53 protein-coding genes and 2 pseudogenes (1 of these 55 cut by a window edge) are annotated in these 56,620 nt (G+C 66.1%); 34 read left to right on the top strand and 21 right to left on the bottom strand.

From position 1 onward, the window contains the following. From aceA to O6P37_RS20035, 3 genes are all read left to right on the top strand, one after another. A protein-coding gene (aceA, locus tag O6P37_RS20045) for an isocitrate lyase ICL2 (RefSeq protein WP_269895728.1) crosses the window boundary here: on the top strand, positions 1-2,129 show its 3' portion. Its footprint begins 157 nt before the window's first position; only the last 2,129 of its 2,286 coding nucleotides appear in the window; its start codon lies beyond the left edge, outside the window; its stop codon occupies positions 2,127-2,129. 252 nt (positions 2,130-2,381) lie between these two features. Beyond that, positions 2,382-3,755, top strand: coding sequence for an HNH endonuclease signature motif containing protein (locus tag O6P37_RS20040; RefSeq protein WP_269895727.1), 1,374 nt, complete (start codon positions 2,382-2,384; stop codon positions 3,753-3,755). A gap of 309 nt (positions 3,756-4,064) precedes the next feature. After that, positions 4,065-4,463 carry a DUF6319 family protein gene (locus tag O6P37_RS20035; protein WP_269895726.1) on the top strand — a complete coding sequence of 133 codons (399 nt, stop codon included), beginning with the start codon at positions 4,065-4,067 and terminating at the stop codon, positions 4,461-4,463. Positions 4,464-4,551: 88 nt separating this feature from the next. Here O6P37_RS20035 and O6P37_RS20030 read toward each other — a convergent pair whose 3' ends face one another. Next, positions 4,552-5,730, bottom strand: coding sequence for a Cmx/CmrA family chloramphenicol efflux MFS transporter (locus O6P37_RS20030; RefSeq protein ID WP_269895725.1), 1,179 nt, complete (start codon positions 5,728-5,730; stop codon positions 4,552-4,554). Between the two features lie 277 nt (positions 5,731-6,007). On the opposite strand from O6P37_RS20030, the gene O6P37_RS20025 reads away from it, so the two are divergent. The 5 genes from O6P37_RS20025 (at position 6,008) to O6P37_RS20005 (ending at position 9,718) form a co-directional block, all read left to right on the top strand. Further along, positions 6,008-6,523, top strand: coding sequence for a nitroreductase family protein (locus O6P37_RS20025; protein ID WP_269895869.1), 516 nt, complete (start codon positions 6,008-6,010; stop codon positions 6,521-6,523). A gap of 129 nt (positions 6,524-6,652) precedes the next feature. Next, positions 6,653-7,048: a TOBE domain-containing protein gene (locus tag O6P37_RS20020; protein WP_276009793.1), complete on the top strand. Its 396-nt coding sequence runs from the start codon at positions 6,653-6,655 to the stop codon at positions 7,046-7,048. After that, the gene (modA, locus tag O6P37_RS20015) at positions 7,045-7,815 is read left to right on the top strand and encodes a molybdate ABC transporter substrate-binding protein (RefSeq protein ID WP_269895723.1); all 771 of its coding nucleotides are present in this window, start codon (positions 7,045-7,047) and stop codon (positions 7,813-7,815) included. Before O6P37_RS20020 ends, modA begins: the two co-directional genes overlap by 4 nt. Further along, complete coding sequence (locus O6P37_RS20010; RefSeq protein WP_269895722.1) at positions 7,812-8,624, top strand: ABC transporter permease; 813 nt, start codon at positions 7,812-7,814, stop codon at positions 8,622-8,624. The genes modA and O6P37_RS20010 overlap by 4 nt, the downstream gene beginning before the upstream one ends. After that, a complete protein-coding gene (locus O6P37_RS20005; RefSeq protein WP_269895721.1) occupies positions 8,621-9,718 on the top strand; it encodes an ABC transporter ATP-binding protein in 1,098 nt (365 codons plus the stop codon). Before O6P37_RS20010 ends, O6P37_RS20005 begins: the two co-directional genes overlap by 4 nt. Here the strand turns inward: O6P37_RS20005 and O6P37_RS20000 are convergent. Continuing rightward, on the bottom strand, positions 9,700-10,332 hold the full coding sequence (locus O6P37_RS20000; protein ID WP_269895720.1) for an SRPBCC family protein: 633 nt from the start codon (positions 10,330-10,332) through the stop codon (positions 9,700-9,702). The two genes, O6P37_RS20005 and O6P37_RS20000, sit on opposite strands and share 19 nt — an antisense overlap. After that, positions 10,329-10,667, bottom strand: a complete 339-nt coding sequence (locus tag O6P37_RS19995) for an ArsR/SmtB family transcription factor (RefSeq protein WP_269895719.1) — start codon at positions 10,665-10,667, stop codon at positions 10,329-10,331. The genes O6P37_RS20000 and O6P37_RS19995 overlap by 4 nt, the downstream gene beginning before the upstream one ends. A gap of 250 nt (positions 10,668-10,917) precedes the next feature. On the opposite strand from O6P37_RS19995, the gene O6P37_RS19990 reads away from it, so the two are divergent. The 3 genes from O6P37_RS19990 to O6P37_RS19980 all read left to right on the top strand — a co-directional run bounded on the left by O6P37_RS19990 (position 10,918) and on the right by O6P37_RS19980 (position 12,623). Continuing rightward, on the top strand, positions 10,918-11,385 hold the full coding sequence (locus O6P37_RS19990) for a hypothetical protein (protein ID WP_269895718.1): 468 nt from the start codon (positions 10,918-10,920) through the stop codon (positions 11,383-11,385). 46 nt (positions 11,386-11,431) lie between these two features. Further along, positions 11,432-12,193 carry an alpha/beta fold hydrolase gene (locus O6P37_RS19985; RefSeq protein WP_269895717.1) on the top strand — a complete coding sequence of 254 codons (762 nt, stop codon included), beginning with the start codon at positions 11,432-11,434 and terminating at the stop codon, positions 12,191-12,193. Positions 12,194-12,281: 88 nt separating this feature from the next. Beyond that, the gene (locus O6P37_RS19980; RefSeq protein WP_269895716.1) at positions 12,282-12,623 is read left to right on the top strand and encodes a hypothetical protein; all 342 of its coding nucleotides are present in this window, start codon (positions 12,282-12,284) and stop codon (positions 12,621-12,623) included. Between the two features lie 25 nt (positions 12,624-12,648). On the opposite strand, the gene O6P37_RS19975 is transcribed toward O6P37_RS19980, so the two are convergent. The 3 genes from O6P37_RS19975 to O6P37_RS19965 are packed head-to-tail and all read right to left on the bottom strand — an operon-like array spanning position 12,649 to position 14,164. Further along, positions 12,649-13,245: an HD domain-containing protein gene (locus tag O6P37_RS19975; RefSeq protein ID WP_269895715.1), complete on the bottom strand. Its 597-nt coding sequence runs from the start codon at positions 13,243-13,245 to the stop codon at positions 12,649-12,651. Next, positions 13,242-13,433 carry a hypothetical protein gene (locus tag O6P37_RS19970; protein ID WP_269895714.1) on the bottom strand — a complete coding sequence of 64 codons (192 nt, stop codon included), beginning with the start codon at positions 13,431-13,433 and terminating at the stop codon, positions 13,242-13,244. The genes O6P37_RS19975 and O6P37_RS19970 overlap by 4 nt, the downstream gene beginning before the upstream one ends. After that, positions 13,430-14,164 (bottom strand): VIT1/CCC1 transporter family protein, encoded by a 735-nt coding sequence (locus O6P37_RS19965; RefSeq protein ID WP_269895713.1) that lies wholly within the window; start codon positions 14,162-14,164, stop codon positions 13,430-13,432. The genes O6P37_RS19970 and O6P37_RS19965 overlap by 4 nt, the downstream gene beginning before the upstream one ends. Positions 14,165-14,270: 106 nt before the next feature. On the opposite strand from O6P37_RS19965, the gene O6P37_RS19960 reads away from it, so the two are divergent. Next, positions 14,271-18,491: an nSTAND1 domain-containing NTPase gene (locus O6P37_RS19960; protein ID WP_269895712.1), complete on the top strand. Its 4,221-nt coding sequence runs from the start codon at positions 14,271-14,273 to the stop codon at positions 18,489-18,491. Between the two features lie 23 nt (positions 18,492-18,514). Here O6P37_RS19960 and O6P37_RS19955 read toward each other — a convergent pair whose 3' ends face one another. From O6P37_RS19955 to O6P37_RS19945, 3 genes are all read right to left on the bottom strand, one after another. After that, a complete protein-coding gene (locus O6P37_RS19955; protein ID WP_269895711.1) occupies positions 18,515-20,290 on the bottom strand; it encodes a potassium channel family protein in 1,776 nt (591 codons plus the stop codon). A 216-nt stretch (positions 20,291-20,506) separates the two neighbouring features. Then, positions 20,507-22,234 (bottom strand): SulP family inorganic anion transporter, encoded by a 1,728-nt coding sequence (locus O6P37_RS19950; RefSeq protein ID WP_269895868.1) that lies wholly within the window; start codon positions 22,232-22,234, stop codon positions 20,507-20,509. 239 nt (positions 22,235-22,473) lie between these two features. Continuing rightward, entirely contained in the window at positions 22,474-23,295 is an 822-nt protein-coding gene (locus O6P37_RS19945) for an SDR family oxidoreductase (protein ID WP_408633217.1), read from the bottom strand. A gap of 159 nt (positions 23,296-23,454) precedes the next feature. Between O6P37_RS19945 and O6P37_RS19940 the strand changes: the two genes are divergently transcribed. After that, positions 23,455-24,381 carry a LysR family transcriptional regulator gene (locus O6P37_RS19940; protein ID WP_269895710.1) on the top strand — a complete coding sequence of 309 codons (927 nt, stop codon included), beginning with the start codon at positions 23,455-23,457 and terminating at the stop codon, positions 24,379-24,381. A 50-nt stretch (positions 24,382-24,431) separates the two neighbouring features. Here the strand turns inward: O6P37_RS19940 and O6P37_RS19935 are convergent, their stop codons facing one another. Further along, on the bottom strand, positions 24,432-24,566 hold the full coding sequence (locus O6P37_RS19935; RefSeq protein WP_269895709.1) for a hypothetical protein: 135 nt from the start codon (positions 24,564-24,566) through the stop codon (positions 24,432-24,434). Between O6P37_RS19935 and O6P37_RS19930 the strand changes: the two genes are divergently transcribed. The 6 genes from O6P37_RS19930 (at position 24,556) to O6P37_RS19905 (ending at position 30,235) form a co-directional block, all read left to right on the top strand. Continuing rightward, positions 24,556-25,401, top strand: coding sequence for a sulfite exporter TauE/SafE family protein (locus tag O6P37_RS19930; RefSeq protein WP_269895708.1), 846 nt, complete (start codon positions 24,556-24,558; stop codon positions 25,399-25,401). The genes O6P37_RS19935 and O6P37_RS19930 overlap by 11 nt on opposite strands. Positions 25,402-25,412: 11 nt before the next feature. Continuing rightward, positions 25,413-26,096 (top strand): cysteine hydrolase, encoded by a 684-nt coding sequence (locus O6P37_RS19925; RefSeq protein WP_269895707.1) that lies wholly within the window; start codon positions 25,413-25,415, stop codon positions 26,094-26,096. A gap of 55 nt (positions 26,097-26,151) precedes the next feature. Beyond that, positions 26,152-26,976: an alpha/beta fold hydrolase gene (locus O6P37_RS19920; RefSeq protein WP_269895706.1), complete on the top strand. Its 825-nt coding sequence runs from the start codon at positions 26,152-26,154 to the stop codon at positions 26,974-26,976. Positions 26,977-27,112: 136 nt separating this feature from the next. Beyond that, complete coding sequence (locus O6P37_RS19915; protein ID WP_269895705.1) at positions 27,113-27,991, top strand: 1-acyl-sn-glycerol-3-phosphate acyltransferase; 879 nt, start codon at positions 27,113-27,115, stop codon at positions 27,989-27,991. A gap of 570 nt (positions 27,992-28,561) precedes the next feature. After that, positions 28,562-29,758: an acyl-CoA dehydrogenase family protein gene (locus tag O6P37_RS19910; protein WP_269895704.1), complete on the top strand. Its 1,197-nt coding sequence runs from the start codon at positions 28,562-28,564 to the stop codon at positions 29,756-29,758. Positions 29,759-29,794: 36 nt separating this feature from the next. Further along, positions 29,795-30,235 carry a type II toxin-antitoxin system Rv0910 family toxin gene (locus tag O6P37_RS19905; protein ID WP_269895703.1) on the top strand — a complete coding sequence of 147 codons (441 nt, stop codon included), beginning with the start codon at positions 29,795-29,797 and terminating at the stop codon, positions 30,233-30,235. Between the two features lie 20 nt (positions 30,236-30,255). Here the strand turns inward: O6P37_RS19905 and O6P37_RS19900 are convergent, their stop codons facing one another. Further along, the gene (locus tag O6P37_RS19900) at positions 30,256-30,909 is read right to left on the bottom strand and encodes a TetR/AcrR family transcriptional regulator (RefSeq protein ID WP_269895702.1); all 654 of its coding nucleotides are present in this window, start codon (positions 30,907-30,909) and stop codon (positions 30,256-30,258) included. 199 nt (positions 30,910-31,108) lie between these two features. Here O6P37_RS19900 and O6P37_RS19895 point away from each other — a divergent pair, with 199 nt between their 5' ends. The 3 genes from O6P37_RS19895 to O6P37_RS19885 all read left to right on the top strand — a co-directional run bounded on the left by O6P37_RS19895 (position 31,109) and on the right by O6P37_RS19885 (position 35,186). Beyond that, entirely contained in the window at positions 31,109-32,080 is a 972-nt protein-coding gene (locus tag O6P37_RS19895; RefSeq protein WP_269895701.1) for a fumarylacetoacetate hydrolase family protein, read from the top strand. Continuing rightward, on the top strand, positions 32,077-32,766 hold the full coding sequence (locus O6P37_RS19890) for a VOC family protein (protein ID WP_269895700.1): 690 nt from the start codon (positions 32,077-32,079) through the stop codon (positions 32,764-32,766). The genes O6P37_RS19895 and O6P37_RS19890 overlap by 4 nt, the downstream gene beginning before the upstream one ends. A gap of 89 nt (positions 32,767-32,855) precedes the next feature. Further along, on the top strand, positions 32,856-35,186 hold the full coding sequence (locus O6P37_RS19885; protein ID WP_269895699.1) for a transketolase-like TK C-terminal-containing protein: 2,331 nt from the start codon (positions 32,856-32,858) through the stop codon (positions 35,184-35,186). A gap of 390 nt (positions 35,187-35,576) precedes the next feature. On the opposite strand, the gene O6P37_RS19880 is transcribed toward O6P37_RS19885, so the two are convergent. Then, positions 35,577-35,843 carry a hypothetical protein gene (locus O6P37_RS19880; RefSeq protein WP_269895698.1) on the bottom strand — a complete coding sequence of 89 codons (267 nt, stop codon included), beginning with the start codon at positions 35,841-35,843 and terminating at the stop codon, positions 35,577-35,579. A gap of 590 nt (positions 35,844-36,433) precedes the next feature. On the opposite strand from O6P37_RS19880, the gene O6P37_RS19875 reads away from it, so the two are divergent. Continuing rightward, a complete protein-coding gene (locus O6P37_RS19875) occupies positions 36,434-37,453 on the top strand; it encodes a short-chain dehydrogenase/reductase (RefSeq protein WP_269895697.1) in 1,020 nt (339 codons plus the stop codon). After that, positions 37,450-37,772: pseudogene (locus O6P37_RS28575) on the top strand (acyl-CoA dehydrogenase family protein). The gene O6P37_RS19875 and the pseudogene O6P37_RS28575 overlap by 4 nt, the downstream one beginning before the upstream one ends. 426 nt (positions 37,773-38,198) lie before the next feature. Here O6P37_RS28575 and O6P37_RS19865 read toward each other — a convergent pair. Next, positions 38,199-38,429: a TetR-like C-terminal domain-containing protein gene (locus O6P37_RS19865; RefSeq protein ID WP_269895865.1), complete on the bottom strand. Its 231-nt coding sequence runs from the start codon at positions 38,427-38,429 to the stop codon at positions 38,199-38,201. A 334-nt stretch (positions 38,430-38,763) separates the two neighbouring features. Beyond that, positions 38,764-38,871 (bottom strand): annotated as a pseudogene (locus tag O6P37_RS19860) (TetR/AcrR family transcriptional regulator); the annotation flags it as partial. Positions 38,872-38,986: 115 nt separating this feature from the next. Here O6P37_RS19860 and O6P37_RS19855 point away from each other — a divergent pair. The 6 genes from O6P37_RS19855 to O6P37_RS19830 all read left to right on the top strand — a co-directional run bounded on the left by O6P37_RS19855 (position 38,987) and on the right by O6P37_RS19830 (position 45,826). Next, on the top strand, positions 38,987-39,958 hold the full coding sequence (locus O6P37_RS19855) for an enoyl-CoA hydratase/isomerase family protein (protein WP_269895696.1): 972 nt from the start codon (positions 38,987-38,989) through the stop codon (positions 39,956-39,958). Further along, positions 39,955-40,872 carry an alpha/beta hydrolase gene (locus tag O6P37_RS19850; RefSeq protein WP_269895695.1) on the top strand — a complete coding sequence of 306 codons (918 nt, stop codon included), beginning with the start codon at positions 39,955-39,957 and terminating at the stop codon, positions 40,870-40,872. Before O6P37_RS19855 ends, O6P37_RS19850 begins: the two co-directional genes overlap by 4 nt. Then, on the top strand, positions 40,869-41,477 hold the full coding sequence (locus tag O6P37_RS19845; RefSeq protein WP_269895694.1) for a carboxymuconolactone decarboxylase family protein: 609 nt from the start codon (positions 40,869-40,871) through the stop codon (positions 41,475-41,477). Before O6P37_RS19850 ends, O6P37_RS19845 begins: the two co-directional genes overlap by 4 nt. Further along, positions 41,474-43,087: a class I adenylate-forming enzyme family protein gene (locus O6P37_RS19840; protein ID WP_269895693.1), complete on the top strand. Its 1,614-nt coding sequence runs from the start codon at positions 41,474-41,476 to the stop codon at positions 43,085-43,087. Before O6P37_RS19845 ends, O6P37_RS19840 begins: the two co-directional genes overlap by 4 nt. Further along, complete coding sequence (locus O6P37_RS19835) at positions 43,084-44,697, top strand: GMC oxidoreductase (protein ID WP_269895692.1); 1,614 nt, start codon at positions 43,084-43,086, stop codon at positions 44,695-44,697. The genes O6P37_RS19840 and O6P37_RS19835 overlap by 4 nt, the downstream gene beginning before the upstream one ends. 424 nt (positions 44,698-45,121) lie before the next feature. Further along, the gene (locus O6P37_RS19830) at positions 45,122-45,826 is read left to right on the top strand and encodes a TetR/AcrR family transcriptional regulator (RefSeq protein WP_269895691.1); all 705 of its coding nucleotides are present in this window, start codon (positions 45,122-45,124) and stop codon (positions 45,824-45,826) included. A gap of 238 nt (positions 45,827-46,064) precedes the next feature. Here O6P37_RS19830 and O6P37_RS19825 read toward each other — a convergent pair whose 3' ends face one another. The 4 genes from O6P37_RS19825 to O6P37_RS19810 are packed head-to-tail and all read right to left on the bottom strand — an operon-like array spanning position 46,065 to position 49,938. Next, positions 46,065-46,931 (bottom strand): alpha/beta fold hydrolase, encoded by an 867-nt coding sequence (locus O6P37_RS19825; RefSeq protein WP_269895690.1) that lies wholly within the window; start codon positions 46,929-46,931, stop codon positions 46,065-46,067. A gap of 27 nt (positions 46,932-46,958) precedes the next feature. Next, positions 46,959-47,792: an alpha/beta fold hydrolase gene (locus O6P37_RS19820; RefSeq protein WP_269895689.1), complete on the bottom strand. Its 834-nt coding sequence runs from the start codon at positions 47,790-47,792 to the stop codon at positions 46,959-46,961. Positions 47,793-47,839: 47 nt separating this feature from the next. Further along, positions 47,840-48,658 carry an SDR family NAD(P)-dependent oxidoreductase gene (locus tag O6P37_RS19815; RefSeq protein ID WP_269895688.1) on the bottom strand — a complete coding sequence of 273 codons (819 nt, stop codon included), beginning with the start codon at positions 48,656-48,658 and terminating at the stop codon, positions 47,840-47,842. 32 nt (positions 48,659-48,690) lie between these two features. Continuing rightward, positions 48,691-49,938 carry an NADH:flavin oxidoreductase/NADH oxidase family protein gene (locus O6P37_RS19810; protein ID WP_269895687.1) on the bottom strand — a complete coding sequence of 416 codons (1,248 nt, stop codon included), beginning with the start codon at positions 49,936-49,938 and terminating at the stop codon, positions 48,691-48,693. A gap of 117 nt (positions 49,939-50,055) precedes the next feature. Here O6P37_RS19810 and O6P37_RS19805 point away from each other — a divergent pair, with 117 nt between their 5' ends. Genes O6P37_RS19805 through O6P37_RS19795 form a run of 3 tightly spaced genes read left to right on the top strand, consistent with a single transcriptional unit; the run spans position 50,056 to position 52,423 of the window. Beyond that, a complete protein-coding gene (locus O6P37_RS19805; RefSeq protein WP_269895686.1) occupies positions 50,056-50,646 on the top strand; it encodes a TetR/AcrR family transcriptional regulator in 591 nt (196 codons plus the stop codon). A gap of 39 nt (positions 50,647-50,685) precedes the next feature. After that, the gene (locus O6P37_RS19800) at positions 50,686-51,687 is read left to right on the top strand and encodes an NADP-dependent oxidoreductase (protein WP_269895685.1); all 1,002 of its coding nucleotides are present in this window, start codon (positions 50,686-50,688) and stop codon (positions 51,685-51,687) included. Positions 51,688-51,727: 40 nt separating this feature from the next. Further along, a complete protein-coding gene (locus O6P37_RS19795; protein WP_269895684.1) occupies positions 51,728-52,423 on the top strand; it encodes an SDR family oxidoreductase in 696 nt (231 codons plus the stop codon). Positions 52,424-52,612: 189 nt separating this feature from the next. Here O6P37_RS19795 and O6P37_RS19790 read toward each other — a convergent pair whose 3' ends face one another. Continuing rightward, positions 52,613-53,305: a TetR/AcrR family transcriptional regulator gene (locus O6P37_RS19790; protein ID WP_269895683.1), complete on the bottom strand. Its 693-nt coding sequence runs from the start codon at positions 53,303-53,305 to the stop codon at positions 52,613-52,615. Between the two features lie 797 nt (positions 53,306-54,102). Here O6P37_RS19790 and O6P37_RS19785 point away from each other — a divergent pair. Beyond that, positions 54,103-54,945, top strand: a complete 843-nt coding sequence (locus tag O6P37_RS19785; protein ID WP_269895682.1) for an alpha/beta fold hydrolase — start codon at positions 54,103-54,105, stop codon at positions 54,943-54,945. Positions 54,946-55,450: 505 nt separating this feature from the next. Here O6P37_RS19785 and O6P37_RS19780 read toward each other — a convergent pair. Together O6P37_RS19780 and O6P37_RS19775 are read right to left on the bottom strand one after the other, a co-directional pair. Then, entirely contained in the window at positions 55,451-55,705 is a 255-nt protein-coding gene (locus O6P37_RS19780) for a DUF732 domain-containing protein (protein WP_269895681.1), read from the bottom strand. A gap of 270 nt (positions 55,706-55,975) precedes the next feature. Continuing rightward, positions 55,976-56,482 (bottom strand): TetR/AcrR family transcriptional regulator, encoded by a 507-nt coding sequence (locus O6P37_RS19775; RefSeq protein ID WP_269895680.1) that lies wholly within the window; start codon positions 56,480-56,482, stop codon positions 55,976-55,978. Positions 56,483-56,620 lie beyond the last annotated feature (138 nt).

The raw sequence follows: 56,620 nt of genomic DNA, 5'->3' as shown, positions 1-56,620 counted from the left end.
ATCCGGTGGCCCGAGAGGCCGCCGCCGCCTTCTACCCGCGGCTGCGCGAGCTCTTCTCCGAGCACAAGAGCATCACCACTTTCGGCCCCTACTCGCCGGGGCAGGCCGTGACGATGAAACGGATCGGCATCGAAGGCATCTACCTCGGCGGGTGGGCGACCTCGGCGAAGGGGTCCACCAGCGAGGATCCCGGGCCAGACCTGGCGAGCTACCCGCTCAGCCAGGTGCCCGACGAGGCCGCCGGGCTGGTGCGCGCCCTGCTCACCGCCGACCGCAACCAGCAGTACCTGCGGCTGCGGATGAGCGAGGAACAGCGCGCGACGACGCCTGCGGTCGACTACCGGCCGTTCATCATCGCCGACGCCGACACCGGTCACGGCGGTGATCCGCACGTGCGCAACCTGATCCGTCGCTTCGTCGAGTCCGGTGTGCCCGGCTACCACATCGAGGATCAGCGTCCGGGCACCAAGAAATGCGGCCACCAGGGCGGCAAGGTGCTGGTGCCCTCGGACGAACAGATCAAGCGCCTCAACGCCGCCCGCTTCCAGCTCGACATCATGGGCGTGCCCGGAATCATCGTGGCGCGCACCGACGCCGAGGCGGCCAACCTGATCGACAGCCGCGCCGACGAGCGTGACCAGCCGTTCCTGCTCGGGGTCACCAATGTGAACGTGCCCCCGTACAAGGCGTGCTTCCTCGCGATGATGCGCCACTTCCACGACAGCGGCGTCAAGGAGATCAACGGCCACCTGCTGTACGCCATCGCCGACGGCGAGTATGCGGCTGCGCACGCGTGGCTCGATCGCCAGGGCATCCTCGCCGCGATCGACCAGGCCGCCGCGGATTGGAAGGACGGCGACCCCGCCAACGAAAAGCTCTACGACGAGATCGAATCGAAGCTCGTCGATGCGTGGCAGGTCGATGCCGGCGTGATGACCTACGGCGAGGCGGTCGCCGAGCTCATCCAGTTCCGGGAAGGCGAGGGCGACGGGCTGGACATGTCCGTCGCCGACTGGCGGGCATTCGCCGAGCGGGCCTCGCTCTACACCGCCACCGAGAAGGCCCGTGAACTCGGCCTGGTCGCGACGTGGGACCCCGAACTGGCCAAGACGCCGGAAGGCTACTACCAGATCCGCGGTGGCATTCCCTATGCGATCGCGAAATCGCTTGCCGCGGCGCCATTCGCCGACATCCTGTGGATGGAGACCAAGACCGCCGACCTCGCCGACGCGAAGAAGTTCGCTGAGGCGATCCACGCCAAGTTCCCCGACAAGATGCTGGCCTACAACCTGTCGCCCTCGTTCAACTGGGACACCACCGGCATGAGCGACGACGAGATGCGGGTGTTCCCCGAAGAACTCGGCAAGATGGGGTTCGTCTTCAACTTCATGACCTACGGCGGCCATCAGATCGACGGCGTCGCCGCCGAGGAGTTCGCCACCGCGCTCCGCCAGGACGGCATGCTCTCGCTGGCCCGTCTGCAGCGCAAGCTGCGCCTGGTGGAGTCGCCGTACCGCACGCCGCAGACACTGGTCGGCGGACCCCGCAGCGACGCCGCGCTCGCCGCCTCGTCGGGCCGCACGGCGACCACGAAGTCGATGGGTGAAGGCTCCACCCAGAGTCAGCATCTGGTGCAGACCGAGGTGCCGAAGAAGCTGCTGGAGGAATGGCTTGCGTTGTGGGGTGAGCACTATCAGCTCGACGAGACCCTGCGCGTGAAACTTCGGCCCCGCCGCGCCGGTGGCGAGGTGCTCGAGCTCGGCATCTACGGCGACGGTGAGGACAAGCTCGCCGACGTGCTCGTCGACCCCATCAAGGACCGGCACGGACGCAGCATCCTGACCATCCGCGACCAGAACACCTACGCCGAGAAGCTGCGGCAGAAGCGCCTGATGACGCTCATCCACCTGTGGCTTGTGCACCGGTTCAAGGCCGCCGCGTTCTACTACGTGACGCCGACCGAGGACAACGTGTACCAGACGGAGAAGATGAAGTCGCACGGCATCTTCAGCGACGTGCACGAGGACGTCGGCGAGATCATCGTCGCGGAGGTGAACCAGCCGCGCATCGATGAACTGTTGGCGTCCGACCGCGAGGCGCTGCAGCGGCTGATCCGCAAGGAGGACTGACCGACCCCGATTCCCGGTGGGCTTCGCGACGTCGTCGGCGTTGCGCAGGCTGACTGGCGAAATTCTCCGGAATCCCCTCCTACGAGCCGGACGAACGCTGGCACGTGACGGGAGGCGAAAAGAACCGCCGCCCTAGAGGTCGACCCCGAGCGCTCGATCGCTGGGTTGGCAGCGAAAAAACTTGTGTCACAGTGGTTTCTGCTGTCACACGGCCCGGTAGTTCTGTCGGACCCTCGCACTAGTGTTCGAGGCATGGACAGGGAGCAGGTGGTGGCGGCGTTGGAGGCGTGGGATGCCGCGCGTGCCGCGATCGCCGCCCTGCCCCTCGACAACCTCTCCGCCGCGGACCTTCTCGCGGTGTATGAGTGCCGCGTGGACGCGCACCGCCAGGACGCCGCGGTGGATCACACTGTGCTCGCGTACCTGAAGAATGCGTTCCGCCCCGAGGTGTACGGGAACACCAGTCTGCGTGATGTGCTGGCCCAGCGCTTGCATCTGGACACTGCCGATGTGACGCGACGCCTTGCCGCGACTGAGGCGTTGGGGCCGCGGTGGACGTTGACCGGCGAACGCCTCGACCCGCAGTGGGTGCACACCGCCGCCGCGTTGCGGGCGGGCGCAATCGATCCCGCGCATGTCGAGGTGATCCGCAAATGCCTCAAGAAGGTGCCCGGTTGGGTGGACGCGACGACCCGGGCCGACGCCGAACGCGACCTCGCCGGCTGGGCTCAACGGATGCCGCCGCAGGATCTCGAGGTGGCCGCGGACTACCTGCTCAACGCGATCGACCCCGACGGCGCCGAACCCGATCACGATGAGCAGCAGCACCGCCGCTACCTGGTCATCGGTAAGCAGCAGCCCAACGGCATGACGCCGATCAAGGGTGACCTCGACCCGGAGACCGCTGCGCTGTTGGACGTGATAATCGCCAAGTACGGCCCCCCGGGTCAGAATCTGCCCGAGGATCCGGGTGCTGGAGAGACCGTCCCGCGGGAGGTCTTCGGGATCGCTGACCCGCGTACCCGCCAGCAGCGCCACCATGACGCGCTGAAGACCGCGTTGCGTGACGTCGCCGCCTCGGGATCCTTGGGTCAGGTCAACGGGGTGCCGGCCACCATCGTGGCCACCACCACTGTCACCGATCTCGAGTCCCGGGCGGGGTACGCCGACACCGCCAGCGGCCGCAAGCTTCCGATCCGGGATCTGATCCGCCTGGCCGGGCAGTCGCAGCATTATCTGGCGGTGTTCGACGACCACACCGAGGAAGTCCTGTACTTCGGGAGGGCGCGGCGGTGTGCGTCGACGGCGCAGCGGTTGGCGTTGTTCGCCCGCGACAAGGGTTGCACCCGACCCGGCTGTACCCGCCCGGCATTCGACTGCCAGGTTCATCACGCTCAACAGGACTGGCGCGAAGGCGGTTTGACGAACACCACCGACATGGCGTTGGCCTGCGCACCGGACAATCACCTCATCGAGAACACCGACTGGACCACCCGCCGCCGCAACGGCCGAACCGAATGGATCCCCCCACCACCCCTCGACACCGGACAAACTAGGGTCAACAACCACCACCACCCCCGCCGCTACCTCACCGACCACTCTGACGACGACGGCGACGCGGACTAGCTGTGATCACCGCCCAGTCGGGTCGCACCTCCATCGGCGACCCGACGAGTATCGTGCGATCCCACGGCAATCTGAAGTAGCCTGCGGCATCGGCGCGATGAAGGACGTCGCCATGAACAGCCGCTCGCGCCATGGCGCGCCGTTCGTTGTTCGGACGCAACCGAATACGGTCTGAACGGCGCCGTCGTGTTGCCGTGGCGGTCGTCGACGCGACGTGCGTGTTGGGTTGACCCTCGGTGTCGAACGTGTGTTCTAATGGCTCGGACCGCGAGCCTGCGCACTGCGGGCGACGATCAGAAGGAGTTCGCCGTGACATTGACCGTAGACACTCTGACAGAAGATGCGTTGCCGACCGCCTCGGACACTCCCGAGGTCCTGGTCGCCGCTGAGTCTCCTGCGAGGAAGCCGGAGAAGGCGCCGGCCAAGAAGGCGACGAAGAGATCCAAGACGCTCGAGCTCACCCTCACCGTCACCGGTACCGCCGACGGCGAGTGGAGCGCCCAACTCAAGCGGGGCAGCAGCTACCTGGTGCGTGACCTCGCCGTCGCGGCTGCCGCGGTCTCTCGCGCCGCGAGGGAACTGCACGACGATCTGTCCGCCCCGATCGACGAGGTCATCGAAGAGGCGCGTGCCCAGCAGGCCGCCAGGGTCGCCGCCCTCGAGGCCGAACTCGAGGCCGCCCGAAAGGTCCTCGCCGACCTGGACTGAGTTTCGCCCAGAACCTCACTGCGCGAACGATGTCGGTCTCGGCGAATCGGGTCGAGTGGCTGATCCGCGAGGAGGACCAGCCGCACAGTCATCGGGTCGCCTCGCCTGCACCGGGCGCGATCACGCGCAGCGACGGCAGCGCGATGACCATCGCGACGGCGGTGAGCAGGCTGCTCGCCCATACCGGGCCGAGGGCGCCGGCGTGTGCGCCGAGGCTCGCCGCGGCGATGGCAGGACCGCCTGCCGCGCCGATGTTCAACGCCGCGGTCGCATACGACCCGCCCATCGTCGGGGCGCCGGCGGCCTGGTAGAGCACCCTGGCAATCAGCGTGCTGCCCACCCCGAAGGACAGTGCTCCCTGCACGAACACCGACAGCACAAGGGCCGCAGGCTCGGTGGCGACGCTCGCCATGGCGACCCAGCCGAGCAGCAGCAGCGGACCACCCACACCGATCACCGCTTCCGGATGCCGATCGGACAGCCGCCCGGCGACGGCCACCCCGATGAACGACCCGAAACCGAAGAGCAGCAGCACAATCGGGACCCACAGCTCGCCCATGCCCGCTGTCGAGATGACGACCGGCGCCACGTAGGTGATGGTGGCGAAGGATGCGCCGTTGACCAGGGCACCGACCAGCATGGTCAGAACGAGTCCGGGGTTGGTGAGCTGCGCGAACTCCGACCGCAGCGAGGGGCGCCGACCCTGTCCCGGGCCGTCGCCGGCCGGATTCGGGACGACCTTCGTGACGCCGACGGCGGCGGGCAGGCACAGCAGCGCTATCGCCCAGAATGGTGCCCGCCAGCCGAGCAGAACGCCGAGCGCCGCACCGGCGGGCACCCCGGCGATCATCGCGACCGTCGTGCCCGACAGCAGCACCGCGACAGCGCGCCCCTTCCGATCCGTCGGTACGAGGGTGGCCGCCACGGTGAGCGCCACGGCCAGGAAACCGGCGTTGGCCAGCGCAGCGGTGATCCGGGTGATGAGCAGCACGGCGAAACTCGCGGTGAGGGCGCCGACGACATGTGCACCGGCGAACAGCAGCACGAAGCCGAGCAGACAGGTGCGGGCGGGCCACCGACGTGACAACGCCGCCATCAGCGGCGCACCGACAACCATCCCCGCCGCGAAAGCGGAGGTGAGAAGTCCCGCGGTACCCAGCGAGACATCAAGAGCAGCAGCGATGTCCGGCAGCAGGCCGGCGAGCATGAACTCCGACGTACCCATCGCGAAGACGGCCACGGCAAGCAGATAGAGGGCAAGAGGCATCGAGAACTCCGAGGTGAGTGAGGACGAGTGATGGACGTCTCGTCACCGCGGTCAGCTCCCCGACATGTGGCGCGCGGGCGCGCACCGCAGGGGCTATGAAATCAGCGGGCCAGGGGGCTGACGGCGTGACCGAAAGCCCCCACCTTGGCTGCCTCTGGGCTCGACATGGCGCGAACCCTACGCAGGTTCGCGGTTGTGATGCAATCGAATTAGACGACGAAAGCGCGGTTGTTCTCGTCATGTCATGACGTGGCAGTCGCACGGAACGGAGGACGACGTGGAGACCTGGGATGCACTGCGTGCTCGACGCAACGTCAGGAGCTACCGACCGGACCCGGTGCCCGAGGAGGCGCTGCGGCGCATCGCCGAGGCCGGGTGGCGGTCACCGTCGGCGAGGAATCGTCAGCCGTGGGAGTTCGTGGTAGTCACCGACCCTGCGACGCTGCAGGAGTTGTCGACGGTGTGGCAGGGCGCGGGTCACATCGCGTCGGCGCCCGCTGCCATCGCGCTCGTCGCGCCGGTGCCGCCAAATGAGCGTCGCAAGACCCTCGACCAGTACGACCTCGGGCAGGCGACGATGGCGATGATGCTCGCGGCGACCGATCTCGGCATCGGCACCGGACATTCCTCGGTCGGCGATCAGGAGAAAGCCCGCGCCATCCTGGGTGTGCCCGATGACCGCATCGTCGCGTATCTGCTCGGTATCGGATATCCCGCCGACCGACCGCTGGCGCCGATCACCGCACCGGATCGCCGCCCGTTCGACGACGTCATCCGCTACGGCCGCTGGTGACATGCCGGTAGGGGCCTCTACGTGTCTGCGTGCAGGCTCGGGGGGTAACTCCGCATCCATGGTTGAATAGGCGCCAACACGCCGCAGATGCGGTTCTGCCTCCGACCAGTGGGTGACGACGTGCCGGCAATGAAGATCAAGGACGCCGCGGTGATCCTCGGCGTCAGCGACGACACCGTCCGTCGCTGGATCGACAGCGGCAGCCTCGCGTCGCACAAGGACGAGACCGGCCGCAAGGTCATCGACGGCAAGGCGTTGGCCGAATTCGCCCGCGAACATGCGACGCCGCCACCGGACCCCCTCGGCGTAGGCAGTTCGGCGCGGAATCGGTTCGTCGGGCTCGTCACCAAGGTGACCGCCGACCAGGTGATGTGCGAGGTGCAGATGCAGTGTGGACCGTTCACGGTCGTATCCCTGATGAGCACCGAGTCGGCCCGCCAGCTCGGCCTCGAACCCGGTGTGCTCGCCGTCGCGGTCGTCAAAGCCACCAACGTGATCGTCGAGACTCCCGCAGGTACCTCATGAGGTCGATCGTCGGCATCGCCGCGACGCTGAGCACTGTGGCGCTTGTCGCGGCGTGTTCGTCGTCGCAGAGCGACTCGTCCTCGACGAACGCAGGCGCGCCGATCACCGTGTTCGCCGCGGCATCGTTGACGGCGACATTCACCGAACTCGGCGCCCGGTTCGAACGCGAGAATCCCGGGGCCACGGTCGCGTTCAACTTCGCCGGCTCATCCGATCTGGCCACCCAGCTGACGCAGGGCGCACCCGCCGATGTCTTCGCCTCTGCCGACGTGAACAACATGACCAAGGCTGTCGACCCCGGCCTGGTGGCCGGTGAACCGGTCAACTTCGCCACCAACAGCCTGACCATCGTCACGCGGCCCGGAAACCCGACGGGCATAGACACATTCGCAGACCTCGCCAAGCCCGGGACGCAGGTCGTCGTGTGTGCACCGCAGGTGCCCTGCGGCGCGGCCACCGAGAAGGTCGAGCGGGCGACGGGCGTCACCCTGACACCGGTGAGCGAGGAGTCCGCCGTGACCGACGTGCTCGGCAAGGTCACCTCCGGCCAGGCCGACGCGGGTCTGGTGTACGTCACCGATGCCGTCGGCGCGCGCGACGACGTCACCGCGATCCCGTTTACCGAAGCCGGCGACGCAGTGAACACCTATCCGATCACCGTGCTCGAGGACTCGCCAAATCCGGTTGCGGCACAGGCGTTCGTCGATCTGATCACCGGTCCGGCCGGCCAGGAAGTCCTGGCGGCAGCCGGCTTCGCCGCGCCGTGACCACCACGCGGCGGACCAATGGACTGATCCAGGTCGGTCTGCCGGCCTGGGTCTACCTCCCCGCCGCCGCGGGGGCGCTCTTCGTCATCGTGCCGCTGGTGGCGATCCTGCTCGAGATCGACTGGGCGAACTTCATACCGCTCATCACCTCGGAATCCTCGCGTGCGGCACTGCTGTTGAGCCTGCAGACCGCGACGGCGAGTACCGCGGTGTGTGTGCTGCTCGGCATCCCGATGGCGCTCGTCCTGGCTCGCGGCAGCTTCCCGGGGCAGTCGGTGCTGCGCGCGCTGGTGCTGCTTCCGCTCGTGTTGCCACCGGTGGTCGGCGGGATCGCGCTGCTGTACACGTTCGGCAGGCAGGGTCTGCTCGGCCAGCAACTCGACCTGCTCGGTATCCGGATCGCCTTCTCTACCTCGGCCGTGGTACTCGCCCAGTCATTCGTGTCGCTGCCCTTTCTCGTCGTCAGCCTGGAGGGTGCGCTGCGTTCGGCGGGGACGGGCTACGAACACATCGCGGCCACGCTCGGAGCCCGGCCCACCACGGTGCTGCGGACCGTGACCCTGCCGCTGGTGCTTCCCGGATTGGTGTCGGGCGCCGTGCTCGCCTTCGCGCGCTCGCTGGGTGAATTCGGCGCCACGCTGACGTTCGCCGGCTCACTGCAGGGCGTGACCCGGACCCTGCCACTGGAGATCTACCTCCAGCGCGAAACCGACGCCGACGCCGCCGTCGCGCTGTCGCTGCTGCTCATCGTCGTCGCCGCGGTGATCGTCATCGCCTCGGCGGGCCGCCGCCTGACGGGCCGACTGTGAGCAGCGTGCGCGTCGATGCGCGCCTGAGAGGACGCGGCGTTGATCTCGATCTGGCTCTGGGCGACGGCGAAGTCCTCGCGGTGCTCGGCCCCAACGGTGTCGGCAAGTCCACCCTGCTGCTGATGATCGCGGGTCTGCTGCGGCCCGACGACGGACGGATCGAACTGGGCGGCACCGTCGTCACCGACACGGGCACCGGCATATTCGTCCCGGCTCACGCCCGCCACGTCGCGATGCTCACGCAGCGGCCGCTGTTGTTCCCACATCTGAGCGTCGAGGCCAACGTCGCCTACGGGCCGCGCTGCAGTGGGCAGTCCCGGTCGGCGGCGCGGGCCACCGCGCGTCGCTGGCTCCACGCTGTTGGCGCCACCGATCTCGCCGACCGCAAGCCGGCCCAGCTCTCGGGCGGGCAGGCGCAGCGGGTCGCCATCGCCCGCGCGCTGGCCGCCGAACCACGGCTGCTGCTGCTCGACGAACCGCTGGCCGCCCTCGACGTCGCCGCCGCCCCGGCACTGCGCCGACTGCTGCGTGAGATGCTCCGCGACGCGGGCCGCACCGCGATCATCGTCACCCACGACCTGCTCGACGCGTTGGCCATCGCCGACAGGATCGTCGTCATCGAGAACGGCCGGGTGGTGGAGAGAGGTCCGGCCCGTCGCGTGCTCACCGCGCCCCGCAGCGACTTCGCGGCCAGGATCGCGGGGGTGAATCTCGTCCCCGGAGTCGTGACCGAACCCGGGGTGATCCGCACGTCCTGGGGCGCCGACGTCCGCGGGATCGGCGACGTCGAACCGGGCGCCGGAGCCATCGCGCTGTTTCGTCCCGGTGCGGTCGCCGTCCACCTCGAACCGCCGCACGCCAGCCCGCGCAACGTCATCGCAGTGACGATCGCCGAGGTCGACATCCATGGCACGGCCGTTCGGATCCGGGGGGCCGAACAACCTGACGGGAGCACGGGCCTGGCCGCCGACATCACCGCTGCCGCGGCGGCCGACCTCGACATCGAGCCCGGCAAGACGGTGCATTTCGTGGTCAAAGCCCAAGAAGTACAACTGCATCCGGCGTTGCCGCGACCCTACTCCTCGCCCAGGTAGGCCTTCAGGCACCGGTCGGCCATGGCGCGCGCCGCCGAAGCGTCCGCGCCATTGCCGACGTTCGCGGTGTACCAGTCCTCGCTCGACAGCCGCAGGAAGCGGCGGCCGTCCTCGGTGGCCAGCCACTGCTGCCCGAAGGCGGGGTCGATGGACTCACCACTGCTCAGGTGCATCGCCAGACCGAGCAGCATCGAGTCCCAGCCGATCCCGACCGCACCGGGCCCGAACTCCCGCCAGTTGTCGTCGTCGGCGGCGATGATGTGCTCGAGCACCACCCGGGCTCGACCGGGGCCGTCGCTGGTGACGCGGACGTCGATCCAGCTGACGTTGTCGCCGTATTCCCAGGTGGCCGTGAAGTTCTCGGGCGGATCGCAGCTGAGGATCTTGCCGCCGGCGTGCCCCTCGAACTGGTAGGTGCCGCCGAGAGACAGATCGCCGGAGATCGGCAGGAACCATCGCGGGATGCGTTCGATGTTCGTCACCGCGTCCCACAGGTCGGCCTGGTCGGTGTCGTAGGCCTGACTGATGGTCAGGACGCGGGCCTCCCCCGCGTCATGCACCGTGTCCCCGACGGTTCGCCGCACGGCATTGATCTGATGATTGACGTCAATCATGATGTCTTCCCTCGTCGTTGTCGTTTCCCACGTGCGATCTCGGTCGCCAGCGCATCCAGGCGCGGTGCCCAGAATCGCCGGAACGTGTCGAGCCATTCGTCGACGTCACGCAGCGCGGCGCCGTTCACGGCGTACAGTCGGCGCTGGCCCTCCGGTCGCACTGTCGTAAAGCCGTTGTCCCGCAGCACTTTCAAGTGCTGCGACACCGCCGGCTGGGTGATGGCGAACTCGTGCCGGATGGCGAGACCGATGTCACCCGCAGGCATCTCACCGTCGGCGAGCAGTTCGAGTATGCGGCGACGCACCGGGTCTCCGAGAACGTCGAACGCATGCACAGTCCGAAGGTAAAGCTACAACTTATATAAGTCAAGCCTGAACTATTGCCCCTGCGGAGCGCCTCGTCGAGGGCAGCCATGAGGCGTGCGGCGGCGAGTCGGCACCGTCAGGATCCGACCCCCGGAATGACTTTCGTGCCGATTTCGTTATCAGAGTTTGTCCCAGTTGTCACACGGGTAACTCCAGTAACAGTGGGCGGGACTTCCGCACCGCTGTCAACGGCGAGAAAGAGTCGAATGGATCATCGCGATGAACACAATTCTCTACTTCAGCACCCGCGGCACCGTCTATGAGACCCGGGCCTACACCAGGGCCGATGTCGAGCGTCTCGTCCACGACCAGGGCCTGCACAGCCTGACCAGTGCCGATCGGCAGTTCGACTTCTGGTTCAGTCCGTCGGCGAGCCGGTGCCAGCGCCGCGTCAACCGGGCGGCCACCGAACTGTTCCTGGCCACCACCGATTTCACGGCCAAGACCGTCCCCCTGCTGCGGGGTTCCGTCGTCGTGGCCACGCACGACGCAGACGGCGACCTCGACGGCCTGAGTTGGGAGCAACTCGACCTCCTGGTGGACCGCAACCGCCCCTTGACCAGGCGCGACGCCCGAGTGCTCGGCCGACGGATACAGCATGACTCGCGTCTCGAGCGTCGAACCATCGAGGCGCCGCAGGTCGCCGGCGTCAGTTGCGCGAGACCGCGCACTCTCGTGAAGCGCTGACGACCCCTCGTCGCGCCATCGCGGCTGTAGTGGAAAAGTAGCCGCGATGAGTTCCGACAAGCCCGCCCTGGTGCTGCTGCACGGCGTCACGATGTCCGCCGCGGCCTGGCAGGACGTGACACCGCTGCTCGACGCGGACTTCGAGATCCACGCGCCCACCGCCGCCGGACACCGTGGCGGTCCCGCGGCACGGCGGCGCCCCGCCACCATCGCCGACACCGTCGATGCGGCGGAACGCTACCTCGACGGGCACGGACTCGACCGGCCGCACATCGCCGGCAACTCGATGGGCGGCTGGATGGCCGTCGAACTCGCGCGCAGAGGACGGGCGGCGAGTGTCTGCGCCCTCTCGCCGGCGGGCTTCTGGACCGTGGGTCAGCGCTCGCACTCCGCGTCGACCGCACGCGTCCGCCGGACCGTCACGATGAGCCGGTTACCGCGGCCACTGTCGTCGGTCACCTTGCGATCGGGTCTCGCGCGGCGGCTTGCCTTCCGCGACATCGCGTCTCGCGCAGATCGGCTCTCCCACGGGCAGGCCGTCGCCGCGATCGACGACGTGCTCGGCTGCGCGGTCGCGGCCGACCTGCTCGGCACCCCGGAAGCCGTCGCGTACCTCGACCCGCTGCCGTGCCCGGTCACGCTGGCATGGGGCGAACGCGACAGGGTGTTCCCCGTCGACGTCAACGGCGTCATCGCGCGGGAACGCCTGCCGCAGGCGACGTTCGTGGTGCTGGCGGGCGCGGGGCATGTGCCGATGATCGACGACCCCGCCCTGGTCGCTCAGACGATCCGCGCGAGCATCGGTTGACCGCTTGACAGTGCGGCGCAGCGTAACCCCGGAGACGCTGGGGGCCTGGGTGATCAAGTGCAACCCGCACAGGACTCCCGTGGAACCCATGCGCGCAGCGGGCCGGGCGAAGCCGGTCTGGTGCGTGGCCGACAACTACCGGTCAGCACTCATCCGGCCGGATCAGCGCGTGCTGTTCTGGGTGTCGGCGCACGTCCGGCGAGGGATCTGGGGAGCCGGCCGGGTCGTCGGCGACGTTTTCGACGAGCACGGACGATTGCATGTGCCGGTGGATATTCCGCTGTTCACCGCGCCGCTCACCGTCGACGAACTCTCCGCGGTGCCCGGTCTGCGCTCGATGGAGGTGTTCCGCTCGCCGCAGCAGGCCAACCCGTCCTGGGTGAGCCTGGCGGAGATGGCGCTGCTCGAACCCCTGCTGCACGACCGGTGACACAAGGGTCAGACCATTCGATGTCTCAGCGATCCGCCCCGCCGTGACCCGAGCGCACCAGTGCGTCGCCGGGCCGAAGGAATCCGGGCTGCTGCAACGTGCGAACCGCCCGCAGCGTCCCCATCGGGATCACCCGCTTGAAGAAGGCGCCGGCATCGAACGCCCGGCGGACCTCTTTCACGTACGCCTTCGGCAGACCGAACCGGATGATGCCCTGGCTGACGTCGATGAGATCGGCGCGGCGGACAGCTTCGACGAGGGGCGCGTGCGGCCGTGGCGGGCCATACGTCCGCACCCGGTGGTGCTCGGCGACGATCAGCGCCAGTTCGTCGGACCACGGTTCACGGCCGGTCCGGCGCAGCCACGCGTCCTGCGCCTCGATCGAGGGCACCAGGTAGTCCAGCGTGTCGAATGCGGCGAGGTCGTGGAATGCCGCGGCGATCGCGAGCTTGTCGTCCCGGTCGTTCGCGTCGGGCGCCAGCGCCCGGGCGAAATTGATCACGCGGTAGACGTGCGCCTTGTAGCCGTCGAAGCCCTCGTCGTCACCGCGCGCGAAGTGGCGGTGCGACTCGAGGATCTCTTCGGCCAGCTGGTGGCTGTAAACGATGTCCGGTGGGTTCACTGCAATTCCTTCGCGCCGACATCGGCCTGCCGCAGGATGACGGCGGTCGAGGTGAGATCCTCGGTGGCTCTCACCAGAGCACTCATCACCGCAGTGCAGAAGAACGACAGTGAGCTCAGCGCGGCCCCGAATGCCAGGTTCTCCGGCATGGATCCGGCGCCGGTGCCAGGCATCTGGGCCGGCGTCATGCGATCAGCACGCCGACGAGGTGGCCGATACCGAAGGTGATGACCATCGCGAGCGCGCCGCCCACGGTCACCCGCAGGATCGGGCGCAACGGTTTCGCGCCGCCGAGCCGGGCGGCCAGCCAGCCGGTGACCGCCAGTGCGAGCAGGACCACGACGGCGGTGACCGGTATCCGGGCGGTCGCCGGGGGAATGAGGATCGCGAGGAACGGCAGCAGGGCGCCGACGGTGAACGACGCTGCGGACGAAAACGCAGCCAGCCACGGTTTCGTCAGGTTCTGCGGATCGATGCGCAATTCGACCTCCGCGTGCGCGGCAAGCGGGTCGAAGGCGGTCAGCTCGGCGGCGGCCTGACGCGCCGTCTGCGGCGACAGCCCCCGTGCCTCATACAGCCCGACGAGTTCGTCCAGCTCGGTGTCCGGCTGCTGTTGCAGTTCCTGTTCTTCTCGGTCGAGCACCGCCCTTTCGGTGTCGCGGGCAGTGCTGACGGACACGTACTCGCCGACCGCCATCGACAGCGCACCGGCCACCAGCCCCGCAAGGCCGGCGGTGAAAAGAGGTCCGCGGTCGGCAGAGGCTGCGGCGACCCCGACGACGATGCCGGCGGTCGAGACGATTCCGTCGTTGGCTCCGAGGACGGCGGCGCGTAGCCAGTTCAGCTTGTCCGCGACCGACCCGTGGTGCGGCTTCGCCGTGCCCGGCGTGGGGGCGCTTCCCGCACCGTCAGCTGTCATAGATTGAGGCTAATCCCGCCGCTGACGCTGACGACGATTTCCCGCAAAGGGACTTCACGCTCCGACAGGGAGGTTTAACCTCCGAGCTAACCACCCCAAGGATCACATGTCGCGGATATTCCTCAGCCATTCGAGTCTCGATGCGCGCGAGGCGTTGGCTTTGAAGCGTTGGATGGTGGGCCAGGAGCCTGCGCTAGCGACCGAGATCTTCCTCGACATCGACCCGGAGGTGGGGCTTCGGCCGGGAGAGCGATGGAAGGACAGGCTGCAGCAGGCAAGCGCCCGATGTGAGGCCGTGGTCTGCCTGCTGTCCGCAAATTGGGAAGCGTCCCATGAGTGCAGGACCGAGTACCGCGTTGCGGAGAATCTGAACAAGCAGATCCTGTGTGCCCGGATCGAGCCTTCGGTCGGTGACGACCTCACCTCGGAGTGGCAGAGGTGCGACCTCTTCGGCGAAAGTGACATGACCTCGATCGACGTCGGCGGCGGACCGCCGGTGTCGTTCGCCACCAGTGGTCTGTACCGGTTGCGCGACGCCATCCGCGGGACCGGCATCAGCGCGACCTCCTTCGTCTGGCCACCGCCGGAGGACGTGAATCGCGCCCCGTACCGCGGCTGGGAGCCGTTCGAACAGGTCGACGCGGCGGTGTTCTTCGGCCGCGATGCGCCGATCGTCAGGGGGCTCGACGAGCTCCGCGGTATGCGTTTGGCCGAGACGAAGTCGCTGTTCGTCATTCTGGGCCCTTCTGGCGCAGGCAAGTCCTCGTTTCTCCGTGCGGGTCTGCTGCCGCGCCTGGCCCGCGAGGATCGTCGTTTCACACTCCTGGGCACCGTGCGGCCCGGCCGCAACGCGCTCACCGGGCACACCGGTCTGGCCGCGGCGATCTGGCACGCCAGGGACAGGATGGGGATGCCGACCCCCAGTCTCGGCGACATCAAGATCGCGTGCACCGACGACGTCGAGCGCCTCCGCGCATTGCTGCTCGACGTCCAACAGGCAGCGGCCGACCGGTTGCCCGATCCGGTTCGCGGCGACGAGAAACCCGCCCCTCCGACGTTGATCCTGCCCTTGGATCAAGCCGAGGAATTGTTCTCCGCGGACGCCGGAGCGCAGGGTGGCGAGCTGCTGTCGCTGCTCAGGCGGCTGACGGCACGCACCGACGCTCGGCCTCTGAGCCTGATCGTGGTGGCGACCATCCGGACCGACCGGTTCGAGATCATGCAGACCCATCCTGAATTGGCCGGTCTCGAATCGAGGGTTTTCGACGACCTGAAGCCGATGCCGCCCAACCAGTTCAAGGAAGTGATCACAGGCCCCGCTGCGCGCGCCACCGAAGGGGGACGTCGCCTCGCGATCTCGCCCGCCCTCGTGGACATGCTTCTCGCCGACGCCGCCGAGGGCGCCGACACACTGCCGATGCTGTCGTTGACGTTGGCGCGCCTGTACGCCGACTACGGCTCGACCGGTGAACTGACGGTCGCGCAGTACGAGGCGATGGGTGGGATGCGCCGCGTCGTCCAGACCGAGATCGACGAGGTCCTCGCGACCGATCCCGACGAACGGAACGTTCAACTCGGTTGTCTGCGATCTGCTTTCATTCCGTGGCTGGCCACGGTGAACCCCAAGAACGACCAGCCCCTGCGGCGGATGGCCCGCTATGACGACCTACCGGAGGACAGCAGACCACTGATCGACCGGCTGGTCGCCAAACGACTGCTGGTCAAGGACCGGCGCGATGACCACGTGGTGGTCGAGGTCGCGTTGGAAAGCCTTCTGCGACAGTGGGACGAGCTGGCGAAGTGGCTTCGCGAGCAGCGGCACGAACTGCAGGTCGCCGATGACGTCGAGCGTGCCGACACAGCGTGGAAGACCAACAACAGAGATGCGGCATGGCTTCTCTCCGGAACTCGTCTCACGGATGCCGAAACCGTGGTGAGCTCTCCCACGTTCACCCAACGCATGCAGCCGGTGCGCGAGTACCTCGACGCCTCTCGGCAGAGCGAGAACGAACGGGTGGCCGCGGAGGAAGAACGCCGGCACGCCGAATTACGTCATGCGCAGGAACGGCAGGCGGAGGCCGAGGCGCACACGATCGATCTGCGCAAGCGATCGCGCATCCTGCGTGCCGTTCTCGCCATGACCGCGGTGGTCGCCGTGGTTGCCGTCGTCGGCCTGGTATATGCCACGAGCGCTCGCCATCAGGCACAAGACCGGTTCCGCCAGGCGACGAGCGTGCGGCTGGCCTCCGATGCCGACAGCATGCTGAACGGCAGCAGGCCGGGCAGTGACGCACGGGCCCTCATGGAGCTACTCGCCGCGAACGCGCTCTCTCCGAACACATTCGATCAGAACATGTACTCCGTCGGAGTCGAGACGTTCAACACCCTCAAGCTGATCGACCCGGCAATGGGCGTCTTCGGAGCCATCTTCAGTCCTGACGGCCGCCGCTTCGTCGCAGGCGGGGACAACGGGACATTGCGCTTGTACGACGCTCAGACCGGCCTTCAGCTGGGCCCGGATCTCGTCGGACACACCAAGTGGATCGACGGCGCCACCTTCAGTCCCGACGGTCACACAATCGCCTCCGTCAGCGACGATCTCACCGTACGGCTGTGGAACGCCGACACCGGGCAACCCATCGGCCAGCCGATGACAGGCCATCAGGACCAGGTGTGGGCGGTGTCGTTCAGCCCGGACGGGCAGATGCTTGCGTCCGGCAGCATAGACCGCACCGTGCGGCTGTGGAATACCAAGAACGGCATGCCCATCGGCCAACCGCTGAAACACCCGGACAGGGTCATCAGCGTGGAGTTCAGTCCCGACGGCCGGCGCATCGTCACTGGGAATGCCGACGGAACGCTGAGGTTGTGGGACGTCGAGACGGGGAAACAGTCCGGGCCTTCGCTGACCGGTCACGCCGGCGAAGTGATCGATGTGGCGTTCAGCCCGGACGGCCGCCGCATCGCCTCCGCGGGCGGCGACGGGGATGTGCGTTTGTGGGACGCCGGAACCGGGCGGCCGATCGGCGAACCCCTTGCCGCACGCGGGAGCCGGGTGCTCAGCGTGGTGTTCAGCCCCGACGGTCACCGACTCGCCTCCGGCAGCGGCGACGGTGCGGTGCGGCTATGGGACGCCGACACTCGCCGAATGCTGGGTGCGCCCATGCTGGGGCAGAAGGGTGGAGTGTGGACGCTGTCGTTCAGTCCCGAGGGAACGCGCCTCCTCTCGGGATCGCAGGACGGGACTATCCGATTGTGGGATGTCGGCATACGTCGGCCACTGTTCGGCCACATCGGAGGCGTGACCAGCGTGGCGGTGAGCCCCGACGGTGAACGCATCGCATCGGCCGGCGACGACGGCACGGTGCGCCTGTGGGACGCGGCAAACGGCCGCCCGGTCGGCAAGCCGCTCGTCGTCAGTGACAGGCCGCTGTCCAGCGTCGCATTCGGCCCGGACGGACGGCGCCTGGCCATCGCCGGCGCCGACGGCTTCGTCCGGATGTGGGATGCAGACACCGGCATGGCTGTCGGTGCGCCGATCGACCCTGGGCAGGGGCCACTGACGAGCGTGGCGTTCAGTCCCGACGGACGCCGTCTGGCCATCGGCGGTGGCGACACGTCGGTCGGCATAGAGAGCGACCGCGATGGCACCGTCCAGTTGTGGGATGTCAAGACGTTCCGTCCCGTCGGTGAGCCGCACAGACACGGCGAACGGGTGAACAGTGTCGCGTTCAGTCCTGACGGGAACCGGATCGTTTCCGGCGGTGACGAGGGTGACAACACCGGGTCCGTGCGGTTGTGGGACGCCAACACAAGGCAATTGATTTCGGCCACCACGATCGGCGAGGCGCGGCGGATCGTGTGGGCCGTGACCTTCAGCCCCGACGGGCGCCGCGTCGCGGCCGCCGGTGTCGACGGATTCATCGAGGTGCTGGATGCCGACGGGCTCGACATCGTCGGTCAGCCGATGGAAGGCCATGAGGACAGGGGCGTTTCTCTGGCGTACAGCCCGGACGGCCACACGCTTGCTTCCGCCAGTCGCGACGAGACCATCCGGTTGTGGAACGTCGAGTCCGGCCAGCAGCTGGGAGATGCGTTGACCGCGCACACCGACAACGTGAACAGCGTGGTGTTCAGTCCTGACGGTCGGCGCATCATCTCGGGCAGCGCAGACGGTACCGTCCGAGTCTGGCCGGCCGTTGCGGGGTCCAAAGAGTTGTGCGACAAACTGACTCAGAACATGAGCCACAAGCAGTGGAACGAGTGGGTCTCGCCCGACCTGGACTACATCAAGGTCTGCCCTGATCTGCCGGTCCCCACCGACTAGCGAGGTCCGGTTATCTGTTTCGGCTACCGATCGTCGCCCACGAGCGTCGGCTGTGGGACGTGCGCCGGCCCGTCGACGGACCGGACGGCCTTGAGGTCGACCAGGGCGAGTGCGTCAGGGATCTGACGCACCGCGTCGCGGTCCAGATCGGCGATGTCGTCCGGCAGTTCGTCGAACGGGACCAGATACGGCGTGGTCTTGCGCTCGACGTCTTTGGGACCCGGACGCCAGCCCGACTCCAGGCGTTCGGCGACCCAGCGCTTGTGCTCCGCGACGGCGAGCATCTCGAACTCCGCCTCGGTGAACTCGAAAGCCGGTGCGCCGATCTCATGCAGCGGCGCGATGCTACATCCGATGCTGCGCAGCTTGACAGGCATGTCGCGGGCCTGCGCCCGATTCGAGTCCCTGCGCGACTCGTCGAGCTCCGCCCAGGTCGGCGCCTCCTTGCCGGCGGCGAGCTGCCCCGCGCGCCAGCGATCGTGAATGGCGACGGCTACTCGTTCGAACGAACCACCCGCGACGAATTCGGCTGTGCACGTTCGCTCGAGCGCCGGGAAGACATTGACGTGCGTCAGCTCGCCGCTGGCGGTGGCGTCGGTGATCAATCGGGCCACTCCGTCCGTACGTGACAACACCACGATCATCGGAACCGTCGGGCCGACGTCGTGGCGCAGCCTCAGCATGGCCTCGATCGCATCCTCGTCGCGGTACGCGCTCACGTAGGCACGCGTGACGGGGGGTGCTCCCGCCTCGGCACGCATCGCGTCGAGTCGGTCCAGATCACGCACCGACATCGACGACTCGATGAACCGGCACGTCGATTCGAGGGCGGGATACCGGTCGAGCAGCCCCTGGATGCGGTCCCGGGCCTGATCGTCGACGACCGTGACCCACAGCGGCGTGTCGTCCTTCCGGTCCGAATACCAGCTCCACGCGGCGTGTTTCACCAGCCACGTGCCCACCGCGTCGAGGCGGCTGACCAAGATGTGCGGTTGGTCGCACTCCCCCACTGCGATCGGGAACTCGTCGAGGCACAGCCGCGCGCTGATCTCCTCGAGATTGAAGAAGTCGAGCGACGACGGCGAACCGGCGGACAGGTTCGCCTCCTGAACACGCAACAACCGGCACAGCTCGGGGTTCTCGATCCTCGCCAGGCATCGCAGCGGACCGCGACGCCGGCCGGTGACGAGTCGCCGCGCGACAGCGACGATCTCGGTGTTCACCGAGTCGTCCGGACAGACCGCGAGAAGACGGTCCGCGCGCTCCACGCCGGCCTCACGCAAGGTGGCTTCCAGTCGCGCGTCGCCCACGATGACCGGACTGCGCCAGCTCCGGGACACCTGCAACTGCGGATTCGCCGGGTCCAACTCGACGACGACCACCCGATGGCCCGCTCTCCGCAGGCGGTCCACGAACAAGGTGCCGACATAGCCCAGTCCGCAGACGATGACGTGTCCCCGCATCAGCGGGATGCGGAGTTGTTGCATCCGGTCGCGGAACAGCAGGGCCAGCCCGCTCAGTGCGGCGTACCCGGACACGACCGGCGCGAGGATCCGGGCGATCTCCAGCGTCACCGGCAACGCCGTCGCGCCGGGCGATCCTCCGAGGAAGAGCTTGAAGGTGTTGTAGGCGATGTCGGTTGCCACCGGGGGATGCTTGGCGGATCCTTCGACGTACAGTTCGGTGAGGTGGTCCGAGTAGCCCACCCAGCCGAGCACGAACGCCACGAGCGCGGCGAATCCGAGCCATGCCCAACGGAAGTCGGCAAGGACACGTCTGATAGAACGTGGGCGGACCATGCAGGGATCCCTACGCCGACGTCATGTCGTCAATGCGCGATCCACCTCGGAGCGACGCCATCGGGCGAGCGTATCCGACCACCTGCGGTCGCCATGGGCAATCGCCGGCATCGGTGCTGACTCGAGTAGGTCGCCTGAGAGCCTCGGGTCCACGACGGCGCGCGCGGTGTCGTTCGACGACGATCAGCAGCCATGCGACCTGCGCCGCAGAACCGATCACAGATCCGGCGGCCGTGCAGTAGCGCGATCACGGAAGGCTTCGACTGCCGTCGGCAGGGTCATGAAGATGCGGTCCTCCCCGATCTTCTCGACCAACCCAGCGGCGTCGAGAAGTTCACGCAGGTCCTGCTTCACCCGGGCCATCGCGAAGACGATGCCGCGTGCCTCGAGATCGCGACGCAGCTGGTCAAGTGCATCGACCGCGGTGAGATCCACTTCGACATTGGCTTCGGCATTGAGCACGAACCATTCGATCGGACCCACGCCCTCCGCATTCTCCGCAACCGCCGCAAGGGCGCGTTCACGGAAATCCTCGGCGTTGGCGAAGAACAGCGGCGCGTCATACCGGTAGACCATGAGTCCGGGCACCGGTTTCGCGTCGGGATAGTCGTCGAGATCGTGCATCCCTGCCACACCCGGCACCAGCCCGAGGACGCCGTCATGCGGCCGGGCCACCCGCCGAAGGAGGTCGAGGATAGACAGCGCGATGGCCACCAGCACGCCATAAAGCACGCCGAACCCGAGTACGGCTGCGGTGGTGGCCAGCGCCAGCAGCAGTTCGCTGCGGCGGAATCTGCCGAGCCTGCGGAACTCTGCGACATCGATGAGCCGGAGCGCGGCGAACACGACCAACGCGCCCAGGGCCGCGGTCGGGAAGTTCTCCAGGAGGCGGCGTCCGAAGAACATCACCGCGACCACGGAGGCCAGCGCGACCAGTGAATACACCTGGGTCCGGCTGCCGACCGCGTCCCCGAGAGCAGTACGGCTGCCGCTCGAGCTGACCGGGAAGCCGTGCGTCAAACCGGTTGCCACATTGCAGATCCCCAGAGCTCGAAGTTCAGCGTTAGCGTCGATGCTCTCGCCCTTGCGCGCCGCGAAAGTGCGGGCAGTCAGCGCGTTGTCGGAGAACGCCACCACCGCGATTCCAGCCGCGGGAACGAGCATCGCCAGCAGATCCGCGGCGGGAATCACAGGCACACTCGGCGTCGGCAGGCCCGCCGGTATCTCGCCGACGACGCGGATCCCCCGGGATTCGAGCGCGAAGACCACCACCGCAGCGGTCGCGGACAGGACAGCGACCAACGCGCCGGGGAACTTCGGCGCCACCCGCCCGATCGCCAGCAGCATCACCAGCACGGCCGTGGCGAGTACGACGGTCGGCCAGTGGGCGCCAGCGGCGCCGGTGACGAAACTCCGTACCTGATCCACGAATTCGGCGCCCTCGACGGGCACACCGGTCACCTTGCCCAGCTGTCCGCCGATCATGATGACCGCCACCCCGGTCATGTAGCCGATCAGTACCGGCCGCGACAACAGGTCAGCCAGAAAGCCCAACCGCAACAATCCGCCAAGCAGGCAGAACCCGCCGACCAGGACTGCCATCACCGCCGCGAGCACGGCATATCGGGCGGGGTCGCCCACCACCAGCGGCGCCAGCGCGGTGGCCGTCATGAGGGCGGTCGTGGATTCCGGTCCTACCGACAGCTGCCGTGACGACCCGAGGAACGCATACACGGCCAATGGCACCAGCGCCGCCCAGAGGCCGGCTACGGCGGGGAGGCCCGCAACCGTCGCGTAGGCCATCACCTGCGGAACGAGATAGGCAGCCACGGTGACGCCGGCGAGTATGTCGCCCCGCAGCCAACCACGCTGATAATCCAGGAGCGGGCGCAACCCAGGGATCAGCGTCGACCAGCTCGCCGACGAAATCCTCGGTGACGTCATAGAAGAGACAGTGTGCCGAACTCGCTGAATGGTATGTAGCCGAATGGAGAGTTGGACGATTCTCGAACAGCCGCGCACGAAGACGGCCCCCGGAGTGATGTCCGAGGGCCGTCTCTACTGGTAGCGGGGACGGGATTCGAACCGGCGACCTGAGAGGGAGCATCAAACCCGTTCTCATGGGCCACCTGCGGCATGCGAGCCGACAAGCAGCCTGCGACTGTGACGTCGGGGTCTGCTCGTCACTGCGGTGGGGCCGCGATCTGGGACGGCATCTTCAGATCGGACTGTCCGCCGTCGACGAAGAGTTCCGTACCGGTGATGAAACTGCTCTGGTCTGAGGCCAGGAAGAGCACCGCGGCGGCGAGTTCCTCGGGGCGGCCCACGCGGCCCATCGGGATCCTGGCCGCTTCACCGTCGAGAAGCTGCTGTCCCTGTCCAGCTGGGGCCAGCCCCGTGAGTCCGGGTGTTTCGATCGGACCGGGAATGACGGTGTTGACCCGGATACCGCGGGGGATCAGTTCAGTGGCCCAGGTCCGCCCGAACGAGCGGATCGCTGCTTTGGTCGCGGCATAGATGCTGAACGCCGGCGTTCCGTTGTACGCCGCGGTGGATCCGGTCAGCACGATCGACGCACCGGGGTTGAGCAGCGGCAGCATCGTCTGCACGGTGAACAGGGTGCCACCGACGTTGGTGAGAAACACCGAGCTGAACTGCTCGGCGGAGATCTCCCCGAGCGGGGTGAACTCTCCACCGCCCGCGTTGGCGAACAGAATGTCGAGGCCGTGTCCGCGAGCCGCGATGGCGTCGGCGACAGTGGCCAGGTCATCGACGCTCGACACGTCGGCGCGGATGCCCGTTGCGCTGTCACCGATCGTCGCAACCGCGGCGTCGATCGTCTCCTGATTGCGGCCGGTGAGAAAGACATGGGCGCCCTCGGCCGCCAAGCGCTGAGCGGTGGCCAGTCCGATGCCGGAGTTTCCTCCGGTCACCAGAGCTGTCTTCCCTTCGAGCTGGCGCCCCACGGGAGTTGTCGCTGGGGTCACAGGTGCGGAGCTGGTCATGGCGACTCTCTTTCGATGGCTGGGACGCCGAGTTGGGGCGTCGAACTCATCGTGCGGGGGCGCGTACTGGTGGAAAAAGGGCCGGTCCGCCAACACACTGATCGACCAGGGCGATCAATGCACTGCTGACCCGACCAGCACGCACTACCCTCTGGATGCATGGAGCTGCGGCAGCTCGAAGCGTTCGTCGCAGTGGCCATCGAGCTTCACTTCGGGCGTGCGGCCGAGCGACTGCGCATCGGTCAGCCGACGCTCAGTGATCTGATCCGCCGGCTGGAACGCGAACTCGGCGCCCCGCTGCTGACTCGTACCACCCGCAAAGTCGCCTTGACTGGCGCCGGGCAAGAACTGCTAGGGCGGGCCAAGGTCATCCTCGACGAAGTCGCCGCCGCCGGGGCCGCCGTGCGGCGCACCGCCCAGGGCGACACCGGCACAGTCCGGCTGGCGATCACCCCACCGGTGGCGCCCGTGCTGGCCCCGCACCTGCTCGGTGCCGCCGGCGAGCACCTGCCCGACGTCACTGTGGCCGTGCAACGGATGTGGCTGCCCGACCTCACCAGGGCACTCGCCGAGGGCACCATCGACGTGGCGATCACGTGCGCTCGACTACCGGACACGCCAGGAGTCGTAAACACGGTCTTCTGCAGTGAGCCTCTCCTGGTGGGCTTGCGGCAGGACCACCACCTCGCCGATAGGGCCGAGGTGATGCTCGACGATCTGGCGCAGAAGCGACTCGCGGTGCCGAGCGACAGCCTGTTCCCCGCTCTGGCCCTGGCCCTGCGTCAAGCCCTTGACTCGGCGGGTGTGTCCCCGCCGGTGGTGACCCTCGAGGCCACCGACCTGTCGGCATCAGGCTGGGCGAACCAGCCCGAGGCGACGTGGGTACTGCTCCCCGCGTCGTTGGGAACGCCGCCGGAAACCACTGCCCGCCCGCTGATTCCCGCACTGCGGGTTCCCTACACCCTGCAGTGGAGCCCGGAACGAACCCAGACCGCCGCGGTCGCCCGCTTCGTCCGGCTGGCCCTGGCGACGGCCGTTCCACCGGGATGGCACCTCGAACCCGGGCATCTGCGTCACCGCGGCTGACTTGCCTGGAGGCCGCCTTCACCTGGAAGCCGTTGTGTGGATCGCGGCCGTCATTGATCGGTCCAGCCGATCAGTGCCTGAACGGATTGGCCCTTTTTCCGCACCGGCACGGCGCGCACGCTTCGAAGCGACATCCCCACCAGTGCGCAGGAGAACCCAGTGACCACAGCTTCGATGACCAGCACGGCCCCCTCCGGCGCCGCGGCCGTCCGAACCGCATGGGCCGCCCTGATCCTCACCGGTGCGGTCGGCGGGGTGCTCTCGGGGCTGTTCGCGGTCGGCGGCGCCATCGTGATGGTGCCGCTGCTGGTGTGGCGGGCGGCTATGGATCAACGCCGAGCCGCCGCCACGTCGCTGGTGGCCATCATCCCAACGGCCGTGGTGAGTTCAGCGACCTACCTGGTCCATGTCGACGTCGACATCGCGGCCGTGGCGTTGATCTCGGTGGGCGCGATCGGCGGTGCCATCCTCGGTAGCCGCCTCTTGCGCCGGCTCCCCTTGACGTGGCTGCGATGGATGTTCATCGCGTTCCTCCTCCTCGTCGCTGCCCACCTGCTGGTCGCCGCCCCCGAACCCACTCACGCACTGGCGTTTTCACCTTTGGCCGCCGCCGGCTACCTGGGTCTCGGCGTCCTGACCGGCATCGCGTCAGGCTTGTTCGGCATCGGTGGCGCCATCATCTCTGTGCCCGTGCTGGGATCGGTTTTCGCTCTGAGCGACGCTGTCGCCAAGGGCACCGCGCTGCTCGTCAGTATTCCGACCAGCCTGGCGGGCACCATGAGCAACCGCCACGGCAGCAGTTCGGTCGACATCCGCGCCGGGCTGATCCTCGGTGTGACAGCGGCCGCGACATCGGTGCCCGCGGTGTACGTGGCTGTCGCACTCCCTCCCGCGGTCTCTGCGGTCTCGTTCGCCGTGCTGCTGATCGCGATCGCCATCCAACTCAGCATCAAGGCCGCCCAGGCACACACCCATAAAAGCGCCCCTTCTGACCCATCCCTCTCACTCCGGAACCAATAAGGAACCGTCACATGAAAATTCACAACAGTGACACCGCGGTCGTCATCATCGACCCGCAGAACGATGTCCTGAGCCCGCACGGAAAGAACTGGGACAGCGTGGGCGCCAGCGTGACCGAGAACCACACAGTGCAGCATCTGCTGGACATTCTCGACGCGGCCAAGAATTCCGACTTCGGCGTGTTCGTCTCTCCGCACTACTTCTACCCCACCGACAGCACCTGGCTGTTCAACGGACCATTGGAAGCAGATGAGTTCGGCAGCAGCACATTTGCCCGTACCGGCGCGCTCACCCTGGACGGATTCACGGGTTCCGGAGCCGATTGGCTCGACGACTTCAAGCCTTACATCGAGGACCGGAAAACCGTCGTTGCCAGCCCTCACAAAGTGTGGAGCCCCGCAAGCAACGACCTCGTCCTGCAGCTACGCAAACGAGCCGTCTCCAAAGTGATCCTGTGCGGCATGCTCGCGAACATCTGCGTGGAATCACATCTTCGGGACCTGCTCGAGAACGGCTTCGAGGTCGCCGTGGTGCGCGACGCCACCGCCGGACCCCGGCACCCCGCCCGCGGCGACGGTTACCAAGCGGCTCTCATCAACTTCGGATTCCTCGCCCACGCCGTGGTATCCACCGAGGAAATCGTCAAGGCCATGTCCACCCACCCTGCGACCGCTGAATTTACCCGCCTGACGTGACCTTCAACTCATCCGAAAAGCACTCGTCAATCTCGTCAACCAAGAAGGATGCACCATGCCCACAATCACCACCTCCCACGGCGTCGAGATCTTCTACAAGGATTGGGGATCGGGCCAGCCCATCGTGTTCAGCCACGGCTGGCCCCTCTCGTCTGATGACTGGGACAACCAGATGCTGTTCTTCCTGGCCCGGGGCTACCGCGTGATCGCCGCCGACCGCCGAGGACACGGCCGCTCGAGCCAAGGCGCCGACGGCCACGACGCAGACCACTACGCCGACGACCTGCTCGCCGTCGTCGAGCACCTCGACCTGCACGACGTCATTCACATCGGACACTCCACCGGCGGGGGCGAAGTCACCCGCTTCCTGGGCCGCCACGGCGAGTCCCGCGCATCGAAGGCCGCACTCATCTCTGCGGTACCCCCTCTGATGGTGCGCACCGACGCCAACCCGGACGGCCTACCCAAATCCGTGTTCGACGACCTGCAAGCACAATTGGCCGCCAATAGGTCCACGTTCTACCGCGAGCTGGCCTCCGGGCCCTTCTACGGATTCAACCGCGACGGTGTGGAACCCGTCGAAGCCGTCATCGCGAACTGGTGGCGTCAAGGCATGATGGGCGGCGCCAAAGCCCACTACGACGGCATCGTCGCCTTCTCTCAAACCGACTTCACCGAGGACCTGAAGAAGATCACTATCCCCACCCTGGTGATCCACAGCAGAGATGATCAGATCGTGCCCTACGTCGCTGCCGGCCCGAAGTCCGCAGAGCTACTACAGAACGCGACCCTGATCACCTACGACGACTTCCCCCACGGCATGCCCACGACCCACGCCGACACCATCAACGCCGACCTGCTCACCTTCATCGAGTCTTGATACGCGAGAGCCTCGACGTCACTGATGGGCAAGCGCGAAGTCCGGTCGATGAGACTTTCGGCCAAGGCGCATCCGGTTCGCGATCGATGCGGCATCATCTGGGTAGCGCGACGGACGGAAACGATTGAAAGGTCCCATGCCCGGCACAGACTCCCAGGACCACAACGACGTTGAGAGACTTGCCGATGCACTCCTGGCAGCAATCGAGGAGGGCGCCGAGGCGGACACCAGCGCCGCGGACACCCCCAGTGACCTGATCAGCGGCGCGGCCTTCGCCTTTCGGCGCATCGCCATCGAGTTCGTCCGTCGATACAACCGCCTCGAGGTGACCTCCGAGGGGACGACTCCAGACGACCCCGTTCTCTTCGTGGCGAATCACGGATTTGGCGGGATCTTCGACCTCAACGTCTTTGCGGTGGTAGCCACGCTGGAACAGCTGGCACTGGAGCGCGAAGTAACCATCCTCACTCACCAGCTGGCCTGGACGCTGAGAGTCGGCAGCCTGATAGAACTAATCGGGGCGCGGCCGGCCAACCAGCAATCCGCGCAAGAGGCATTCGCGCGGGGTGACCACGTCGCCGTGTTCCCCGGGGGTGACATCGACTCTGCCAAGTCGTGGGACGACCGTAATGTCATCAAATTCGACGGTCGCGCCGGGTTCGCCCGGTTGGCCATCGAAGCGGGTGTTCCCATAGTCCCCATCGTCACCGCCGGCGCCGGCGAGTCTCTGTTCGTGATTTCCAGCGGGGAACGCTTGGCTCGGGCGCTCCGGCTCGACAAGCTCCTTCGTCTCAAGTCGGCCCCGATCAGCGTTTCTCTTCCCTGGGGCATCAGCGTCGGCGCCGTCGGGTTGCTGCCCTACCTTCCGCTGCCCACCAAGCTCGTCACTCGCGTACTACCCGCCATGTCGGCATCCGACGGCGAGAATGCCGACGAGTACGCAGCCCGCGTCCAAGCAGCGATGCAAGATGCGCTGACCGACATGACAGCGACGCGAACCCCCCTCATCGGCTGACGTCCACACTCGGCGCGGCGCGGCGCCATGCCGCTGTGCCGTGCCACCGCGCTTGAGACCACGCCGCCGGCCGATCGTCGGCCAGAACATTCTCCGACCGGCTGCTGCACATCCGCCGAGCGTGATCACACCCGAGGGCTGCCACTCAGACGACCCCACGGTCACCTGTACCCCCGACGGCGACTTAGTCCGAGCAGCCGCCACCGGGACATGACTAGTGCTGCTCCGCAAGGCATCTCGGGACTCAGGGCAGACAGTGAACCGGCGCATCGAGGGCGTCGGCACCGAGCACTACCGCATCGACTCCACCGTCGCCTGCCAGCCGCGCGAGGCCGCCGTCGATACCGAATCCTACATTGAGTGATTCTTTGTCATTGACATGAAGTCAACCGAATCGTAGGGTCGAGCGAAGTCGCCGACGAATCGGAGCCCGCAATGGCCTCACGCGCAGAACAGATGCGCGTCCACCAGGACCTGCGGCCCCTGGTGTTCCACGATCCGGTGTTCCGACAGCTCGCCAGGTAGCCCACACGACCCCGGCACCACGCCCCCGACCATGAGGAGAAACGAATGACCACCCTCGACGCCACGACCACCGAAACCGCCGCCGACGTCCTCGACCGGGTGCGGGCGCTGCAACCGTTGATTCGCGAACACTCGGCTCAAAACGAGCGCGACCGCAAGGTCTCCAACAAGGTCATCGCCGCACTGCAGGACGCCGGCGCTTTCCGACTCGCGGCGCCGCGTCGCTTCGGCGGACTCGAGGCGGGGCTGCGTGCCATGCTCGACCTATCGGCCCTCATTGCCGAGGCCGACGGCGGAACCTCTTGGGTGACCACGCTTTCCAACATCAACGCGTGGTCAACGTGTCTCTATGACGAAGCTGTCGTCGCCGAAATATACGCGAACGGACCCGACACCATCCTCTCGGGAGTGGTGTCCCCCGGTGGCACAGCACGCAAGGTGGCCGGCGGCTACGTCATCAATGGACAGTGGCCGTACTCCTCGGCGAGCCTGCACGCCGACTGGGTCTCCGGCGGCGTATGGGAGGTCGACGGAGACGGCGACGAAATCGACCAGGCGATGGTCGTCATGCCCATCGCCGACGTCCAGATCAAGGACACCTGGTACGTCGCCGGGATGCGCGCCTCGGGAAGCAACACCATCGTCGCCGAAGAGGTGTTCGTGCCCGACCACCGGCTCAGCTCCATGCTGCCGGTCGTCTCCGGCGGGTACCTGGAGCAGTACCCGGACAACCCCTTCTACCGGGCGGCATTCGCCTCGATGCTGGTACTCGTCCTGGTCGGCCCCCAGCTCGGATTGGGCCGCGCCGCGCTCGGCATCACCGTGACGAAGGCCTCCGCCAAGGCCCTGGCCTACACGAACATCGAACATCAAGCCGATTCTGTGGCCTTCCAGCTGCTGGTGGCCGACGCCGCGTCGAAGATCGAAACCGCACACCTGCATGCCTACCGCGCCGCCGACGACGTGGAGGGGTACGCCGCCCAAGGCGTCTACCCCGATTTCGCCGCGCGCGCCCGGATGCGCGCAGACTCCGCCGTGGCGTTGACGAGCATCAACTCCGCCATTAACACCCTGCTCAATGCCTGCGGCGCTGGCAGTTTCGCGGATGTCAACCCCATGCAGCGCATCTGGCGCGACTCCAACGTCGGACAGCGGCACGCGGTGATGCTGCCCCAGGTCTCGATGGAGACCTACGGAAAGGCGCTGCTGGGAAAGACCGATCACATTACCGCCATCCTCTGATGCGCACCCCCGACCGGCTACCGAGAAAGGCGGGCGATGCCTGAGATCACCACGTCGCGAGAGATCGATGCCTCGCAGACGCACGTCTGGTCCGTGGTGTCCAACCCGCGGCGGTTCGCCGACTGGAACACCTTGCACCTGAGGTGGGACGAGGAACCGCCCGCTGAACTCGTCAAGGGAACGCGCCTCGTCGACGTCGTGAAGGTCAAGGGCATCGTCGACACCATCGACTTCACCACCGACGACGTCCGCAACCCCGGGTTCGTATCCCTGTCGGGCAAGGGCAGCACGGGATCGTCTGTGGTGCTCAGGTTTACGGTGGACGATCATCCCGGCGACCGTTGCGTGGTCACCCTGCACATCGATTTCTCGAGTTCAGTCCTATTCGGACCGCTCGGCAAGGTGGTCGAGCGCGCGTTCCGCAAGGAACTCAACGCCTCGCTGGAGAAGCTTGCCGACGTCGTCACCGGAGCATGAGAACGCCCCGCGCCGGTGGTCTACGTCGAGGACTGCGCGTCGACCTCGTTCAATGCGCCCTCGACCCCCATTGCGGGGTCGAGGCGGGTCGCCTCGCGAACGATCGACGCGGTCATTCTCACCATCCAGTCGACCATGTCGTCTTCGGCGAAGGGCTGCTCGTTGTTCAACCAGAAGATGGTGGCTTCGTCCATGGCGCTGACGGCGGCCCGCCCCGCCATGCGCACGGCCGGACGTCGGGGATCGACGCCGAAGAGTTCGGCGGTCGCTTCGACAGCTCGCCATCGGGCTGCCTCGAACACCTCCCATGCCGCCGGATCCGCGCCGCGGCCACCCAGGATCAAGCGGAGGGCAAGACCACGATGGGTGGCGAGGTAGCGCAGGTGCGAGGCCATCGCGTGGCGGATCTGTTCTGCGGGTGGCAGGTCAGGCTCGAAGGCGAAGGCGACCTCGAGTTCTTCCGCTGCTCCGCGCATCGCCTCCAGATAGATTCCGCGCTTGCTTCCAAAGTAGTGAAACAGCAGCCCATGCGCGACACCGGCGGCCTTCGCGATGTCGCTGACGGCAACGTCGTCGTAGGTCTGTTCGGAGAAGATCCCGACCGCGGCGGTAACGATCCGTTTGCGGGTCTCCACAGCTTGCCGGGCTCGCGCGGTGGGTTTGCTCGTCGCCATGCTGCCCCCCTTCGACTTCGAACGCTCGGCTACTGCGACGCAGCGGCGCTTGTCCATCGTAAGTCAATGACCGTCAGTCAACGGCATTGCCGGCGGGTACGACGTGCGTGGCCTGATCCTGGGCCGTGAACCACGCAGTGGCATGGCCACACGGTCTTCACCTGAAGAGTCCTGTTCTTCACCGACCAGAGGAGTTTCGGTGGTCACCCACCTCATTCGCTACCGCCACCACCAACGAGTCGGGTGGGGGGTCCTCGCCGACGGAGCCATCTCTGCTCTCGACGGGAACTACGACCGCACCGCCGACCTGATCGAGCACGGCGAATCCGATTGGCGCGCCGCCGCAGCCACACCCGGTGACCTCGCGTTCACCGACGTCGAGCCGCTGTCACCGGTCACCACCCCTTGCCGGGTGATGTGCCAAGGAGCGAATTACCGCCAACACGCCATCGAATCCGGGATGAATCCCGACGAACGCGCGTTCAACCTGTTCTTCGACAAAACCGACGCCGCCATCACCGGGCCGAACGCTGCGGTCACCCGTCCGGCCCACGTCGCGCTCCTGGACCACGAGATCGAACTGGCGCTGATCATGCGCAGAGCCGTCAACTCGCCGACCATGATCACCCCGGACACCCTGCACGAATACGTTTTCGGCGTCACCATCGCCAACGACCTGTCCGCGCGCGACGTGCAACTCCCCCAGGGCCAATTCCTGAAGGGCAAGAGCTACCGGGGCTTCTGTCCCACCGGCCCGGTGCTGGCCGTACTCGAACCCGACGACTTCACGCTGCTCGACGACCTCGATTTGCGGCTCGACGTCAACGGCTCGCCGCGCCAACGCGACAACACCGCCAACATGCTCTACCGCCCTGCGGAGACGATCACCGAGTTGACCGAGTTCTGCGATATCAGCCCCGGAGACCTCCTGCTCACCGGTACCCCGCACGGATGTGTGGCCACTTCCCCGCCGCCGCTGGTGCGCCGGCTGGCCACCGCGCTGCTCCCCGAGGACAAACTGTGGGCATCGTTCATCAAGATCAACAAGGGCAAGCCGTATCTGCAGCCCGGTGACCTCATCAACGCCTCCATCCGCAATCGCAGCGGTTCCCTCGACCTCGGGACCCAACGGACCCTCATCTCAGCACCATCGAAAGGAGACCGCCCTTGAGCGCGACGCCCAGCCCACTGCAACCGTCGGACTCGGAGGAGACCGGCACCGGATCTTCGGCGCCCGACCTGGATCGGCTGCCCGACCGAGTGGTGCCCGCCTTCATCGCCCACTGGGTGGTCAAGACCGCCCGCAGCGCCGAGATGATCGACTGGTACGGACACGTCTTCGGCGCGCGGATCGTGCACGAGGACGACCAGATCGCCTTCCTCACCTGGGACCACGAAAGCCATCGGCTGGCATTGGTCAAACTCCCAGCACCGCTGCGGCACGCCTTCCCGTTGGCTCGGTTTCGGCGTAAGACCTACGGGATCGACCACCTTGCGTTCACCTTCCCCTCGCTGAAACACCTACTCCTGACCTATGAGCGACTGACGTCAGCCGGGATCGAACCCGTGTGGTCCATCAACCACGGACCCACCACCAGCCTCTACTACGAGGACCCCGAGGGGATACGGCTGGAGTTCCAGGTCGAGAACTTCACGACGGCCCAAGAGACCGCCGACTACTTCAACAGCCGGGAATTCGCCGACAACCCGATCGGCGTCAACGTCGACCCGGACTACCTACTGGAACGTCTGCGCGGTGGCGAGGAGGAGTCCGAGTTGCTCAAGCGGGGCGCGGGGACTCGTCCGGGCACTAGGCAGCGGGCCAACAAACGCACAATCACCTGGAAGACATTGTGACACATGCCTACTGAAACGGTCATCGACCGTACGGGTGCCGCCGAACGTACTACGATCGGAAAGCTCACGGCCCGCCACCAGGAGCAGTCATGACCCGTACGGAGCCGACGCCGCCACTACCAACGGACGCGCGTCGCGAAGCGCTGGCGCAGATCCACGACGCGACGCTGTGGCTGTCCACGGCGATCGTGCACCACGCCAACCGTGTCCGACCCAACCCGACCGGCCTGAAAGTCGGTGGGCATCAGGCCTCCTCGGCATCGATGGTCTCCATCATGACGTCGCTGTGGTTCGAGCACCTCCGACCCGAAGACCGTGTCTCGGTCAAACCACACGCCTCCCCCGTGCTCCACGCCGTGAACTACCTCCTGGGTGAACTCGACGAGAAGTACTTGACCACCCTGCGGGAGTTCGGCGGTTTGCAAAGCTATCCGAGCCGATCGAAGGACCCCGACCCCGTCGACTACTCCACCGGCTCGGTCGGGATCGGTGCCACCGCCCCCATCTGGGGCGCCATCGCCCGCCGCTACGTCGGAACCACCCTTGCCGACTCCGGGGCCGGTCGCCAGTACTCATTGGTCGGTGACGCCGAACTCGACGAGGGCGCGGTGTGGGAGGCCATCCTGGACCCCTCGGTGCAGCATCTCGGTGAGATCGTCTGGATCGTCGACATGAACCGCCAATCCCTGGATCGCGTCGTCCCCAACATCGCGGCAGGACGGCTGGAGTCGATGTTTTGTGCCGCCGGCTGGCAGGTCGTCACCGTCCGGTTCGGCAGGCTGCTCGAGGAGCTGTTCGCCCGCTCCGGTGGAGGCGCTTTGCGCCGCCGAATCCTGGACATGCCCAACCCCGAGTATCAACGCCTCTTGCGTTGCCCCGCAGCCGAACTGCGGGAGCGACTGCCCGGCAGTGGGACCGACGCCGAGCAGATACGGACGCTCGCGGATGAGTTGGATGACGCCACGTTGATCGCGGCGATTCGCAATCTCGGCGGCCACGACCTGGATGCACTGCGCGAGGCGTTCGCTCAGATCGACGACACCCGTCCGACGATCATCATCGCTTACACGATCAAAGGTTACGGCCTGCCCACCATCGGGCATCCGCAGAACCACTCGTCGCTGTTGACCGACGAGCAGTACGGCGACCTTGCCACGACCCTCGGTAAGGACATCACCCGGCCGTGGACCACCTTCGACGTGGACAGCCCTGCGGGCCGTCTGTGCGCGGCCTCCGCCGCACGGCTGCACAGAGATACCCCGGTGTCGGTGCCGCCGCCTGCGGTGCCCCCCGACCTGGGCCGCACCCCACCCGCGGTGACGACCACCCAGGCAGCCCTCGGCCGCGCCCTCCTCGACCTCAGCCGAGACGCACCGGAGGTGGCCCGACGCATCGTCACGGTCAGCCCCGACGTCAGTTCGTCGACCAACCTCGCCGGCTGGCTCAACAAGGTAGGGATCTGGTCCACCGACGAACGGCGCAATTGGTTCGACGACGACCGCGAAACGATCATGCACTGGCGGGAGAACCCCACCGGGCAACACATGGAGCTCGGCATCGCGGAGACCAATCTCGTCGGCCTGATCTCCGAACTCGGCGCCACCTGGAGCCGCTGGGGTCAGCCGCTGTTCCCGATCGGCGTGCTCTACGACCCGTTCGTGGAACGAGCGCTTGAACCCTGGTCCTACGGCATCTATGCCGGCGGCCAGTCGATTCTGGTCGGTACCCCGTCGGGGGTCAGCTTGGCCGCCGAAGGCGGCGCACATCAATCGATCAAGACCCCGTCCATTGGTCTCGAGCAACCTGGATGCGTCAGCTTCGAACCCGCATTCGCGGTGGAAGTCGAATGGGCGCTGATGGATTGCCTGTCACGGCTGGGCCGTCCCGACGGCACCTCGTCTTACCTTCGACTGTCCACCAGGCCGGTTCGGCAAGAACTCGCCGACCTCCCCACCGATCCCGCTGCGCGAGAACGCCGTCGGCGCCACGTCGTCGCCGGCGGCTACGCTCTCAGGACCGACGAGGGTGAACCAGCCGTCACCCTGGTCGCCATGGGCGCCATGGTCACCGAAACGATCTCCGCCGCAGAACGGTTGACGCGACTCGGCGTCGCCGCCGACGTCGTGTGCGTCACCAGTCCGGGACTGCTCTACGAGGCGCTGCAGGCACGCCGCGGGCTCGACGGCGGTCCGTCCTGGATCCTCGACCAGATCCTTCCCGCCGACCGTGCCGCCCCCATGGTCACTGTCCTCGACGGACACCCGCACACGCTGACATTCCTGGCAACCATCAATCGGGTCCCGGTCATGTCGCTCGGCGTCAGCAGATTCGGACAGGTGGGATCCCTCGACGCGGTGTACGCGTACCACGGCATCGACACCGACGGCATCGTCCGAGCGGCCCTGGACCTGGTGAACTGACTCGGCCCGGACGCGCGGGCGGCGTAATAGACCACGCCCCTCGACGATTCCGAGTGGCTTGCCCAGCGCATGAGAACGGCCCCCGGAGTGATCTCCGGGGGCCGTTTCAACTGGTAGCGGGGACAGGATTCGAACCTGCGACCTCTGGGTTATGAGCCGGTCAGTTGCAGTCTTGCGGCTATCGTCACGTCGCTAACGTGCAGGTCGGCTGCAATTTCGCGTCTTGTGCGTCACGCGTGTCGAAGCGGTCGCGTCCGTTGCGGAGGGTTTCGTTCACAAATCGGTTCCCATCAGCGGCCCGTAGATGCCGCAGGTGTTGTCGACGGTTACGGCCACACCGGTGATCCGTTGCCGGCTGACTGCGCGCCGCTGTTCGGGCATCGTTCGTACTCAGGCCGTTCGGAATGTGCGTTCGGGGAGCGCGACTAGGCCGTGATCAGCAGGTGCGGCCATCGTGGCTCGGAGCTGGGAGCTGTCGATCTCGTCGCCCTGCAGAGGAGTCGACGCAGCGACGAACTCGGGGCGGATCAGATAGGTCCGGTCGGGTCGCAGCTGGCCCCGCGGATCGGCGTTGAAGGCGACCGGTCCCGCCAGCCACTCCGGCACCTCGGGCCGCGCCATCTCGCCCGCGCCGTAGGTGTGCAGCTGCCAGGTCATCGTCCGCAGAGCTTCCTGGTTGCCGTGCACAGGAGGTACGCGGCGATCCACCGCGGGGTCGCGGGCCCACCAGAGGAACGTTGGCGTCGTCGGTGAAGCGGTAGTGCACGCGATACTGACCAAGACGCCGATGCGCGAGTCCGCGCCGGACTTGCCGATCGACGGAACGACCTTGCCCCACGGGCCGCCATTGAACCTGCGGAGCAGTCGAGCCGACAAGCCCAATGAACCCGAATGTACGGTCGGTGACGTTCACCAGTTTCAGGGCGATGGGCCGGCGTTCAAGTTCGTAGCGCCAGTCGGCGCACTTCGTACCGGCGTCTTTGAACTGCAGTTTGACGGCTATCACGGCCTCGTCGTCGCTGACGTTGAGTGGCACCTCGACGTCTTCGGGCAAGATGTCGACGGGTCCAATGTCACAGTGTCGCAGCCGATATGTCTGGGTGGCCGCCGCCGATTCCAACGGAAAGTGTGGGCCGAAGCGTACCTCGCGCCGCATACTTGGCGAACCCCAATTGGGCGAACCTGACCGTGTGCACCGTATGGATCGGGGGTTGCACTCATATCTATAACGAAGTTACACTTTTGGAATGCGTCGAACTCTTTCTGGTCGAAGGATCCTGATCACTGGGGCCGCCCGCGGCATCGGTGAGAAGGTTGCGCGCCTGGCCGCCGCGCGCGGGGCTCGGATGGCCCTGGTCGGCCTGGAGCCAGACCGGTTGAGAACCCTATCCGCTGAATTGGGGGCCGCCACCGTGTGGCGAGAGGCCGATGTCCGCGATGGGGCGGCCCTGCAGACCGCGATCGACGAGTGCGCCGACGCAATGGGAGGTATCGACGCTCTGGTAGCCAATGCCGGTGTGGTGGGCTACGGCACAGTGCGCCAGACCGATGACACCGCGTTCGCACGGGTGCTCGACATCAACGTCAACGGGGTGTTTCGCACCTTGAAGTCCTCGACACCGCATCTGCACCGCAGCCGCGGCCACGCCGTCGTGGTGGCCTCGGCGATCTCGTTCACCCCGCTGGCCGGGCTGGCCTCCTATGCCGCGAGCAAGGCCGGCGTGGAGATGCTGGCGCTGGCCTACCGCCAGGAAGTTGTCCACCTGGGCATTACGGTCGGACTAGTGCATCCCTCGTGGATCGACACCGACTTGGTTCGCGGAGTGGATGCCGACCTGCCGTCGTTTCGGGAACTGCGCAGCAGACTGCCCTACCCCGGCAACGTGACGACCAGCGTGGACGATGCCGCGGCGGCGATCGTGCGAGGGGTGCACCGTCGCCGCCGCCGGGTGTACGTCCCGCGGGCGGTCGGTGTAGCCAACTGGGGTAAGGCGGCTGTAAATTCGCCGGTGGCCTGGCCATGGGTGCGGCGGATGAGTTCGGATCTGATGCCCACCATGGAGCGCGAGGTAGACGAGTTGGGGCGACAAGATCAACCGCTGCTCAGCGTCGCCGCGCACGGGGCTTCGTCCGCTTCGACGGCGCAACCGAACGTGCTACGACGCAATGCCTCTGCGCTACCGACGCAGCCTTCGCCGAGTAAGTCCGCCGCCAAAGCGCAGTCCCCCAGCCATACTCAGCCCCCACCGCTCGACCCGACGAGGTGATCACCATTCGCCGCAAGGTCTACACCGACGACCACTATTTCCGCAAGACGGTCCGGGCGTTCCTGGAAAGCGAAGTGGTTCCCGAGATCGGCGAGTGGTACTCCGCCGGCGCAGTGCCGTGCGAGATGTACCGCAAACTCGCTGATTTGGGGTGTTCGGGGTCGAGGCCTCGGAGCGGTACGGCGGGGCGGGTATCGAGTCCTACGAATATGACGCCGTGCTCGACGAGGAGGCTGCCCTCGCCGGGCACAGTTTCGGGTGCAGCCACGTCCACGTCGAGCTATGCCTGCCTTACCTTGTGGCACCAGCGAGGCCATGAAGATCATCCTGGCAAGGACCTGGGTCTGTGACCCGACACCGATGAGCGCTCCGCGATCACCGATCGGCTTCACCGAATCCCGATCCATAAACATCGCCACCCCGCCGGCTGCGTTGTGGGATCTGCTGACACTGACCGCCGATATCGCCGACTGGTACGACGACTGGGACACCGCGGAACACGATCCTGGTGACGAGCGCTTGAGCCTCCGAACGGCGTTTCGACTAATCCGGTGGCGCCACGGCCACCTGCACACCGCACAGTGTCGCGTCACCGTGCTTGATCCACCGCATCGGCTGGCCTGGATCGAAGACTACCCGCCCCGCGACTCTGGTCGACTTCCACCTCGAACCTGGCCCGGGCGGCGACACTGTGCTCACCCTGAGCAAGACTTCTTGAACCGCGCCCGCCGCGAACGGCATCGTTTCACCCAAACCGCAACACTGCCGCGTGATGCGACTGCACCGCACGTTCGCGCGAATCACCGAGTCCGACTGCGAGATTAATACCCAGCGGCAGCAGGATGTCGCGGACGGGATCAGCCCTGTCGGCGAACGTCCCGGCGAGTTCGAGGGTGACGAACCCGTGCACCAGACTCCACAACTGCGCAGCCACCGCGTCGGGCGCGTGGTCGTCGACCCGACCCGAATCGACCAGCCGCGCGCATGCAGCGAAGATCCGGGCGTAGGCGTGACGGAATCTCGACGACGCTACGGCGCGGCGCGGCGTCGCCCGGTGTCAGCGGCCGATAGGTCGCCCTCGTGGACAGTCCGAACATGAGGTCGTAAAGATGCGGGCTCTGACGGGCCACCCGCCGGCACGTGAGCGCCAGCGCGGCCAGATCTGAAACCGGATCGTCAGTAGCGGCCACCTCACCGAAGGCACGATTCAGGGCACCGAATCCGTGGTCGATGACCGCGCGGGTGAGTTCGGGCACGCCGCCGAAATGGCTGTACACCACCATCGTCGACAGGCCGGCAGCCGCGGCGACGCTGCGGGCCTTAATTGCTGAGGGCCCCTGCTCGGCCAGCAGCCGGGTGGTGGCCTCGATGAGACGTCCGGCCACGCCGCCGGCATCACGCCCCGCCGGATCCGCCATGACAATTACCGTCCTCCTCAGCTCGGCCTGCCGTGCCACGCAACCCTTGCCCACGCTCAATAACTTCGTTATAGTCTAATATAACTTTGTTACAGATGATCGCGGGAGGACAGCAATGGCACAGCAGATAAGGGGCGAACTGGTCATCGAGGACCGCGGCGCGGTGCTGATCGCACGGGTGGACGGCGGGCCGCACAGCCTGTTCGGAATCCAGATCGCCAGTCAACTCGACGCGCTGGTGACCCGGGCCGACCGCGACCCCAACGTGCATGCGGTGGTTTTCACGGGAGCCCGCGATGGTCGTTTCGTCAGCCACGCCGATGTCCGGTGGTTGCAGGCCGAGGGCGCGGCCGTGCCGGAGTTAAGCAGGCCGTTGGCGTCGGCTGCGCTGCGAATGGCCCGCGGCATCGACCGGGTCCGCGCGCTGGACCCGGTGACGCAGAAGACCCCGATACGCGGGGTGGCCCAGCTCGACCGGCTGCACAACACGTTCCTGCGCATGAACGCCAGCGGTGTCATCTTCATAGCCGCCCTCAACGGCTCCGCACTGGGCCTGGGCGCCGAATTCGCGTGGGCATGCGATCTGCGAATCATGGCCGACGACGAGAACTTCTTAATCGGCCAACCCGAGGTGCTGCTGGGCATCATGCCCGGCGGCGGCGGCAGCCAACGCCTCACCCGACTCATCGGCACCCACAAATCGCTGGTCGCGATCCTGGAAGGTAAACCGTTCGCCCCTACTCAAGCACTGGCCAACGGCGCCGTCGACGAAGTCGTCCCCACCGAGGAGGTCGTGGGCCGCGCGGTCGAGGTGGCCGAGTACTTCGGTAGGCGCACCAAGGGATCGGTCGAAGCGATCAAGCGCTCGGTGTACTTCGGCGGGTCCATGTCACTGCCCGAGGGCCTGCACATGGAACGCACCGAATTCCTGGGCACCGACCAGTCCCCGAAAGGCCAACAGCTGATGCTGCAGTACCTCGACGACATCGACACCGTCGGTGAGCTACCCCTCTATCACGAAGACACCTACGCCCGCGCCCTGGAAGCGGGCACCGTGCCCGCTCTCGGACCCGAGGTGCACCGATGAGCAACTCGAAAACATCTACCCGCCTTGATATCTCATTCGACTCCGGCGACGACACCTGCAGGGCCTGGCTTTACCTGCCGACCGGCGTCACCGCGCCGCCTGTGGTGATCCTGGGCCACGGCCTGGGCGGCACCCGCGAGATGCGCCTGGACGCCTTCGCCGAACGCTTCGCCCGAGCCGGGATCGCAGCGGTGGCGTTCACCTACCGACACTTCGGCGACAGCACCGGCCAACCCCGCCAACTGTTGTCGATCAACCGTCAGCTCGCCGACTGGGATGCCGCTATAGCGCACGTCAAGGGTCGCCGCGATGTCGACGGCACCCGTATCGCGGTGTGGGGCAGCTCCTTCGGCGGCGGGCACTCCATCACCGTTGCCTCACGCCGCCCCGAACTGACCGCCGCAGTGGCCCAGTGTCCGTTCACCGACGGGCTGGCCTCGGCGTTGGCACTCGGCCCCGTAGCGTCGCTGAAGGTATTGCCCTCGGTCGCCAAGGACTACGTCGCCATGCTGCGCGGCGGGCCACCGTCGATGATCCCGCTGGCGGGCCCACCGGGATCGCTGGCCCTCATGAACGCCCCCGACGCGCTACCCGGTTATCAGGCGTTGTTGCCGAAGGATTCGACGTTCCGCAATGAGGTTGCCGCCCGCGTTGCCCCGACCATCACCACCTACCGTCCCGGCCGGCACGCACACAAGATCGCATTCCCGATACTGTTCTGCATCAGCGACACCGACTCCGTCACCCCACCCGAACAGACCGAGCGCTACGCCAAGACCGCGCCACGCGGGGAGATCAAGCACTACGACGCCGGGCACTTCGAGTTCTACCGCGGCGAACCGTTCGAACAACTGGTCACCGACCAGACCGAATTCCTGACCCGTCACCTGGCCTCGGCCCAAGTCCGGTCGTGAGCGATCCCGCCGACGCCCTGGGTGGACGGCTTCCGCTTGCCGACCCCGCGGCGTTGACTGCCGAACAACGCGCCCTGTTCGACCGCATGATAGCCCGCATCGTGCCGTGGGCCGACGAGGCCGGATTCGCAAGCACCGCCAAGGACGGCCGGCTGATCGGACCGTTCAACCCTGCCCTGCTCAACCCCGCCGTGACCGCGTCAATCCTGGACCTCAGCGTCGCCGAACGTACCCACACCTCGCTGAGCCAACGAGTCCGCGAGGTCGTCATCCTCACCGTCGGCGCGGTCTGGCGAGCAGACTACGAGCTTTACGCCCACCTCGCACTGGCCCGCACCGCAGGGTTGTCCGAGCAGGCTGCCCGGCTGATCGCCACTGGCAAGGATTCAAACGACCTCCGCGAGTCCGAGAAGATCGCCCAACGGCTCACCACGGCACTTTCCACTGCTCACCGAGTCGACGACGCCCTCTACCGCCAGGCCGAAATCGCCTTCGGTGCCCAGGGGCTGGCCGACATCGCCTACCTCATCGGCATCTACCACGCGGTGTGCGCGGTGCTGACGTTGTTTTCCATCCCCGCTCCCGGACAGGCCCCGCATTCATGACGCTCTCCGCCCTGCCCGACCGCCGCGCCGCCACCGACCCGCACGGCCCGGCGGTCGCCGACACCCACTTGCGGCTGACCAACGCTGCACTGCGTGACCGAGTGCACGCCGTCGCTCATCAGTTGTGGGACTGTCGAATCGGGCCCGGTGACGTGGTGGCGGTCAAGTTGCGCAACCGCGCCGAGTTCGTCATCGTGCTGTTCGCCGCCTGGCGCGTTGGCGCAGCGATCACGCCGATCAACCCCGGCCTGACCGACGACGAGGTGACCCGCCAGCTCGACGACTCCGCGGCCACACTGTTGGTGTACGACTACGACGACGCCACCGCCAGCGTGGCGAGCCTGGCGGTCACCGACCTGGCCGTCGGGCCGGGCGGACCCGTCGGCCCCGCGCACGACGACTCGTCGGCGCTGGCGCTGCTGATCTACACCAGCGGCACCACTGGCGACCCCAAAGGCGTCATGCTCGACCACACCAACCTTGACGCCATGACCAATATGGGCCGCCAAGCCCTCCAGATCGGCCCCGACGATCGCTGCCTGCTGATTCTGCCGCTGTTCCATGTCAACGGCATTGTCGTCAGCGTGCTCACCCCCCTGCTGGCGGGCGCCAGCGTCGTCATCGCCAACCGGTTCGATCCCGCAACGTTCTTCGAAGCGATCGAGTGTGAGCAGCCCAGCTACTTCAGCGCGGTGCCCACCGTCTACACCATGCTCGCCGCGCTGCCGCCCACGGTCACCCCCGATACCTCCTCGGTGCGGTTCGCCATCTGCGGCGCCGCCCCAGTATCTCCGGAGTTGTTGTCCCGCTTTAAAAAACGATACGGCGTCCCCGTCATCGAGGGCTACGGCCTGTCGGAGGGCACCTGCGCCTCCACCATCAACCCCCTTGATTCCCCCCGCACTGGGACGGTCGGAAAACCGTTCCCCGGTCAGCGGATCCGGATCGTCGATCCCAGCGGTGCAGACGTGCCGCTCGGGCAGGACGGTGAGGTGCTCATCGCCGGACCCAACGTCATGCGCGGCTACCTCGGCCGCCCCGAGGACACCGCCCGCACCGTCGTCAACGGCTGGCTGCACACCGGCGACATCGGTCACCTCGACGCCGAGGGCTACCTGAGTCTGGCTGGCCGCTCCAAGGACATGATCATCCGCGGCGGGGAGAACATCTATCCCCGCGAGATCGAGGACGTCCTGGTCGCCGATCCCACCGTGTTGGACGCCGCCGTGATCGGCGCCCCCGACGAGAAGTGGGGCGAGGTTGTCATTGCCTATGTCGCGCCGCGGCCCGGCGCCACCATCGACCCCGACGAGCTGCAGGCCCTGTGCGCACGTAGCCTGGCAGGCTACAAGCGGCCCACGTCGATCGTCATCGTGGACACCATTCCCAAGAACCCCGTCGGCAAGACCGACAAGGCACCACTGCGCACAGCACAAAGCCGCGCCACCTCCACCCACGACGCGCCCGGAAACAACCGCATGAATACGTTCGCGGTGACGCGCTACGGCACGATCGGTAGCCTCGCCATCGAGTCGCTTGCCTATACGGACAGGGCACGCGTCGCGGACAACACCGTCGATACAACGTCCGACGAGGACCACCGGCCGTGACTGACCATGAGTTCGACTTCGATTGGCTGGTGATCGGATCCGGGTTTGGCGGCAGCGTGTCGGCACTAAGGCTCTCGGAAAAAGGTTTTCGGGTCGGCGTTCTCGAACGGGGGCGCCGCTATGAACCGGCGGACCTTCCCGAGTCGGCCTGGGATTCGAGCAGGTATCACTGGATGCCCCGGCTCGGCAAGCTGGGGATCATGCGCATGTCGATCTTCCGTCACGTCGCCGTTCCCTCTCAGAGCGGCGTCGGGGGTGGAAGCCTCGTCTACGGCGGTGTGCTGTTTCGCGCCAAGAAGGAGTTTTTCAAAGGCCCCCAGTGGTCGGAGCTCGGCGACTGGGAGAACTTGTTGTCTGCGCACTACGACACCGCCGAGCGGATGCTCGGCGCTGCGCCGGTGCCGTTCGATTCGCTTCACCAGCAGTGGGTGCGGGAGATGGGCCGACACTTCGGCACCGAGGACACCGTCACCCGCGCACCGACCGGGGTGTTCTTCGGCGAGCCCGGCAAGACGGTGCCCGACCCCTACTTCGGCGGCGCGGGGCCCGACCGCACCGGCTGCACGCGCTGCGGATCATGCATGGTGGGCTGCCGCACCGGCGCGGTGAACTCGCTGACCCGCAACTACCTCTGGTTCGCCGAACGCAACGGCGTACAGATCCTGCCGGAACACCACGTTGTCGACGTCACCCCCCTAGGCAACCCCGACGGCAGCGACGGCTACCGGATCACCACTGAAAATCCCCGCGGCGCTCGCCACCGCCGGCGCAGCACGTACACCGCCCGCGGGTTGGTCTTCGCCGCCGGAGCGCTGGGCACCAACGAGCTGCTGGCCAACTGCAAACATGGCGGATCGCTGCCCCGGATCAGTGACCGACTCGGCCAACTCGTGCGCACCAACAGCGAATCGGTGCTCACCGTTCTGCTGCCCGAGGACCGCGAAAGCTGGCGCGACGTCACCGCCAGCAGCAGTGTGCAGGTCGATGCCGACACCAACATCGAGATGCTCACCTACGGTCCACGCGCGGACATGTATAGCCTGCTCTACACCGTGCTCGTCGGTGACGGCAGCCGTATCACGCGACCACTGAAGTGGCTGGCCGCCATCGCCCGCCACCCGCGACGGTGGCTGCACACTCTGTGGCCGGTGGGCTGGAGCCGGCGGATGGTGATGCTGCTGGTGATGCAGTCCCGCGACAACGCCATCACCTTCCAAGCCCGCAAACGACGCGTCGGCCACGGCTATCGGTTGGCGACCGTGCAGAACAGCGACATCCCCAGCCCCACCTACATCGAGACGGGTCATCAGGCTGCGCGGTGGCTGGCTGGACACACCGGCGGCATTGCCCAGAGCAACGTGCTCGAAGCACTGAGCAACATCCCGTCCACCGCGCACCTGCTCGGCGGCGCCGTCATCGGCACCACTCCAGCCCACGGCGTCATCGACAAGGACCTACGCGTATTCGGCTACCACAACATGCTGGTCTGCGACGGTTCGGCGATGCCGGCCAATCCTGGCGTCAACCCCGCCCTGACCATCACCGCCCTCGCCGAACACGCGATGGCCCAAATCGCGTCTTGCCCAATCGCATCCAGACCCACTCGTTGACACATCAACCCGATGCCCAGCCCACCGCAGCGCGGCAATTGAACAGCACCGCCTTGCAGGAAGACCATTCTTCTGGATGAGCGACAGGACCTTGGTCGGTCTCGTCTCGCCGGTGTCCGTCTCGTCCCGTTGCCTGCTCAGCGGTTCGATAGCTTCGCTGAGCTGGTCGCCGTGGCCGGGCAAGCCAGCTTCCTCGCCGGGGCGGGCAGATGACCCCGGCCTCCATGATCGAGGTGGATCAACCGTCGGATAATTGAACTTCGTTATGTGATGAGGCCTGGTCCCAAGTCCCTGCGTTGCAGACCACAACCTCGCGCCAGCGGGGAAGACGGCCTCCCGGCTTGTAATCTCGAACCCACGGCGTCGATCGACGTCCCCACAGGAGGTCGGTGATACAGCGATGCCCAAACCCCTTAGGGCGGCCGTGCCGCCGAAGGCCGAGAAAACTGCGATCGTCCGACTAGATCGCGACCAGGCCGAACGCCAACTCGTCGAGGCTGCGATTGCCCTGCTGGCCGCCGACGGGCCGACCGCCATCAAAGCCCGCACTGTGGCCGAGGCCGCGGGCCTGTCCACGATGGCGGTTTACCACCACCTCGGCGGGCTGCCCGAACTGGTCCAGGCCATCGTCGATCGGGGCTTCCGCGATTTGGGCGACGCCTTCGCGTCCGCACCCGCCAGTGACGATCCGGTTTCGACCCTGTTCTCGATGGCGCTGGAGGCCCGCCGATTCGCCCAGGCCAACCCTCACCTCTACGATCTCATGTTCGGCCTGTCCACCCGAGGCAGCTATCGGCCCGTGCAACCCACCGAGTCTGAGACACGCGGTCGGGTCGACAACTTCCAGAACGCCTACGCCCATCTCGTCGATGCCTGCCAACGGCTCGTAAATAGTGGTCGAGTGCGCTCCGGACAGGACCCCGCGGCGATCGCCCCTCAGTTATGGAGTGCGGTACACGGCTTCGTCACCCTCGAACTCGGCGCACACCTCTCGCCGTTCGCTGATCCCGTCCGCCAGGTACTGCTACCCATGATGGTCAACGTGGTCGTCGGTCTGGGCGACGACCCGCAGTCATCGACCGCCTCTCACACCGCGGCACTAGACGCCGCGCACGCCGTAACGTCTTAGCCAAGGGCCAGGCCGATGTTTTCCGGGGCAACACCGACTGTCCCTATCGACTGCGAGATGGGCGCCGCGGCCGCGAGTGGTGCAGAGCCACGAGTTCAAGAAGATGCCGACTGGACTGTTCCAGCTGGGAGGGTGGACCGCGCGGCGCGAGACAGCACCACCGCACCTTCCGCGGTGGCGATGATTGTCATCGGTTGTACGCCGTCTTAGTCTCCGTACTTGCAATGCGCCGTGGGGGTCACTGATCAAGGAATTCGATTGCTGTCGAGGCGAATTCGTGGTGGTACTGGAAAATCCCGCCGTGTCCGGAGTTGGGATAGATGACCAGTTGCGATCCGGCGATGCGGCGATGCAGGTCGTCTGACAGGGCTGAGGGGACCATGCGATCGTTGTCGCCGTTGGCGATGAGTGTCGGGACGGTGATGCGGGACAGGTCCGCGGGTGTGCAGCGGCCCCAGCGTTTGATGGCTTTCAGCTGGGTTTGGAAAGCCTTGGTGCCGATTTTCAGGTCTCGGTCTTCGGTGCGTTGCTCCAGGCGTGTGACAAATGCCCGGCCTGCAGCTTTGCCGGCGTCGTCGCGGTTGAAGAACAAGAATTCCTTGGGATCACTGCGGGTCAGAGTCGCTCGCAGAATGTCGTAATAGGTGGTGCCCGCCACCTTGTCGATGTCCTTGCCCCCTGCCGGTCCGGTTCCGGTGAGGATCAGTTTGCGGACGAGTTCTGGGTGCTTGAGCACCAGCGCTTGGGCGACCATGCCGCCGAGGGAAAAGGACAGGATGTCGATGGTGTCCAGGCCGAGCGCGGTGATGAAGGCGTAGGCGTCATCGGCCATCGCCTCGACGGTGTCCGGGACGGCACCGGTCGAGGCGCCCACTCCGCGGTTGTCAAAGGCGATGACGTGGTGGTGCTGTGCGATCGGGTCGACCACCGCGGGATCCCAGTTGTCCAGGGTGGCGGCGAGGTGAACGAAGAACACCACGGGAATGCCACCGCGAGGGCCGAGTTCGCGGTAGGCGTAGGTGATGCCTCGTGCGGTGACAGAACGTGTCGGGGCGTGTCGGTAGGTCCTGACGGTGCCGTCGGAACGGCTGTGTTCGAAGGTCATGCTGGTCGTCTCCTTGTGCTTGGTGGGTTAGTCGGCGAGGAACTGCAACGCGTCGGGCACGAAGCTCTGGTGGTGCTGGAAGATGCCCCCGTGCCCGGAGTTCGGGTAGATCTTGAGTTGCGCGCCGGGAAGTCGGCGCGCCATGTCGGCGGAGTGGCTACTGGCGACCATGAGGTCATCATCGCCATTGGCGACCAGGACGGGTTGGGTGACGACGGACAGGTCGTCAGGCTTGAAGCGGCCGGCGCGCCGGATGGCTTTGATCTGGGCGATGGCGGCCTGAATCGAGATCCGCTTGTCCCTGTTATCGGTCCGTTCTTTGAGGCGGCGCAGGTAGTCGGCCGCGGCCTGCTTGCCTTCTGAGTTGCGAGGGAAGAACAGGAAGTTCCTGGGATCACTCAGAGTGAGAAGGGCTTTGAGGTAAGCGACCGCGACGATGGTGCCCATCTTGTCGATGCCGCCGCCGCCCCGGGGTCCGGACCCGGCCACGATCGCGCGGCGGACCAGTTCGGGGGCTTGCAGAAGCACCATTTGGGCGACACCGCCACCCAGGGAGAACCCGAGGAGGTCGATTTTCTGCAGACCGAGTGCGCGGATGAACGCGATGGCATCAGTGCCCATTTGTTCGACGGTCGAGGGCGCCGATCCTCCGGTGGCGCCGACCCCGCGGTTGTCGAAGGCGATCACGCGATGATGTTCGGCGATCCCGTCGATGACGCGTGGATCCCAGTCATCGAGAACCGCGGTCAGATGGTGCAGGAACACCACGGGTACCTCCGACGCCTTGCCGAGTTCGCGGTAGGTGAAGGTGGTGCCGTTGACGTCGATGGTGCGATTCGGTGCATCTTTCCAGGTGGTCATTGCCGGTCTTTCTCTGCGGGTCGAGTCAATGTGTCGGACGTGGGATGTCAGCGCGTGATCGCGCTGCGTGCGTCGAGTTCGGTCAGTGCGGCCTGGGTTCGCCGGTTGCGCGCCAACTGTGGATCCAAGGCGGGGGCGATGGGTCCGCGTAGCGCCGAGATGGGTTTCCAGCGCGCCGGCGCCATGACCCGTGGCGATCGGTGCACGAGGCCTTCGACGAGTGCTGTTGCGGCAGCCTGGGGTTGGAGCCTCTTGAGCAAGGGACTCGGCAGGGCCGCCAGCAGTTCTTCGACGAGAGGGTCGGCGTCGACGCCCTGTTTGATCATGTCGGTGTCGATCAAAGAGAAGTAGGCGATCGTGGTCGAGACGCCGTGGGATGCCAGTTCCACCCGCAGCCCGCGACCGAGTTGTTCCACGGCGGCTTTGCTCATCGCGTACGGGATGGTGCCCAGTGCGTTGAGGAACGCGAACACCGAACTGATGAGTACGTATTGGCCGCGCTGCGCGATGATCTGATCGGCGGTTGCCTGCACGGTGTTGACGACACCGTTGACGTTGACTGCCATCACCGCGTCGATCGATGTGATCGGTGTGGTGCGCAAGGTGGCGGTGCGAGGCAGGATGCCGGCGTTGGCGATTGCAATGTCGATCCGTCCGAAGCGTTCCACGGCCTCGGTGACGGCGAGGTCGAGGGTGGCCCGTTCACGTACGTCTGCGACAATCCCCATTGCCGAATGCGCGGACATGCGTTCGGCGAGTTGCGTTGTGTCGAGTTCGATGTCGACGATGACGACCTTCGCGCCACGGCGCAGTAATTCCCGCGCGGTGGCGTTGCCGATTCCACGGGAGCCGCCGGTGATCAGCACGACCTTGTCACGCAGGTCGTAGGCCACGCGGGTCATTGGATACCCCTCTTCGGGCGCAGCGTTGCCCTGCCGTTGCGGGACAGCATGGCCACCGTGGTCGCGAGCCGGCCCCGGTTGAGATCAGGGTCCAGTCCGGCGCCCAGGCGGTGCAGCTGATCGGTGTTCCAGCTGATGTTGAGCACGCCGTCGAGCGCCTTCACATCGACGAATCTGCCCAGGAAGCGGCGCATTCCGTACCGCAATTCCTGGGTGTGCAGCGCAGAGGTCCGCTCAGACAGAAGTGCCGCCGCCGCGTCTGGTGTCGTGACGGTCGGTCGAGCCAGTCCGACGACGTCGCAGTCGCCGGACTGCAGGGCATCCTCGATGGCCGCGCGGGACCGGAACCCTCCGGTTACCGCCAGTGGCACCCCCCCGGCCAATTGACGCACGGTGCGGGCATATTCCAGGAAGTAGGCCTCTCGGTCGCGAGTGCTGGCGGCGGCTGAGCCCGACATGGCCGGCGACTCATAGTTGCCGCCGCTGATCTCGATGAGGTCCAGACCTTCTCCGGCGAGAGCGGACACGACCGCGCGGGACTCGTCCTCGCTGAACCCGCCGCGCTGAAAGTCCGCCGAATTGAGCTTGACACTTACGGCGAAGCCCGGAGAGACGCGGGCGCGAATGCGGCGGACGGTCTCCAGCAGGAACCGCATCCGACGAGTCGGGTCGCCACCCCAGTCGTCGTCGCGCAGATTGGTCAGCGGGGACAGAAACTGGGTGACCAGATATCCGTGGGCGCCGTGAACCTGCACGCCGTCGAACCCGGCTGTCTCACACACCACCGCGGCCGTGGCAAACCGTTCAATGATGGCCTCGATCTCGGACGACGTCAGCGCGCGGGGTGTGGGTGAGCCGGGCAGACTCATCGCCACCGCACTCGGCGCCACCGGGGTGTGCCCCAGCGCCAGCGGGTTGGATTGACGCCCGGGATGATTGAGCTGAACCCAGATCGGCACGCCATCGTCATGGGCGGACTTGGCCCACCGGGTGAGCGCGTCGAGGTCACGGTCGTCCTCGATGACCACGTTGCCCGGCTCCCCCAACTGGGTGCGATCGACCATCACGTTGCCGGTGACCAGCAATCCGTAGCCGCCTGCACTCCACCGCCGGTACAGCCGCTCCAAGCGGGCATCCGGTGCGTGCGCCGGGTCGGCTAGCGCCTCGCTCATCGCGGCCTTCATCAGCCGGTTGGGCAGTATCTGCCCGCACGGCAGGGTCAACGGGTCAGTCGGTGACGTCATGACAGGGGGACCTCTCTGAACTTGCATCCATCATCTTACGATCATACTATTATGACCGTAAGCCAAAGTGGTAGGCTTGGCAAGAACGGGAATTCGATAGCGATGGGGAGGTCGGCAATGCCGAGATACGACGCGCAGCACAAGGCCGAAACCCGGCGCCGGATCATCGACACCGCCAGCGCACGCATCAAGCGCGACGGCATCGATGGGTCCGGCGTCGCGACGCTGATGTCGGACGCAGGCTTGACCAATGGTGCGTTCTACGCACACTTCCCCTCGAAGTCAGACCTGGTGGCGAACGTCCTGGCTGATCAGCTGCGGATTCAGCATGAACGCCTGAGTACGCTTCAACCCGGCCGACCAGCTATCGAAGAGTATGTGCGCGAATATCTTTCGCCGTATCATCGCGACCACCCCGAATCGGGGTGCCCCAACGCTGCGCTGCTCGATGAGGTCTGCCGCTGCGATGATGCCGTTCGACAGTCCTACACCGAGGGCATGCAAGCCATCGTCAACGGGATCGCTACGAATTTGTCCCCAGCAAACCCGGCCGGGGCGCGCGCAACCGCATTGGGTTTGTTCACCATCCTTATCGCCACCCTGCAACTTGCGCGCGCTGTCTCCGATCCGGCGCTGTCTGACGAAATCCTGGCCGCCGGAGTCAGCAACGCACTGACACTTGTCGATGCCGGACCCGCACAATCCTGACCACCGGTGAACCAGTAACACGAAAGAAGGCCCACCCTCATGAAGGCTCTAGTCGTCGCCCGATACGGCAAGGACGATGTCCGCGCCGCCGTCCTGCCCGAGCCACCCATCAGCGATCGGGACGTGCTCGTCAAAATGAGTGCCGCCAGCGTCAATCCGCTGGACATCATGGTCCGCAACGGCGAGTTCAAACAGTTGCTGAAGTACAAGACCCCTTTCGTTCTCGGACATGACGTTGCCGGTGTGATCACCCGGGTCGGAGCGGGTGTCCGCGGCTTCGCGGTGGGAGACGAGGTGTACGCGCGGCCACGGGACCTGCGGATCGGGACCTTCGCCGAATACATCGCCATCGACAAGGACGATGTGGCGATAAAACCGGCATCCCTGTCGCTGCACGAGGCGGCCGCGGTGCCGTTGGTCGCGCTGGCCGCCTGGCAGATCCTGGTCGAGAAGGCCAACATCCAGCCCGCGCAGAAGGTCCTGATACATGCGGGTGCCGGCGGGCTGGGCTCCACACTCATCCAGCTCGCCAAACATCTCGGCGCGCACGTCGCGACCACCGCCAGCGACGCCCGGGCCGGCCTCGTCCGCGAACTCGGCGCAGACGAGGCCATCGACTACACCACCCAGGACTTCTCGCAGGTCCTGTCCGGCTACGACCTGGTCGTGGACTCCGTGGGTGGTGAGAACCTCATGAAGTCCCTCACCGTGCTCAGACCCGGAGGTCTGGCGATCGGCGTCACCGGCCCGCCCGACGCCGGATTCGCCAAGCAACTCGGCGCACCCAAACCGTTCGAATTCGTGCTCTCGTTTCTGAGCCGAAAGGTCCGCAAGGCCGCCAAGAAACTCGGTGTGCGTTATTCGTTCTTCTTCATGCACGCCAGCGGGGCTCAGCTTCGCGAGCTTGCTGCCCTCTACGACGCCGGGCATCTGCGCCCGGTCATAGACTCGACCTTCACCTTCGACCAAACGCTGCAGGCCCTGGCCTATGTGGAGGGCGGCAAGGCCAAGGCCGGCAAGGTCGTCATCACTCTGGACTGACCGACCCCTCACCCACCATTACGACCAGCAAGGAAAGTAGATGACTTCACTAGCGAATCAGACTGTGCTCGTCACCGGAGCCAACCGCGGCATGGGCCGTGAATATGTCACCCAGCTCCTCGAGCGCGGCGCAGCCAAGGTCTACGCCGCGGCCCGCCACCCCCAGCAGATCGAGATCGACGATCCGCGCGTGACTGCACTGGCCCTCGACGTCGCCGACGCCGCATCGGTCACCGCTGCCGCCGAAGCGGCACCAGATGTCAGCATCCTGATCAACAATGCCGGCATCGCGCGTATGAACTCGGTCCTCGACCCCGACACGTCAGGACTGCGAGAACAGCTGGAAACCAACCTCTTCGGCCCGCTGGCACTGTCCTCCGCATTCGCCGACCGCATCGCGGACAATAACGGGGCAATCGTCAACGTCGCCTCCGTACTGGCATGGCTACCGGTGGGCGGCACCTACGGGGTGTCCAAAGCCGCCCTCTGGAACGCCACCGATGCCATGCGGCTCGAGCTCACCTCGCGCGGCGTGCAGGTCGTAGGCGTCTACTTCGGACTCGTCGACACCGATATGGCGTCCTTCGCCGACAGCCCCAAATCCGCCCCTGCCGACATCGTCCGCCAGGTCCTCGACGGAATCGAAACCGGCGCAGCCGAAGTCCTCGCCGACGACCTCAGCCGACAGGTGCGCGCACAGCTCGATAAGCCGGTCCTGGAACGCGCACCGAGCTGACCGCACCTCACCTGATCTGACGAGACCGCTCGCGCAAACGCACGTCGCTATTTCGCTGTCACAGAAGCCTTTCGGCAGGTGCCGCGAAACCTTACTTGTCCGGACAACTGTGGAACGTCAATATCGCACCACGAATCCAGCCGGGGGGCAGACCCTCTCGCGATACACGAACGAGCATGTTGCGCACGGTTAGCCGGCCGGTCTTGCGATTATGCCCGCGATCATATCGCGCGCGCCTTTCAAGAATTCGTCGGAGAGTTCGGGGGCGGCTTCATCGACGGCGCGTGCAATGACCATGCCGCCTACGAGCAGGATGAAGGTCTCAACGGCTCGTGCTCGCAATTCCTCCGGCGCCGGCGAACACCCCCCACCATTTTCCAAGTCGTCGCGGGTATCGCTAGGGCCGGCGCTGCTGGGTGGCTCGTTAGCTCGAGCCAATCCGGAAGTCTGCAGCGCCATTATCGTCCGTAAGTACTCTTCAACGCCATCTGCGTATTGACGCTGAGTTAGCGCGGTGTGCCGGGCGGCATCGACCGCGAGGGTGGGGGCGGGACATCCCACTGCCGGATTTTTTCGGTGATAGTCCGATAGATAACGCCGGGCAAGGTGTTCCAGCGCGTGAACTGGATCGGCGGCATCGATGTTCTGCAAGAACTCGTTGAGGCCGCGCAATTGGTGGTCGAACGCATGACGGCACGCTTCAGCGACGAGTGCTTCTTTGGAGTCGAAATGGTTGTAGAAACCGCCTCTTGTCAGACCCGCCGTCTGCATGAGCTGGTCGATGCCCACCTGGTCTGCTCCGTGTTCGCGGAACATCACGCTGGCAGCGTCGATAATTCTGCGTCGGTTGTCCTCTTTGGCCTGCTGTGTGATCCGCGGCATTGTTCGTCCCGTTCGCCAGAGTCTTCGAAGTAGATATTAAGGTGAGTTGTCATCATTAGGCAACCGGGCTCGCGGTCATCACGGTTCATCCGTCCTCCAGACGCTTTCTCGGGCAGGTCAACGAACGGAGCGGGCGACTGGCGTCGGCATGTTCGACGTCCGACGCGGGAAGGGGTAACTCTGGAGTGCGCCCGGGCTCGCCCCTTCGGATGGCTTCAGGCACTGGCCGCCGCCACGCGCCAACCCGATCGGTGCGGCCTCGTGTCACTACCACCGCGCCGAAACGGACGTGGATCATCGATCCGACACACCTCGCGGCGTTGGATTTCGCAGTGGGGGCGAGGCTACGAGGACATGCACGCCGACGAATCGCACATCCGACGCCAACGGAATCCAGCTGCCGGTTTGAGGACGTGACCCGCCTCGTCTGTGACCTAACGTCAACAATTTCGGGGTTCGAACACCGGGCCATCCGGACGGTCGCATTGCTGGTGAGAGGTCGTTCCCCGTTACGCCGAAGTCGTCACCGATAGTCCGCAAAGCTACACCGTGCTATGGACGCCTCTCGGGGGGAACCTGTTTGGGCGCGTTCTGACACAACACCCCTGCCTGTCCGGCAAGTACGAACACAGACTCCTTGGCCAGAACCCGTCGGGAACAGGGCAATTCAAGTACGAATCGGGATTTGCGGCGTGCCCGTGGACCACTCGTAAACCACAGATCGCACACGGGATTGACATTAATAATGTTAGTAGTCATTATTAAGAGGCCACACTCGGTCTAACACTAGGAAGCCAATGTCTGAAACTCACGTCACGACGCCCACGCGCTTCGTCGAAGCGGATGGTGTCAAGTACGGCTACCGGCGGTGGGGCAAGCCGGGGACCGTCCCCCTGCTCTTCATTCAGCATTTCCGCGCCGGCATGGATCACTGGGACCCACTGATCACTGACGCCGCCGCCGAGGATCGAGAAGTGATTCTGTTCAACGGCCGCGGCATCGCCAGCTCAGAAGGCGAGCCGCGAGAAACCATTGAGGAGATGGCCGACGACATCGCCGCATTCCTTCGCGCGATCAGCGTCAGTCAGGTTGATGCGTTGGGCTTCTCGATCGGAGGCATGCAGGTGCAGGAACTCGCTCTCCGCCATCCCGACCTGGTGCGCAGGTTAGTTCTCGTGGGAACTGGACCGAAGGGACTGCACCTCGGTGGGGACCCCCGAATCAAGGAGACCGCCAGCCATCCCGAACTTACCGCCGAGGACTTCCTGTTTCTCTTCTTCGGTCGCTCCGAGAAGGCGATAGAAGCCGGCCTGGCCTTCTGGGATCGGCGCCATCAACGCACCGTCGACGTAGACCCGCCTACTTCGATGGAAGTTGCTCTCCGGCAATGGCCCGCAGTGGAGGCCTACCGCGACTCGGCAGAGCAGGATAAGCCGTTCGAATACCTCAGGTCGCTGGCCATGCCAACGCTAATCCTCAACGGTGTGGACGACGTCATGATCCTCACCAGCAGCTCAGTGGACATGGCAGAGAACATCCCCGACTCACAATTGATTCTGTACCCGGATTCGGGACATGGGGCGCACTTTCAGTACCCGGAACGATTCAACGGACACCTGAAGCAGTTCCTCGACGAGTAGAAGGGCGGCGGGGCGGAATTATCAATGCGGCTCCGCCCCCGCCACCGTCCAGCGATACCGATCACGACAGCAGTTCACCATTGCAACCAAAAGCACCGCTGGCACTGCTGTCAGTCCGGTACCGGCTGCTCCGGCCTACAGGCACTGCCGTCATGACCGCCTGCTGGACATTGCAAGCCTTCACGCGAGAATCATGGACACTTCAATGCGGCGGGGTTCTGGCCGGCGTCGGCGAGCAGTTCCCCTATGGCAGTCGATTATTGCGTAACGCCCTATGATCAGTCGCGGCGCGCGCGTGGTTCTCGATTTAGATGGACCTGATCGACGATCATGATGAGGAGTGTGGCGGTAGAGCTGGGGCAGCGCCCCACGCAAGCGCCATCTTCGACCCCACCCGGCGGGACAACTCACTCACACCGCTGCTGGCTTGGGGACCGGATCGACGAGTTGATCCCCACCGCTCAACCCGTGCCGGGGGCGGTCTCCAGCGATACAAGGCCGTCGGTCACCTACCGACTGGCACATAACCAGCCGCGGAATTTCGCAATTGCCAAATTTGAGCGGGACAGAGGATGCCGACTGCGTAGGAGACGACGTAGTTGGCCGACTGTTCGTCGTTGGGGAACACGTCACGCTTGACATCACCCATCACCACGGCGTACGGGACGCCTCGGGTGACCCTGTCGCACAGTGAAAAACCGTAACCGAGCGCGTCGTTGTTCGGGAAGTCGAAATGACGGCGCACGACCACGTTGTACACGTACTCCACTTCCGGCGCCGGAACAGCCGACGCCGGAGGTGGACACGTGGACGCCACCGCAATCAGTGCGGACACAACCGCAGTACCACTGGTCAACGATCTCCGGCGCGTCACAATCCATCCCCCGCACCGACAGATGATCCGGACGCTGCGCCAACGCCTCGTAGGATCCACTTGATCGCGTCCGCAGTGCGTTGAGAAGGCTGCACCGAACTCCACACCGGCGACGACGCATCACCACTGGTCATCGCGCGCGCAGCCCCCATAGCGTCATTGACCATCAGATCCGCGAGTGACCAACAGCATTCGACCGCAACTCCACGCGGTACGCCCCTGCGCAGCGATGACGTCCACGAGCGCTTCCACGTGCGACCCGAACTCGACCGGAGTCCGGCCCTGCGCCATCAGAATCAGATGGGGTCGCGCCGTGAGCGCCTGATGCAACTGCAGACACCACGCCCAGATACTGTCCTCCCACGTGCCGTGCGGCTGAAAAACGAAACTCAACCGACTCGAATACAACCCGACGAGTTCGTCGATCATGTCCTTGCGGCTGCCGATGCGCTTGTACAACGTACGCGTGGAGATCTTGAGTTCTGCGGCCAGCCGTCGCACGGTCAGCGCTTCGATCCCCTCGCAGTCGACTAGTTCCAACGCATACTCGTAGATGAACTGCGCCGTGATCGAAGGCTGCGGCTCCAGATGCCCAGACACCGGGCGCCGTTCGCCAACCAAGGCGGCGGCGAACCGCTCGAACTCCACCTGCACAACACTCATGGCGGTCAAAGCGACACTCCCGCTGTAGAAATGGGCGATGTTGCATCATATGCGCGGTGCCGCGACCCCGTGCTTTCGAGGTCCTCGCGGATGGCCTCCTGGGCGGCCTCGGGCAGCGACCCCATGATCTCGCGCACC

Origin of the sequence: Mycobacterium hippophais, assembly GCF_027529605.1 — a bacterium.
GTDB classification, from domain to species: Bacteria; Actinomycetota; Actinomycetes; order Mycobacteriales; family Mycobacteriaceae; genus Mycobacterium; species Mycobacterium arseniciresistens.
This window is presented reverse-complemented; position numbering and strand designations above follow the sequence as displayed.

Excerpts from the sequence above, each read along its gene's own strand:
- O6P37_RS20040 (WP_269895727.1), top strand. The coding sequence starts at position 2,382 with ATGGACAGGGAGCAGGTGGTGGCGGCGTTGGAGGCGTGGGATGCCGCG.
- O6P37_RS20030 (WP_269895725.1), bottom strand. The coding sequence starts at position 5,730 with ATGCCTCTTGCCCTCTATCTGCTTGCCGTGGCCGTCTTCGCGATGGGT.
- O6P37_RS20020 (WP_276009793.1), top strand. The coding sequence starts at position 6,653 with ATGAAGATCAAGGACGCCGCGGTGATCCTCGGCGTCAGCGACGACACC.
- modA (WP_269895723.1), top strand. The coding sequence starts at position 7,045 with ATGAGGTCGATCGTCGGCATCGCCGCGACGCTGAGCACTGTGGCGCTT.
- O6P37_RS20000 (WP_269895720.1), bottom strand. The coding sequence starts at position 10,332 with ATGATTGACGTCAATCATCAGATCAATGCCGTGCGGCGAACCGTCGGG.
- O6P37_RS19990 (WP_269895718.1), top strand. The coding sequence starts at position 10,918 with ATGAACACAATTCTCTACTTCAGCACCCGCGGCACCGTCTATGAGACC.
- O6P37_RS19985 (WP_269895717.1), top strand. The coding sequence starts at position 11,432 with ATGAGTTCCGACAAGCCCGCCCTGGTGCTGCTGCACGGCGTCACGATG.
- O6P37_RS19980 (WP_269895716.1), top strand. The coding sequence starts at position 12,282 with ATGCGCGCAGCGGGCCGGGCGAAGCCGGTCTGGTGCGTGGCCGACAAC.
- O6P37_RS19970 (WP_269895714.1), bottom strand. The coding sequence starts at position 13,433 with ATGACGCCGGCCCAGATGCCTGGCACCGGCGCCGGATCCATGCCGGAG.
- O6P37_RS19965 (WP_269895713.1), bottom strand. The coding sequence starts at position 14,164 with ATGACAGCTGACGGTGCGGGAAGCGCCCCCACGCCGGGCACGGCGAAG.
- O6P37_RS19960 (WP_269895712.1), top strand. The coding sequence starts at position 14,271 with ATGTCGCGGATATTCCTCAGCCATTCGAGTCTCGATGCGCGCGAGGCG.
- O6P37_RS19955 (WP_269895711.1), bottom strand. The coding sequence starts at position 20,290 with ATGGTCCGCCCACGTTCTATCAGACGTGTCCTTGCCGACTTCCGTTGG.
- O6P37_RS19950 (WP_269895868.1), bottom strand. The coding sequence starts at position 22,234 with ATGACGTCACCGAGGATTTCGTCGGCGAGCTGGTCGACGCTGATCCCT.
- O6P37_RS19945 (WP_408633217.1), bottom strand. The coding sequence starts at position 23,295 with ATGACCAGCTCCGCACCTGTGACCCCAGCGACAACTCCCGTGGGGCGC.
- O6P37_RS19940 (WP_269895710.1), top strand. The coding sequence starts at position 23,455 with ATGGAGCTGCGGCAGCTCGAAGCGTTCGTCGCAGTGGCCATCGAGCTT.
- O6P37_RS19930 (WP_269895708.1), top strand. The coding sequence starts at position 24,556 with ATGACCAGCACGGCCCCCTCCGGCGCCGCGGCCGTCCGAACCGCATGG.
- O6P37_RS19925 (WP_269895707.1), top strand. The coding sequence starts at position 25,413 with ATGAAAATTCACAACAGTGACACCGCGGTCGTCATCATCGACCCGCAG.
- O6P37_RS19920 (WP_269895706.1), top strand. The coding sequence starts at position 26,152 with ATGCCCACAATCACCACCTCCCACGGCGTCGAGATCTTCTACAAGGAT.
- O6P37_RS19915 (WP_269895705.1), top strand. The coding sequence starts at position 27,113 with ATGCCCGGCACAGACTCCCAGGACCACAACGACGTTGAGAGACTTGCC.
- O6P37_RS19910 (WP_269895704.1), top strand. The coding sequence starts at position 28,562 with ATGACCACCCTCGACGCCACGACCACCGAAACCGCCGCCGACGTCCTC.
- O6P37_RS19905 (WP_269895703.1), top strand. The coding sequence starts at position 29,795 with ATGCCTGAGATCACCACGTCGCGAGAGATCGATGCCTCGCAGACGCAC.
- O6P37_RS19900 (WP_269895702.1), bottom strand. The coding sequence starts at position 30,909 with ATGGCGACGAGCAAACCCACCGCGCGAGCCCGGCAAGCTGTGGAGACC.
- O6P37_RS19885 (WP_269895699.1), top strand. The coding sequence starts at position 32,856 with ATGACCCGTACGGAGCCGACGCCGCCACTACCAACGGACGCGCGTCGC.
- O6P37_RS19880 (WP_269895698.1), bottom strand. The coding sequence starts at position 35,843 with ATGACCTGGCAGCTGCACACCTACGGCGCGGGCGAGATGGCGCGGCCC.
- O6P37_RS19875 (WP_269895697.1), top strand. The coding sequence starts at position 36,434 with ATGCGTCGAACTCTTTCTGGTCGAAGGATCCTGATCACTGGGGCCGCC.
- O6P37_RS19855 (WP_269895696.1), top strand. The coding sequence starts at position 38,987 with ATGGCACAGCAGATAAGGGGCGAACTGGTCATCGAGGACCGCGGCGCG.
- O6P37_RS19850 (WP_269895695.1), top strand. The coding sequence starts at position 39,955 with ATGAGCAACTCGAAAACATCTACCCGCCTTGATATCTCATTCGACTCC.
- O6P37_RS19840 (WP_269895693.1), top strand. The coding sequence starts at position 41,474 with ATGACGCTCTCCGCCCTGCCCGACCGCCGCGCCGCCACCGACCCGCAC.
- O6P37_RS19825 (WP_269895690.1), bottom strand. The coding sequence starts at position 46,931 with ATGACCTTCGAACACAGCCGTTCCGACGGCACCGTCAGGACCTACCGA.
- O6P37_RS19820 (WP_269895689.1), bottom strand. The coding sequence starts at position 47,792 with ATGACCACCTGGAAAGATGCACCGAATCGCACCATCGACGTCAACGGC.
- O6P37_RS19810 (WP_269895687.1), bottom strand. The coding sequence starts at position 49,938 with ATGACGTCACCGACTGACCCGTTGACCCTGCCGTGCGGGCAGATACTG.
- O6P37_RS19805 (WP_269895686.1), top strand. The coding sequence starts at position 50,056 with ATGCCGAGATACGACGCGCAGCACAAGGCCGAAACCCGGCGCCGGATC.
- O6P37_RS19800 (WP_269895685.1), top strand. The coding sequence starts at position 50,686 with ATGAAGGCTCTAGTCGTCGCCCGATACGGCAAGGACGATGTCCGCGCC.
- O6P37_RS19795 (WP_269895684.1), top strand. The coding sequence starts at position 51,728 with ATGACTTCACTAGCGAATCAGACTGTGCTCGTCACCGGAGCCAACCGC.
- O6P37_RS19790 (WP_269895683.1), bottom strand. The coding sequence starts at position 53,305 with ATGCCGCGGATCACACAGCAGGCCAAAGAGGACAACCGACGCAGAATT.
- O6P37_RS19785 (WP_269895682.1), top strand. The coding sequence starts at position 54,103 with ATGTCTGAAACTCACGTCACGACGCCCACGCGCTTCGTCGAAGCGGAT.
- O6P37_RS19775 (WP_269895680.1), bottom strand. The coding sequence starts at position 56,482 with ATGAGTGTTGTGCAGGTGGAGTTCGAGCGGTTCGCCGCCGCCTTGGTT.